We start from the raw sequence: 57671 nt of genomic DNA on the forward strand, positions 1-57671 counted from the left end.
TCCCAGAGGTCCTCGCCGGGGCGGCCGGTGAGCCGGGACCGCAGCGCGGCCCCCACCCCCGCCCGCCACGGCTCGGCCCCGGCGGCGGTCCCGTCCCCGGCGGAGCCTCCCGCCGGCTCTCCGGCGGACCCGTCCCCGGGGGTGCCCGGCACCGCGGGGGACGGGGGGCCGGAGGGCCCGGGCGGCCCGCCGTCCGGACCCCGGCGGCCCGCCGCCCACGCCCGGTCGGCCAGCGGCAGGTCGCAGGCCACGACCGGCACACCGTGCCGCGAGGCCCAGCGCACGGCGGCCAGTTCCGGGGAGAAGTCGGCGAACGGGTAGAACGCCGGCCCCGCGCCCCCCGCCGCGGACGAGGGCGCCGCGGCCAGGGCGACGGGCGCCCGGGTCTCCTCGTGGCCCAGCCAGGGCAGCCACTCCTGCATCTCGGCGGGCAGCTCGACCAGCAGCACGTCCGGACCGGCCGCGTCCAGCAGGGTGGGCACGGCCGCCGCCAGTGAGGGAGCGTGGTGCCGCACGCCGATGAGGTACGGCGCCGCCGGGTCGTCCGCGAGGACGGCCACCGCCTCCTCGGGGGAGAGCGGGGCGGACGGGGCGGGGCGGGGGTGCGGGATCGGGGACACGGGCGTCAGTCCTCCAGGACCGTGCGCAGGTCCCACAGGGTGCGCCAGGTGGCCGAACCCTGCTCCGCGCGCCGCCGCACCGGACCGTCCCAGTAACCGCGCAGCCGGGCCGCGTCGGCGGGATCGTCCTTGCGGACCACCCCGAGCAGATGCCCGGGCAGCAGCTCCAGCACGTCCCGGTCCCCCGGGAAGTAGGCCGCCGCCAGCCCCAGGGCGCCCGCCACCGCCACCGCCTCGGCGGTGCTCATCACCGTCGAGGGCCGCTCGATCTCCCAGCCCTCCGCCGACCGCCCCTCCCGCAGGTCCCGGAAGGCCACGACCAGGGCCTCCAGCACTGCGTCGTCGACCCGGAACGGGGCGCCCGCCCGCTCCACACAGGCCCGCGCCTGACCGCGCACCAGCGCCGTCTCCGCGTCCAGGTCCCCGATGGGGCCGACCGTCTCGAAGTTGAAACGGCGCTTGAGCGCGGCGGACATCTCGGAGACGCCCCGGTCGCGCAGGTTCGCGGTGGCGATCAGGTTGAAACCCGGCGCCGCGTGGGCCAGGGAGTCCTCGCCGCCCGCGAGTTCGGGGACCGCGATGCGCCGCTCGGACAGCAGCGACACCAGGGAGTCCTGCACCTCCGGCAGACAGCGGGTGACCTCCTCGACGCGGGCGATGCCGCCCCTGGTCATGGCCGTCAGCACGGGCGACGGCACCAGCGCCTGCCGGCTCGGCCCCTGGGCCAGCAGCAGGGAGTAGTTCCATCCGTACTTGAGCTGGTCCTCGGTGGTGCCCGCGGTGCCCTGGACGACCAGGCCGCTCGTCCCGCACACCGCCGCGGACAGCAGCTCCGACAGCATCGACTTCGCCGTTCCCGGCTCGCCGACGAGCAGCAGGCCCCGCTCCCCGGCGAGGGTCACGACGCACCGCTCCACCAGTGCCCGGTCGCCGACGAACTTGCCTTCGACCACCATTCGCCGCGGCACGCCCTCGGGCACCTCCGCGTCGTCCGGCAGCCGCAGCGCCCGGCCGCCGCTGCCCATCACGAACGTGACGACGGCACGCGGCGTCAGCCGCCAGGCGGGCGGGCGCGGCCCGGCGTCATGGGCCGCGAGGAAGGCCAGTTCGGTGGCGTACAGGTCCTCGGGCGGCACGATCTGCCGGGCGGGACCGGGGGCGGTGGTGGTCATCGGCGTACTTCCGGTGGATTCTGGACGGTGGTCATCGCTGGTGCGCGGGGCGGCCCCGGCGCGGGCCGCGCTCACCGGCGGCGGCCCTTGCGCGTGGCACGGGTGACGAGCTGCTCGTACGAGGGCGCGTCACCGGCGCGGACCCGGGCCCACGCGCGGGCGAACAGCTCGGGCACCGGCAGCGCGGGCACGGTGCGGCGGCCGGTGGCTATCGGGTACAGCCCCTCTTTCCACATCTCCACCGGCAGCGCAGGGGACCTGAGGTCGTGCCATCCGCAGGGCAGGAACAGGGTGCGGCCGGCCCGCGTCCGCTTCGCCTCCACGACCAGGCCGCTGGCGGCCAGTTCGGCACGGGCCTTCTTCAGCCGCGCGGGCCGCCAGCCCGTCCAGCGGGCGCAGTTGCGGTCCGTCGGATCGGGCAGGGCGAGCAACTGGAGGTAGAGCGCCGCCGCGTCCTCGCCCAGGCCGTGGGCCGAGGCGACCTCGGTGACGAGTTCCGGCACGCTGACCGTGGGGTCCTGCGGGACGCCCGTCGGCCCGCCGGAGCCCGGCCGGCCGGCCGCGACCGCGTCGGCCAGACCGTCCCCGAGGACCGCCCGCAGCGTACGCGGGGCCGCGTGCCCGGCGCCCAGGAGCCCGTCGAGCAGCCCGAGGGCGGGATCGTCCGGCCCGGTCAGCGCCGACGGCCGGATCAGCACCGACTCGTGTTCGCCGTACCAGGGGCGCAGGGCCAACGCGGCACCGGCCCAGGTGGTGCCGTCCGCGTCGGCGCCGCCGGTGGCGGGCAGACCGTACGCCTTGCGGATCTCGACGGAGGTGGAACCGCCCTTCTCCGTCCACCCGATGCCCATGTCGAGCAGCAGCCCCGGGTCCTCGAAGCGGCGGCGCAGCGCGGCCAGGCCCTCGGGGAGCGCGGAGCGCATCGGATGCCCGTAGGGCAGGGCGTAGGCGAGGGTGGCCAGGGCGGCGACCGCCTGCTCCACCGTGCTGCCCGCGGGGATCGCCGGCGGGTCCGCGGCGACCAGATTGCCGTCCTCGTCCGGCCGCTGCGAGGTGGTCCGGCTCAGCCACGCGGTGCGGGCCGGGTTGAGCACCGCCTCGGCGGAGCCGAGCGACAGGCCGTCCACGCCCACGGCCAGCTCCTCGGGCACCCGCACGAGGGAGCCGTGGCGCTCGGCCCACACCCGGCCCGCCCGGGCCAGGTCGGGACCGTCGGTCCAGAGCCCGGCGATCTCCTCGGGCAGCAGGGCGCCCACCAGCTCCGTCCGTTCCCCGACGGTCAGGGTGTCCAGCATCTCGCGGGCCGCGTCGAGCTGGCGGGGCTTCAGGCCCACCAGGGCGAGCGCCTCGGGGGTGAGCTTCTCGGGCTGTCCGGCGAGGAGCACCGTGGCCTGCAGATGGCCCACCGCGTCGCCGGTCTCCGCCGCCAGCGCGGCCGGCGCGGCGTCCTGCCAGGGGATGACGCCCTTCTCCCGGAGCAGCCGGGCCGCGACGGCCGGACCGCCGTCCGGCAGGACCGTGCTGAACCGGATCTCCCGTTCCAGCGCGAAGTGGGCGACGGCGCCGAACCGCCCCTCGGGGTCGTACTCGACGGCCTGCCAGTGGACGCGGTCGGTGCGGTAGTCGACCCGCTCGGAGTCGAGGACGACGACCGTGCGGCCCCCGCGGCGGAGCACCTGGCCCGCGCGCTGCTGCCGGTCGTGCGGCTCGCTCAGCTCGATCTCCCGCAGCACCCCTCCCGGAGCGGCGAGCGGCCCCTCGGCGAGCGCCTCGAACAGCAGGACCAGCCCCTCCCGTTCGGCCGGCGGCAGGGTCGGCGACGCGGCCCGGACGACCAGCCCGCGCAGCGCGGGGAGCAGCACCTGCCAGGGCACACCGGCCCGGGGCGCGGTGTGGTCGTCGCTGACCCAGCCGTCCGAGGACGCGGTGTGCCGGGCCTGGCCGGGCAGCGGCACGCCGTCGGCGGGACCGCCGGAGAGCACGTGGTTCACCGCGCGGATCTGGCGCAGCGTGTACCACTGGTTGTCGCTCCGGTACCCGCCCCACAGGGAGGTCATTCCGGCGACGGCCGAGAGCAGCGTCCGGTCGTCGCCGTGCTCGGGGCGGTACTCCGCGAACATGCCCTCGGTCCGCTTGCGTTCCTGCTGGGGGCGCTCGGCGGGCGGCGTCGCGAACGTGGCGGCCGAACCGGCGGCCTGGAGGGCCAGGTTCACCAGCGACGCCACCCCGGCGACCAGCCGCTTGTCGGACAGCTCGGGCAGGGTGCGGGAGACGGCGCTCCGGAGGGCGGCCTCGGCGCTGGGGACGCTCCCCTTGTCCGCGGATTCGGGGTCCCGCGCGCCGTCCTTCCGCGCGGCGGCGCTCGCCTTGGCGGCGGCGACCAGCTCCCGGCGCTCCTCCAGGGCCCGCGCCGCCTCGGTCAGCAGCTCCGCCGCCCGCTCGTCGCCGAGGGCGCGCAGTACCGCCGACGCCTCCTCGTCCCGGGGGCGCAGCGCGTGCCAGAAGGCGATCGGGGGCACCATCCGGGTGCCTCCGGCGTAGGAGCCGCCCTCCTCGCCGGGCGTCACCGAGCCCAGCTCACCGCCCTCCTCGCCGGGGGCGAGCAGGCGGACGTCGCGCCGCCGCAGGGCGACCACGGGCTCCGCGCCCCCGGGCAGCCGCAGGGCACCGAGCGGCACCAGACGCTGCCCGGAGGAGACGACCGTGACGGTGCGCCCGTCGGGCGTGCCCGTGGTGGTGCGCTGTTCGCCGCCGGAGTCCTCGGAGCGCACCCAGCGGCCCAGGACGGTGCCGTCGGTGCCGAACGGGCTGCCCTCCAGCCCGGGCAGCAGCGGCAGCATCTCGCAGCGGTCCTGGAGGAGCGTGGTGTCGTCCTGGACACCGGAGCGCAGGAAGGCGGGCAGGGACGCGCGGCCGTGCGTGCCGGTCGCGGGGTCGTACTCCAGCCAGAGGGGCCGCTTGCCCTGGTAGCCCTGGCGCCAGTGCAGGGTGCCGTCGGAGAGCACGGAACGGGACGCGGGCAGCACGGTGTCCCCGGCGTGCAGGGCGCGTCCGCCGGTGGCCCGGCCCCCGGCGGCCAGCGGGACCGAGGACGCGCCGGTGTCGAAGCGACGGTAGGCCACCTGCTCACCGGTGAGCGCGACGACCTCGGACGGGCGGGTGGACCAGTAGCCCTGCTGCTTGGCGTCCTTCCACCACAGCACCAGCAGTTCACCGTCGGTGTAGCGGAACTGCGGGCGCTGCCAGCGATCCAGGTCGGCCGGGAGCCGCAGGTCGTGGTCGAGGAGGATGCCGTCGGGGCCGACGACGATCGCCTTGCGGCCGCGGCTCACGATCAGGTTCGGCCACGCCTCGTTCACGATCAGCGTGTTGTCGTGGTCCTTCGGCGGCGCCTCGGCGTGCAGCCGGCCCAGGGCCTGTTCCAGGGCGGGCCAGTGCAGTTCGTCCATGATGCCGGCCCGCAGGGTGCGGCCCAGCACGGGCGCGGTCGCGTACGCGGCGACCCGGGCGACCGCCTCGGGGTTCACCGCGGCGGCCACCGCCCGGTAGGGGGCGAGCAGATTCAGCGTGGCCCGCGCGTCCGGAAGGCCCACCGCGCCGGTGAGCCGTGCGACCGTGCCGTCCAGCCATTCGCGCAGCACGTCGCCGAGCACCGGGTGGCCGGCCAGGTGCTTGAGCACCCGCGAGGTGTCCCGGTCGCGGCCGGCCCCGCCGACGGCGTCGAGCAGCATCGGCCGCAGCCGCGGGTCCGCCGCCGAGGCGGTCAGGTCGCGGTGGCCGGGCGGATTGTCCCGCACCCAGCGGTCCAGGCTCAGCCTGATGTCCGCGCCGGGCTCCGGGAGGGTGAGCGGGATCCGCTCGGCCGCGCACAGGTCCAGCAGGTCGAGGTCGGCGCCCGCGCGCCAGCGGCCCGAGAACAGGTCGACGGGCCGTCCGTCGGCACGCAGCCGCGGCGCCATGCGCGCCACCAGGGCGAGGGTGGCGGGGGAGCGGTCGGACTGGAAGCCGCCGTGCTTGCGGTGGGTGGCCCAGCGGGTGAGCCAGGCCGCGGCGTCGACCTCCAGCGGGTTCCCCTGGCCGTCCGCGGCGGTGCCGTCCTCGCCGGTGAGCAGGCGGTCCGCGCCGCACTCGACGAGCAGCTCCAGCCAGAACTCGTCCGCCTTGCCGTCCCGGTCCAGAGCGGCGGGCATGATCTCCAGCAGCCGGGCGCGCACCTCCGGACGCCGCGCGGCCAGCGCGGGCAGCACCCCGCGGTAGGCGGTCCAGAAGGACTCGGGCGCCCGGACGGCGGCGGGCGAGGCCAGCAGATCGGCGACGAGGTCGCCCTCCGCCCCGGCCCGGTCCAGCCCGGCGGCCTTGATCAGCGCCCGGGCGTCCTGCGGCAGCGAGGCGTAGGGCGGCATGCCGGCGGCGCAGCGCTCGACGGTGAGCTGTCGGAACTGCGTCCAGGCGTCCCCGGCCCGCAACCGGCCCGACAGGTCCCGCACGTGCTGCTTCAGCGCCTTGACCGTCAGCGCGCCCGCGAAGGCGAACTCCAGGAAGACGGCGCGCTGCCGCTCCTCGTCGACGGTGAGCGCGTGCACCCGCTCGGCGTCGCGCGCCTTGCCGAAGAAGGCGGCGGCGTAGGTGGAGTTGTCGTGTTCGAGGAAGACCCGGGCGGCCTGCTCGTAGAAGGTGGGCAGGAAGTGCGGGACGGCCCGGCCGAGCCGGTCCCCGAGCGCCTCGAAGCCCTCCTTCGCCGTGCCCGGACGGGACTTGGCCTGCCGCGCGAGCCGCTCGACGTCCTTGACCAGGGCCAGCGCGTGGTGTCCGTTGGCCGGGTCGTTGACCAGAGCCCACGCGGGGAAGCCGAGGGTCTCCCGGCGGACCTGCCCCACCTCGGGGCTCTCCTGCTCGCGGGTGAGCCCGAGGAAGTCCAGCGCGAGGTCCTCGGCCTCGCCGAGGGTGCCCGGCACGAGCCGCACGACGCGGCGGTCGCCCAGCGCCGGGTGGGTGTAGGTGCGGACGGTGAGGACGTCGGCGTCCTCGCCGGTGCTGCTGCCGGAGGGCAGGACGGCCCCGGCGTCCAGCAGCGCGGCGACGGCCGCGTCGTCGGGGGCGGCGGGTCCCTGGGCGGTGCCGGCCGTGCTCTGGTCCTGGGTGACGCTCATGCCGCCCGCTCCTCGTCCTCGATGTCCCGTCCGGCGTACAGCGCCGCCGCCATGCGCATGCCCTCGGACCAGGCCACCGGCCCGATCAGACCGAGCTTCAGCACTCGTCCCGCGGGGTCGGTCCACATCAGGGGACCGGTCTCCGCGTCGTCGTAGCCGTCGTAGTCGCCGACCCAGACGCGGGCCTCGACCGCCCGGCCGTCCTCGCGCACGGAGCAGATCGCGCTGCCGCCGCGCACGCGGTAGCCGAGTTGGGCGACCCGGCCGTGCAGGAACCGCTGCTGCTTGAAGGCGCCGCCCGCGTACTCCTCGACGGAGGTCGCCTCGGCGTCCAGCGCGGCGGGGCGGTGCCACACCTCGCGGAAGAGCTGCTGGGCCCGCTGCTCGACACCCAGCTCCACGGCGAACTCCCGCAGCTCCTCCAGGTCCTCCAGCAGGACCGGGTGGGGCAGCCGGACGAGGTCGGGGGCGATGCGCACGGTGTCCCCGTCGAGGTCGACGAGGCCGAGGCCGCGCTCGGGGTCGGCGTCGCGCAGGAACCCGGCGACCCGGCCGTCGGCGCCGCTGACCACGAGGTCGCGCAGGGCCGAGCGCCAGGCGGGGTCGGGCCAGACGCGGGTGAGGACGTCGAGGGGCACCGGGAGCGAACGCAGCATCCAGCGCTCCACGTCGGCCAGGCACTGGCGCTCGTGCCGCTCCAGCCATTCGGTGAGCTGCCGCAGACCGACGACCGCCGGGTCGTCCGCGAGCTTGGCGGGCACCGACTTCAGCCGCCGCCCCGCCGCATTGCGGCAGACCACCTTCCCGTCCTCCAGAGCGACCTCGTAGTCGCCCGCCGATACCCACCCCATACGTGCCTCCCCGCACCGCAGTGATCAAGTGCGGGGAACTCTAGGACAGGTCACTGACAACGCCGTCCGCGCCCTGTGGACGAACGGGGCCGTAGGCCTGGGGAAAAGTGCTCCATCCCAGGTGGGAGCGGGTGCGGCCAGGTCCACGGGGGCGGCGGACACGGCCCGGGGGCGCGTTCGCGGGGTGTGTCCCGCCGGTCCGTCGCCGCCCCGCCGGGGCGGGCCCGCGCATCGCGGACCCGCCCCTTCCGGCCGGGGGTCCCTTCCGTCCGCTCCCCCCTCCGGCCGTTCGCCGCGCCGGCCCCCCGGTCACCCGCCGGCCCCCCCGGTCACCCGCCGCGCCCGGGTCACCCGCTGACCCGCCGCGCCCGGTCATCCGTCGGGCCCGGCGCCCGCGCCCGCCCCGCTCACCCGGCCGCGAACCGGTCCAGCGCCGCGGCGGCCAGCGCGGCGACGGCGGGGCGCAGCGCGCTGCCGACGTGGGGCGCGAAACGGGGGGAATGGTTCGGGGCCGGTGGGGCCAGAGGGGCCGGTGGGGCCGGTGGGGCCGGTGGGGCTTCCCGGCTCCGCGCCGGTGTGCCCGCCGGTGTGCCCGCCGGGGCGGCGGACCGGTCCGGGGCCGGCCGTCCGGGGTCGGCGACGCCCAGCATCCAGTAGACCAGCGGGATTCCGCGCTGCCCGTGGAACCGGGCCCCGGCGTCGCCGAACAGGGGGAAGTCCTCCGTGGCCAGCGAGCCGGGCCAGGGCAGCACGCGCGAGGCGCCCAGCAGCCCGGCCTGGGCCCGGCGCACCGACTCGGTGGCCGTCAGGTCGGAGCGCAGGGCCGCCGAGCGGGACACCACCCGCACCTCCGGTTCCCGGGGTGCCCCCGCGGCGGCGCTCTCGGCGTGGACGGCGCGGTGCACCGCCGTCAGCAGCCGGTCGAGGTCGGCGTCGGCACGTGCGCGGAGCCCGACGCCGAGCGCGGCGCTCTCCGGGACGACGTTGGCCGCCGTACCGGCCCGGACCATCCCCACGTTCAGGGCCATCCGGTCGGCGTGCGGGCCCGTGCGCGCGGTCAGGGCGTGCAGCCGGGTGATGACGGCCGCGGCGGTGACCACCGGGTCCAGGGCGAGCCCCGGGGTGGCCGCGTGACCGCCCCGGCCGTGCAGCACCACCTCCAGCACCGCGCCCGCCCCCGTCACCGGGGTCCCGTCCGGGGTGTGCGCCACCGTGCCGGAGGGCAGCGGTGCGGCGTGCTGGGCGAGCACGGCCCCGGGCCGGCCGAACCGCTCGTACAGGCCGTCGCGGAGCATGGCCTCGGCGCCCGACAGGGTCTCCTCGGCGGGCTGGCCGAGCACCACCAGGGTGCCCCGCCAGCGGTCGCGGAGCCGCGCGAGCAGATCGGTGGCGCCGGCCGCCGCGGCCAGGTGCAGATCGTGGCCGCAGGCGTGCATGGCGCCGGAGTCGCTGGCGTAGGGCAGCCCGGTCCGCTCACGGACCGGGAGGGCGTCGAGTTCCGCCCGCAGCCAGACACGGGGGCCGTCGCCGTTGCGCAGGACGCCGACGACGCCGTGGCCGCCCACGCCCCGGGTGACCTCGCAGCCGGCCGCCGCGAGCCGTTCGGCGAACCGGCCCGCGGTGCGGGACTCGTGCCCGGAGGTCTCCGGGTGGGCGTGGAGGTCGAGGTAGAGGGCCAGGGCGGGGCGCAGCACCTCTCCGGCCCGGGTGAGGAGGCACGCCCCGGCCGTCGGCGCCGCGCCCGCGGACGGACCGCCCGTCGGCGCCCCGTCCGGCCGGGCACCCTCCGGCCGGGTCCCTTCCGGCGCCGGAGCGGCCGATGGCGGATCGATGGGGGACGGACCGGCCGACGACGGATCGGTCGGTGGAGGGCCGCCCGTGGACGGTCCCTCCGGTGACGGCGCGTCCGGCGGCGGAGCGGCCCGCCCCGCTCCCGGGCGCGGCGGACCGGCCGCCGGGGGGAGACGGGGTGGTGTCCCGCCGGGCGCGGGGCCCGGCGGGAGCGTGGTGGCGCGGCCGACGGGTGGCCGCGGCGGGGGAGGGGGCGGGGGGGACGGCGGGGTCATCGGCCGCTCCGGGGGACGGCCGGGCCCCGGCCGGGACACGGCCGGGGCCCGGGAGGCGGGAGGGTGTTCAGGGGAAGGGGTGCGGGGCGCGGCGGATCTCCGCCTCCGCGAGGTCGCGGTCCCGGAGGCCGCCCCGGCGCTGGGCGGTGCGCAACCGGGGCATGTGAAGGGCGCGTTGCCGGTTCCAGCCGAAGTCGATCGGCAGCAGCCCCGGCACGAGGGTGCTGACGGTGCGCAGCCCCATCCGCTCCTGCTCGGGCGAGGTCTGGTCGACGACGATGACGTCGTGGCCCGCCCGCACCAACTCGTCCCGGACCACGGCGACATCGTCCCGGAGATCGCGGGTGCGCGGCCGGAGCCGGTCCTCCCAGTCCCGGTACACCTCGTCGAAGGGGAGCGCCTCGGACGGCTCCAGATAGGCGCGCGCGTACTCGGCCATCCGGGGCAGCCCGTAGAGCTGGGGGTGGTCCTTGAGGTGCCGCACGAGGGAGAAGTCGTCGGCCATGGCCTCCAGTTCGACGTGGCGCTCGGCGGTCTGCCGGGCCAGGTGCGGGATGTAGCTCAGCACCTCGGACAGGGCGCCCTCGATGGCGGACCTCGGGTCCAGGGAGGCCGCCGCGGCGAAGGAGAGGGTGCCGGGGCCCCCGTCCCGGCGGACGCCGACCACGGTGACGGCCGGTACCGCCAGGTCGATCCGGTTGTCGAAGACCCGCACGTCGTAGCCCTGCAGGATGGCGCGTTCGGCCAGGGCAGCGGAGGCGGATCCGCCCACCGTCCGCAGGTCGACACGGGTGAGCGGGGCGGCCCCGTACCAGCCGTTGAGGAACGCGTCGCGCTCGACCAGCTCCAGCAGCCCGCCCAGCACCGCCTCCTCCGTACCGCCGCCGATGGCGCAGCCGTTGGAGCACTCGAAGACGAAGTTGTCGCCGGCCGGCGGGATGCTGTAGTAGACCAGCCGGGACGGCACCAGTACCGGGCGTTCGTCGCGCAGCGACCACCCCCACTCCCAGGGGATGGGGCGGCCCGGGTCGAAGGGGGCCACGGCCGGGTCGTCCCGGTAGGTCTCCTCGGCGTACAGACCGCACACGGCGGGGTCGACGGCGTCGGCCCGCAGTTCGTTGTAGGAGCCGACGACCGGGGCGGCACCGCCCCGGCGGTGGGTGCCCGCGTACCGCTCCAGGCCCTCCAGGTAGGCCAGGCGGCGGCTGGTGTCGAAGGAGGTCTCCTGTCCGCTCCACGTCACGTCGTGGAGTCCCGCGTAGCCCCGGATGAAGACGCTGCCCGCCACCGGCGCGGTGGTGGACGAGGTGACGTCGGTCCAGGTGCCCGCGCCGAGGGCGCCGCAGACCGGGTTGGCCAGGGCGTCGGTGGGCAGCGGGTGGGCGAAGGCGGAGCGGAGGCGGTAGGTGCCGGGGTCCGGCTTGGGGACCGGGCGCCCGGCGAACGGCCCGGCGGTGTCCGGGGGCTGTCGCCGTGCCGGGGGGCCGCAGTCCGGGCAGAGCGGATCGGCGAGCAGCGGGAACGTCCTGACCAGCAGGGTGGTCGCATCGACCCGGGTCACCTGGGGCAGCGCCCGGTCCGCCGGTCCGCTCGCCGGGGGCGTGGGCCCGGGAGCACCCCACAGGGCCTCGCACAGCGCGGCCACGGTGTCCCGGAGGTGTCCGGTGAGCAGTGGCCACGTCCCGGCCGGGCGGGGGCCCTCGGGTCCGCCGGTCTCCAGGGCGTTGCGCTCGCTGCGGCTGCGCAGCCGTTGCCAGCGGACGGCGAGGCAGCGTCCGCAGGCGGGGGCGGTGCCGTCGCCGCCCCAGGGGCCGAGCAGGACCGCGGAGGCGGTGAGGTGCACCCGTGCCGCCGGGCGCTGCGCCGCCCACGGGTCCGCGGCACCGGCGTCCCCGGCCCCGGTGCCGACGGCGCCGACCGGCACCACACGCGGGGCCCCGGTGCCGAAGCGTGCGTCCAGAAAGGTCTGGAGGGCGTCGCGGGTCTCCGCCATCGGGTGCGGGAGCGGCGGCGCGGGGCGGTGCGCGTCCGGGGAGCCGGGGCCCGGCAGCGGGCGCGTCGCGGTGCTCATGAGGTCTTCGTCCAGCGGAAGGTGCGCATCGCCACGGCGCCGAGGACGACGGTGAAGACCAGCAGTCCCGCGCAGCCGGTCGCGATGTCGGAGAGGTCGCCGCGCCCGGTCAGCGAGCCCGAGACCGCGTCGTTCAGATGGCGCAGCGGCATGACCAGGGAGAGCTTCCGCAGCCAGTCGGGCATCGAGTCCAGCGGGAAGAAGGACCCGGACAGGAACGCCATCGGCAGCATCAGGAAGTTGGCGATCCCGGCGACCGACTCCGGGGTGTCGGCGACGCTGCCGATGATGACGCCGAGCATCAGGAAGGTGATGATCCCGAGGACCATCACGGGGATCAGCAGCGGCCACCGGGAGTCCGGCACGAGGCCGAACCCGGGGAGCATCGCCACCCCGACGAACAGCACGGACTGCACCGCCCCCACCACCAGGGCGAGCACGAAACGGGAGCCGATGACGGAGGAGAGCGGGGCGGGCGACATGCGGATCATGCGCAGGATGTCGTCGGCCCGCCACTGCATCAGGGTGAAGCCGATGCCGAAGACGGCCGCGTTGGCGACGCCCCAGGAGAGCACCCCGGAGGCGGTGTAGGAGAGGTAGGAGTAGCCGCTCTCCTCCACGTCGCGCCCGCGGAAGATCAGCCCGAAGACGACGAGGAAGATCAGCGGGAAGGCGAAGGTGAAGAAGACGGTCGTCCGGTCCCGGACCTGGGCGCGGTAGCCCGCCGCGGTCAGCGCGGAGTAGGCGCTCATGCCTGCTGCTCCTGGTTCTCGGGGGCGGCGGGAGTCCGGCCCGGCCGCCGGGCGGTGATGTCGAGGTAGACGTCCTCCAGGCTGGGGGTGCGGGTCTGCACACCCTCCAGGCCGGTCACGGCGTCGAGCGCGGCGAGGACCCGGCCGGTGGCGCGGGTCTCCAGCACCAGGTGGCCGCCCTGCACGGTGACGGCCTCCACGCCCGGCAGGGCCGCGGCCTCGCGCTCGCCGATCCGGCCGAGCGGGACCAGCATCCGGCTGCCGGCGCCGAAGGTGCCGATGAGGTGCTGGGGTTCGTCGGTGACGACGAGCCGGCCGTCGACCAGGATGCCGACGCGGTCGCAGAGCGCCTCCGCCTCGTCGAGGTGGTGCGTGGTGTAGACGATGGTCCGGCCCCGCGCCTTGAGCCCGCGCAGCACCTCCCACAGGTCCCGGCGGCCCTCCGGGTCGAGGGCGGCGGTCGGCTCGTCCAGGAAGATCAGTTCGGGTCCGTGGACCAGGGCGGAGGCGATGGCGAGCCGCTGGCGCTGGCCGCCGGAGAGGCTGTCGACCCGCACCCCGTGCCGACCGGCCAGGCCGACGGACTCCAGGGTGGTGTCGACGGCCGCGGGATCGGCGCCGAACAGGGCGGCCACGGTGCGCAGATGCTCATGGACCGTCTGCCGCACGAAGAACGCCGAGGACTGGGTCTGCACCCCCATGCGGGGCAGCAGCGCGGTGTTGCGGGGCCACGGGGACTCGCCGAACACCGAGACGCTGCCGGAGTCCGCCCGGCGCAGCCCCTCCATGATCTCCACCAGGGTCGACTTCCCCGCCCCGTTGGGGCCCAGCAGCCCGAAGAACTCGCCGCTGCGGACCTCCAGCGTGACCTCGTCGACGGCCCGCAGGCCGCCGTAGCTCTTCGTCACACCGCTGACGGCGACGGCGGGTCGCGCCCCCTCGGCCGGTGTGGGGGAGGTGGTGCTCATACGGGTACCTCATTCATGGTCGCGTGGTCCTTCGGGGCCGAGGTCATCGGAGCAGCAGCAGTACGGCGCAGGTGACGGAACCGGCCACCGCGAGCAGCACCAGGGCGGTCCAGGAGAGGGCGTAGCCGGTGTAGACCCGGCGGGCCCGCGGCGGATAGGCGGCGACGGCGTCCCGGCCGCCGCGCCGCAGCGCCAGATAGGTCCGGGTCTCCGGGGCGAGGTTGGCGGCGCCCAGCAGGTGGCAGAGCATCCGGTAGCCGTCCAGCGGGGGCAGCGGCACCAGGTTGCTCAGGGCCTGGACGGTGCCGACGAACAGCATCCCGGTCAGCACCGGGCGCACCGGGTCGGAGGGGTCCAGGAGGGACCACCACAGCGCGAGGGGCAGCAGGAGCACGAGGTTGACGTACGCGCCGGCCCCGGCGACCACCAGTTTGGCCCGCAGGCCGGGCAGGAACAGGTAGTTGTCGACGGTGCAGTACATCATCAGGGTCGGGAAGCGCCAGCGCAGTCCGATCTCGGAGACCACGCCGCCGTAGTGCCGGGCGGCGACGCCGTGGGCCAGCTCGTGCAGGCAGATGCTGAACCAGAGGAACACCGCGAACGGCACCAGCGCCGAGGGCCGCCCCAGCAGCTCCAGCGTTCCGTCGACGAGGGCCGCCGGACGGGCCAGCAGGGCGGCCGTCATCGTCAGAACGGCTGCGAGTAAAGGGAGTTGGACCCACGGCCGCAGCAGCGGGCGCAGCGGGCGGTACAGGCGGCCGGTGGTCGCGTGGGCGTCCGCGACGGTCCGGCGGCTGCCCTTCCAGAAGCCCCCGGTGCGGGCCGGCGCCGGCCCGGGCGGGGCGGGGTCGGGGGAGTCGGCGAGCAGGCCCCGGGTGCCGAGCAGACCCAGCAGCCGCGTCCACTGCTCCTCGGGGAGCCGCAGGCGGAACCGGTCCGCGTACGCGGACACCAGATCGTCCAGGTTCCGGGTGCCGTCGAGGCGGCTGATGACGAAGTGCTCCTTGGGACCGACCTCGAACGCGGCGCCGCTGACCGGGTGTTTGATCAGGTGCACGGTGCGCGGACCGCGCAGCAGCGGCGGGCTGATCAGCACCCCCGGGCGCAGCGCCGGCCGGTAGGCGCGCACGGCTGCGGACCGCTCGGCGGCGGACGGGGCCGCAGGGGCCGTCGGGGCCGAACGGCCGCCGGAGGAAGGGACGGTGGGGGAAAGGCCGGTGGTGGAGGCGCCCGCGGCCGGGGCCGCCGCGGAGGGTCTCCCGGCGGAGCGGTCGGCGGCGCTCACGAGGCCCCCTGTCGTCCGGCGGCCGGTTCCCGCAGCACCCTGCCCAGGACGAAGGCCAGATACGCCTCGTCCCGGATGGTGACGTGCAGCCGGTTGTTGGTCATGTGCATGTACGGCGAGAGCAGGCGGGGCAGCACCGCCGGCACATGGGTAACGGGCACCAGCGGCGCCGCGTCCGGCTCCTCGGTCCGCCGCTGCCCGCTGTCCTCGCGGGCCGGACCCTCCCAGGCGGGGAAGGCCAGCCCGCCCCGCACGGCCAGCTCCTCCACCCCCGCGCGCAGCTCCAGGCAGTGCTCGGCCCAGCGGCGCAGGAACGCCGGGAGCCTGCTGAGGTCACCGCCGTCCACGGCCCGCCGGATCCGCGCGAACCGGGCCCCCAGCGTGGGCGCCATCCGCTCGTACGTCCGCTCGTACTCGGTCGAGCCGATGAAGCCGGTGCCGGGGAACAGCCGGTGCCAGAAGGCGTAGTAGGAGTCCAGGTACTCCGCGAGCCGATCCTCCTCGGGCAGGAAGCAGCTCGCCATCACCATCATGAGCTGGGCGGAGGTGCCCAGGAGCACCGTCCGCAGGTGCAGGTTCATGCCGCGGTACGCCTCCAGGACCAGGTCGCTGGAGTGCCGGAAGTGCCACTCGGCGAGCCGGACCCCGGCCGGGCCGCCGTACTTGGCGTACTCCGGGGCGTACGGCTCGTAGGAGAAGGAGTTGTTGGGCCGCAGGTTCATCCGGCCGTCGGCGCCCATGTACGCGTCCCGGTCCCCGTCGGGGAACTCGATGTCGAAGAGCGCGTTGTAGAAGTCCCTCAGGAAGCCCGAGTCGACCTCGTACAGGGCCGGGCGGGAGGCGAGGAAGGAGCGGATCGCCTCCTCCGCGCGGCGCCGTACCTCCGCCTCGGCCGCCGGGCCGCTGGGCCGCAGGCGCAGCCGCACATGCGGGCCCTCCAGCCAGTAGTTGATGAAGAAGTGGCCGGACAGCAGGCCGTCCCCGGTGAGCGAGTCCACCAGCGGGCGGACGCAGTTGACCAGGAGCGGCTGCGGGTTGGCGGCGTAGAAGACGTGCAGCGCCAGCCAGGGGGCGTCCCCCTCGGCGTCCGCCGCCCGGGTGTCCAGGGGAGCCGGGAAGGCCGCGGGTTCGGTCAGTTCGGGCATGACGGGGCGACCTCCCGGTCGGAGTGCGGCAGGGGGCGGGTGGTGAAGGTCTCCACGGCGAGCTCGGCCACGTGCCGGCCGCGCGGGGAGGTGAGGTGGAGGCCGTCCTCGGAGGGGAGCATCTCCCGGAAGACCACCCGGGTGCCGGGCTCGCGGTCCACCAGGGCGTCGAACGCGGCCAGCGAGAGCGGGCTGTCGAAGTCCACGTACACGGGCTTGGCCCCGACGGGCCCCCGGCCGGAGCGGGAGGCGGTAGCGAAGCACCGGTCGGGCAGTCCGTGCGCGCGCCGCCAGCGCAGGAACTCCAGGTAGTACTCCTCCTCGCCGCTCCCGGCGCGGCGGACCGGCAGCGCCCCGGCGTCGGCGGTCCAGCTCCGCCGCGACACCACCACGCCGCCGTGCCGCACCCGGGGCCTGCGGGTGACCCCGTCCTCGGCCGGGCCCTCCGGCACGCCCGCCCAGACGTCGAACGGGGCCATGGTGCTGGGGGAGAGCAGGAGCAGGGTGCGCGGGATCTCGGGCAGCGCGATCGGCACCAGATAGCCGAAGTAGGCCGGGACGACCTCGCGGCCCAGGCGGCGGGAGCGCAGCACCAGGCGGCCCGCCTCCTCGTCGTGCTCGACGTAGAGGTCGTCGAGGTGGATACGGTCCTCCTCCGGCACCGAACTGGTCTCGCCGGGGCAGACGATCTGGTGGTCGGTCAGGCGGCCGTGCAGGTTGAGGTTGCTGCTGACCGGGCCGCCGGTGACCTCGGCGAACACCGCGCCCCGGGGGCGCCGGGCCGCCATCTCCTCGCGCAGGGCGCCGGACAGCGGAGGTGCCTGCTCCCCGGGGCCGTCGTAGAGGTGGGTGAAGCGGCTGAACGGGAAGGCCAGTCCGCCGTAGGACTTGTTGAGGACCACCAGGGGCGGACCGCCGGGTGGACGGGAGAGCTGGAGGTGGTGGCTCTGCGGGGTGAAGTGGCCGCTGAGCGTGCCGAGTTCGGCGGCGGCCCCGTCGAGCAGCGCGCGGGGCAGCTCGATCTCCGCGGCCTCCCCGCCGCCGTCCCGCCAGAGGGCGCGCATGCCCTCGTGGAAGTGGCGCCGGGCCCGGTCGAGGGCCTTCATCTCGGGCTGCCCGAGCCAGTTCTCCTCGGGCCGGTAGCCGCCCTCCTCGTCGAAGGCGGACCGCTTGGAGGTGAAGGAGACGTACTGGTCGAAGAAGTCCTCGTGGAAGTCGTGGACCAGGCCGAGCAGGTCGTCGCACCGCCCTCCCCGGCCGTAGCGGGCGAGGAAGAACCCCAGCAGGGTGACGCGCTGGGGCAGCGTCAGGTCGAACAGGGGCAGGACGCCCTCGACCGCGCGCAGCGCCCGGCCCGTCTCCCCGCCCAGCACGGCGGGACCGCACACCGCCTCCCCGTCCGTGCGCACGTCCTCGTACATCAGGGTCTGCGGAAGGGCCGCCGACCCGTCCGCGCCCAGCTCCCGCTGCACCTCCAGGAGCCGGTTCCGCAGGGAGGCCAGCAGGTCCCGGCGCTCGCGGACCCCGGCGCCCGGATAGCGGGCGAGGCAGTCCGCCGGGCCGTCCAGCAGCCCTGCCAGCCGGTCGGCCCACGGCACCCGGAGCGAGCGCAGCGCGTCCTGGTAGGAGCGCAGCGGATCACCGCCGTGCACGTCCGCGCGCAGCACCGGCACCTGCACCATGCCGAGGTCGACCAGGGCCGAGGCGTAGCGCTCGCACTCCTCGCGCCCGGTGTCGTGCTCGGCCGCCAGCCAGTCCACCAGGTCCCGGTGGCGCACCGGGGCGTCCCGGCCGCCGAGCCACTCCAGGAGGCGTTCCAGGGTGCCGCTGCTGCGCAGGTAGAACAGCCGGTCGCGGACCGCGTCGAAGGTGACGGCGGCGCTGTCGTCGCCCGCCGTCGTCACGTGGCGCACATAGCGGATGCGGTCGGCGTCGCGTCCCCAGCCGGGGGAGAGGACCACCGGGAGGTCCCGGCGGCGCAGCGGGTCGGCCATCACCAGTTCGGTGATCCGGGCCAGCACCACCACGTTCAGCCGCACATGGCTGACCCAGTCCCCGTCGGTGCGCAGCTCGGTCCCGTCGTCCGCCGGGTCACCGGCGAAGGTGCCGAGGCCGATGCCGGTGAAGGTGCTGAAGGGGCTGGTCTTGCAGGCCGTCCGGTACAGATAGGTCAGCGCGGCGCGCTCGATCTTGCGCAGCCGGTTGCCCGGCCGCTCACCCGTGTCGCGCAGATAGGTGTCCAGCCGCCCGTCGAGGGCGGGCGAGGCGAGCAGCAGGCCGAGGCGCAACCGGTCGTCGGCCAGCGACGCGCGCAGCGACCGCCGGCTCTCGCGGAGTTCACCGGCGAGCAGCTCCGCCCCCTCGGCGCGCCGTCCGTCCAGCCGGGCGCGGTCCAGGAGCCACCGCCCGACGCGCCGCCCGGCCTCCGGATCCCGCTCCGACACCAGCAGTTCGGCGGCCCCGGGGTCGGCGGGCAGCCGGTTGTTGAAGATCTGCCGCCGCAGGGCGAGCAGTCGGCGGCGCGCGACGGGGTCGTCCTGCCCGCCGTCGGGGCCGGTGGTGGCCTTGACCAGGGTGTGCAGCAGGTCGCTGAGCGTGGCCCCCTGCGCGGCCAGCCGTTCCTCCTCGGCCAGGACATCGTCGGCCCAGCGGCGGGTGTCCGGGCAGCGCAGTCCGTGCACGGTTTCGATGGGCAGTCCGGCGGCGCGCAGCAGGAAGCGGCGGCCGGGTTCCCAGTGGGTCCCGGACTCGGTGGCGGGCACGGGCGCGCCGGGGTCTGTGGAAGTCATGGGGAGTCCTTAGCGGCCGTCAGGCGATCTCGTGGCGGAAGTCGGCGGGCCCGGGGCGTTCGTGACCGAGGGCCATGATGAGCAGGGGGGCCTCGTCCCCGTCGGCGAGACCGAGCCGCTCGACGTAGGAGACGTTGTCGAAGCCCAGGGCCACACCGGCGCCCAGGCCCAGGGCGGCGGCGGCCAGGTAGAAGCTCTGCGCGACGGCCCCGGCGGTGCCGACCGCGAGCCGGTAGCCGCGGTCCCCGACGGCGTCGAGCACGGCGGTGGTGCGCACGGTGGGCACCAGGACGGCTCCGGCCTGCTCCAGGTTGTAGTTGGCCAGGAAGTAGTTCCGCTGGAGGAAGGAGCCCTGCGGTCCGGCAGTCACCAGCCGCAGATCGCCCCGATCGGCGTCGTAGGCGTACGCGCCGGGCTCCACGCCGTCCACGTGGCCGACGAAGGCGTAGAGCCGGGCGAGGCGCAGGGTGTCCAGCGGATCGGTGTCCCCGGCCAGCCGGGTCCCGGCGCAGGCCGCGAGGACGGCGGACAGCTCCCCGGCGCCGACCGGCCGCCGGGCGTCGAAGCGGCCGAAGCTGGAGCGCCGGTCCCGCAGCGCCCGGCGCAGTCCGGTCTCCGGGAACCGGGGCGGGGGGAGCGGGGTGCGGATGCCGCCGTCCCCGGCGGGCAGCGCCGCCGCCGGCGCCAGGGCACCGGCGGGCGGCCGGCCGGCGGCACCGGCGAGGGTCGCCCGGTGCATGGCGTCCAGGGCGTCGAAGTCCAGCAGGGCGCGGGAGCGTTCGGCGTCCCGGTGGCGGACGGAGGGGCGGTGGCCCGGGTCGGTGCGCGGGGCCCCGGCCGGCCGGGAGGGAGTGCCGGTGCGGGCCTGGGCGGCGACCGGTGCGACGGCGGGCGCGGGGGCAGGAGTGGTGACGGGCGCCGGGGCCGGGCGGGGCGGGCCCGCGGAGCCCCGGGCGGCGGGCGCGGTGTCCCCGCCCGGCGCGGCCCAGCGCAGCGGCACGACCCCGAACACCGTCTCGTCCCCGCCCCGCACACCGAGGAGTTCGTTGAGCCGGGGCTCGTCGAACCAGAGCACGGGGGCGAGCCGCAGCCCCCGGGCCAGCGCCCAGATCCGCCAGGTCTGCACGAGGGTGCCGAGGTCGGTGGAGACCACGTGGAAGGAGAAGCTGTTGTACTTGAAGGAGTTCTGCCAGTACTTGACGCCGAGGATCAGGTACTGGTCCGTGTCCCGCGCCCAGCCGGGCGCGTCCGGGCCGAGCGCCTCGCGGACCCGGTCGGTGACGTCGCCCGCCAGGAGCCGCAGCATGGCGTGCCGGTGGACGTCGTAGTGGTGCAGCCCGGGAGTGAGCGGACCGGAGGGGCCGCAGGCCCAGTGGATGGTCACCGGGTAGAGCCCGCCGCCGCCCGAGGTGCCGCGCGACCAGTTGGCGTGGGTGTAGAAGGGCAGCCCGGGCAGATCGGTGTTGGCCTGGACGCCGAGGCGGCGCCCGGTCAGCCCGTAGGAGTCCCGGAGCATCGCGGACAGCAGGCGCAGGTCGAAACCGGCGCCCTGCTCCCGGGCGGGGGCGGTGCCGGGCAGCAGCCCCGGGGCGACCGGCACATCGGCGAGGTCCTCGGTGCCCGGCAGCGCGAACGCCTCGGCATCCGGGTAGTACTTGCCCTTGCGCGGGCCGTCGGCCCAGTTCACGACATGGTCGGTGGGTTCCATCGGGACCCGGCCGCGATGCAGGATCGCCTGCGCGTACTCATGGGCGTATCCCATGGGGGTCCTCCTCTCCTCGGGCAGTCGGGCGGTCGGGCGGTGGGACCGGCGGCGCGGTGCGCCGGGCGGGCGTCGGAGCGGTCCGGCCGCGCGGGTCGCGCGCGGCGCCGATGCGGCCGGGCGGTCGGCCGGTCACGGGAACGGGTGCGGGCCGGGGTTGAGTCCGGCCGCGGTCAGGTCGTCCGGCCGCAGCCCCGCCTCGCGCAGCGCCGTGCGGGTGCGGGGCATGTGCCGGGCGCGCTGCCGGGTCCAGCCGAAGTCGAGCGGCAGCAGTCCGGGCACCAGCACCTTCACGGTGGACAGGCCGAGCGCGCGCTGCTCGGGTGTCGTCTGGTCGACGACGACCACGTCGAACCCGGCCCCGGTCACCGCCTCCACCGCGCACAGCAGGTCGTCGCGGATGTCGGGGCCCGAGCCGTCGGCGCGCTCCCAGCGCAGGCCGGAGACCGCCACCGGCGCGGGCGGGGAGGGGCGGCGGAGCAGGAAGTCGGCGTGGCGGCCCATCTCCGGCACGGCGTAGACCAGCGGATGGTCGTGCAGGCTGGTGATCCGCCCGAAGTCCTCGGCCATGCCCCGGTAGGCGGCCTCGTCGCGCCGGAAGCGCTGGAGGAGCTGCACCGAGTCGGTGGCGATCTCGCACAGCGCGGCGGCCAGCGCCGCCTCCGGGTCGAGGGCGGCCCCGGCCCCGAAGCACATCCGGGCCGGACCGCCGTCGAACCGCTCCGCGACCCCCGTGACGACGGGCACCGGGAAGGTGATCCGGGTGTCGAAGAAGCGGGCCCGGTACCCGTACATGGCCATCCGGTCCACCATCACCCGGGTGTGCGGATCGGCGCTGGTCGCCGGGTCGATCTCGGGCAGCGGCTGCATCCCGTGCCAGGCCAGCAGGAACGCGTCCCGCTCCAGCACCTCCATCAGCCCCCCGAGCACCGCCTCCTCCGGACTTCCCCCGGAGGCGCAGCCGTTGGAGCTCTCCTGGACGAACCGGTGCTCGATGCCGGGCTTGTGGTAGAAGGCCAGGACCTCCGGAACGGGTCGGGGCCGCCCGTCCCGCAGCGACCAGCCCCACACCCAGGGGATCGGACGGGAGGGCGAGAACGGCGGCACCCAGGGGTTGTCCCGGTGGAAGGCGTCCGTGTAGAGCCCGGTCTCGCGCGGGTCCACGGCGTCCGGCCCGAGGTCGTCCAGGGCCGCCGTCAGGGTGAGGTCGCGGCCCCGGGCCCGCATTCCCGCGAACCGCTCCAGGCCCTCCAGCACGCCGATGCGGGTGCTGTCGTGGTAGGTGTCGGCATGACCGCCCCAGAAGGTCTCCCGCAGGTACTCGCCGGAACGGCTGGAGAAGCAGCCCACGGTGGCCGAGGTGGTCGGCGAGGTCACGTCGCACACCACGGACGGACCGACCGCCCCCCAGTGCGGGTTGGCGAACGCGTCGACCGGCAACCGGTACGCCGCCACCGGCCGGACCCGGCTGACGCCCGGCCGGTACTTCGGCGCGGGCCGCAGCACCAGGGCGGCCGACTCCGCGGTCACCGGCTCCGGTTCGCCGCAGCCGGGGCAGTCCGGCTCCGGCACCAGCGGATGATGACGCACCGTCAGGTTGTCCAGGTCCACCAGCCAGACGTCCGGGAAGGGGCCCCCGTCCTCCGGCGGAGCGGTGCCGAGCCGGGCGATCAGGGCGGCCACGGCCTGGGCGGCGAACGGCGACCGGTACGGCCACGGCCCCGACTCCCGTGTCCCGCCGCGCAGTTCCAGCCCCTCCCGCAGCCCGACCGAGCGCACCCCCTGCCACCGGCGGCTCAGGCATCCGCCGCAGCCGGGCCGCCCCGGCGCGGGCCGGGGCCCCACGATCACCTGGCGCCCGTACAGGTGGACCGGCAGCGTCGTGCGCGCCGCCCGCTCGGCGGCGGCGGGGGCGGTGAAGGCGTCCCGCACCCCGAGCGCGGCGACCGTGACATCCGGCAGCCGGTGGCCGCCCGGCGCGGCGGGCAGCTCCGCCAGGGCCCGGCGGAGGTCGCCGGCGAAGAGACGGCACGCCTCCCGCCGGGCCGCCCCGGGCCCGTCGGTATCCGCCGCGACGACGGAGGGCGTGACTGCGCGCGGCGCCACGGCGGGCGCGGCGCCGCGCGCCTCGGGGGCCGTGCCCGTCCGGCCGGGCACGGCGCGGTCACCGGGGGACCGGCCACCGGTGCCGGTGGCGGAGGCGAGGTCAGCGGTCATCGGCGGTCGCCTCCGTGAGCAGCACCCGCACGGTGCGGATGCCGGCGGCGGGCAGATCGGCGGCGTGGGTCGGCACCACGAACGCGTCCCGCCCGGCGGCGGCCAGCCGCTCCAGCACGTCGGCCCAGGCCACCGGCGCGCCGTCGGCGGGCGGTGCGGCGCCGTCCGGGCCGGTGACCGGGACCAGCGCCGCGTCCAGGTCCACCAGCAGCGGGTCCCCGGTGTCGGCGTCCTCCAGCACGCCCTCCGCGTCGAGTTGCAGGGCGCCCAGCAGATCGCGGAGGGCGTCGGTGGCCGCGGCGGTCCGCTCCAGGGCGGCACCGACGGCCCACCGGACCGGCGCCCGCCCCCCGTCGGTCCCGGCATCGGTCCCGGCACCGGCGGCCCGCCCGGCGGCGCTCGCCGGTCCGGCCTCCGCCCCGCCCGGTCCGGCCTCCGCCTCCGCCTCCGTCCGCGCGGGTACGGCCGTCGGCGGCACCGTCCTGGCCAGGACGACGGACACCCCGCTGTGTTCGGCCTCCCCGAGGTCGAGGAGTTCGACCGCGTGTCCCAGATGCCCGGCGGACCGCAGCAGGAAGGTGGCCTCGGGATCGTCGCCGAACGCCTGCGGCGGAATCACCGAGGTGCGGCCCGTCCCCCGCACGGCCCGCCGCAGGGCGTCATGGGCGAGCGCGGAGAGCAGCCCGGCCGCCGCGGCCTCCGGCAGACCGCCGCCCGCTCCGGTCCCGGCACGGGAGGGCTCGAACCGGCGGTCCGCGTTGTCCGGGCCGAAGGGCCGCACCGCACCGGACGGCACCCGCACCTGCTCCTTGGTGACCAGGGAGACGGCCGCCGACCAGGAGGCCACCGGACCGTCGCCCGCGCCGGTGGCCGCGGTCAGCCGCTCCGGAGCGACCTCCGGGAGCGCGCCGTGGGCGGGCCCGGCCGGGGCCGGGGGCACCACGTGCTCGGCGTAGACCCCGGCGGCGGCGTTCAGCGCCCGCAGCCGCGCGCCCGCCGTGTGCTGGACGTCGAAGGCGGCGACGGTCCGTGTCCCGGCCGCGCCGAGGCCGACCGCCACGGCCCCCACCTTCAGCGGGAGCTGGGTGACCGGCTCGTCGGCGTACCGGGTGAACACGCCGACCGACGGCCGGACGGCGAGCGAGCGCCGGTCGAGTTCAGCGAGCGGCCCCTCGGTCGCGCCGTCGTCCGGGGCGGCGGCGACGACCGGCTCGAACACCGGCCGGGCGGGCGCTGTCGTCAGGTCGACGGGCTCCGGCGCGGCGGACGGCGTCCGGCAGAACGGGCAGCGCGGATGGGGCAGCAGCCGCTCCGCCAGCACGTCGAAGGAGGCCATGTCCTGGATCAGCACCTGGTCCCGGGTCTCGGCCGGCAGCGCCCCCGTGACGAGCCGGAAGACCTCGTAGCCGAGCAGATTGCCGAGCATCGCGGCGAGCGGCCCGCGCGGAGCCGGACCGGTGGCGCCGTGGCCGAGCGCCAGCCCGCTCCAGAGGTCCGCCGCGACCGCGGGGTCGCCGTTCGCGCCCAGCCGCAGCGCCGCGCAGACCGCGCACGCCCCGGAGTCCGGGGCGGTGACCGGCCCGACCACCGCGCGGCCGCCCAGGGTCCAGGCCGGGAGCAGCACGCGCCCGTCCGGGACCCCCTGGCGGAGCAGGGCCACCGCGGTCCGGAACGCGTCCCGGCCGCAGGCGGCCACCACCACGTCGTACCCCTCGTACCCCTCGTACCCCTCGTACGCCTCCCAGCCGGCCTCCGCCCCGGCCGGGGCGTCCGGCAGTACCACGACCTCGGCCGGGCTGCCCTCCTCGGTGAGTCGCGCCGCCTCGTCCAGCAGGGCGCCGAACTCCCCAGCGGTGGCGTCTCCTTCGGCCAGGGCGGACTCCACGGCGACATGGGCGCCGCCGTTGCGGACCAGGGAGAGGGCGCACCAGTGGGCCACCGGACCGTCGCCCAGGACGGCGACCCGGGCGGCGCGGAACGCGGCGAACCTCCGCTCGGCGCCGTCCGCGTAGTGGTCGAGGTAGGCGATCTGCTGGGCGAAGCGGGCGGCGACCGCGCCGGCCACGGGCGCCCCGTCCGTACCGTCCGTGCCGTCTCCGGAGGGTCCGGCCGCGGGCCGGGCGAAGCCCCGTGAGTAGAGCGCCTTGACCAGGCCCCCCACCATCGCCTTCTGCGGCTCCTTGAAGCCCTGGCAGATCTCCGCCACCGTGCGGCTCCCGTCGAGGTGCGGGACGAGGAGGGTGGCGAAGCGGTAGGCGGACGGCGAGCTGAGCTGGAATCCGCCGTCGGCGTTGTGGAAGATCACCCCGCCCGGGGTCTCGGTGAACAGCACGTCGCGTCGCACCCGGGGACGGGTGCCGGCGGTCTCCTCGTACGGCGTCGTGGGCATGCGGGGGTCACACCTCCGGAGCGCGGCCGGTGGCCGCTGGGTCTGAACGGGGGAGCTGAACAGGGGGGTTGCACGGGGGAGCCGGGCAGGGGAACAGGCCGGTGGCCGGACGGGAGGGCGGGTCGGACGATCGAGCGGGGTGGGGAAGCGGGGCAGTTGCCGTAGCGGGGGACGGGAGTGGGGGGAGGGGAGAGGGAGAGGGGACGGGAGCGAGAGTGCGGGAGGCAAGGGACGGGAGGAGGCGGGGGCGGGGGAGCGGACGGCGGCCGGGCGGGACGGGGAGGTCCGCGGCGGCGCGTCCTCCGGGGCCGTGCGCGTCACACGGCCCCGGAGGGGAGGGCGTGCCGCGCGGTGGCGGCGACGGGCCGGGGGACGCCCCCGGCCCGGGCGGCCCTGAGCCGCGCGTGCGCGCGGAACAGGGGGTTCATCCGGAGGTCCCCGGGCTGCTCCTCGTCCAGCAGCCCGGTGTCCAGCAGCCGTTCGAGCAGCACCTCGGCCTGGGCCTCGGGGACGGACAGGACGGTGGCCGCCTCCGGCGCCGTGATCCGCCCCTCCAGCCGGGACAGGCGCAGATACGCCTGGGCCAGCGCATCGGGCAGCCGGTCCAGTGCCCCGTCGAGGGCCTGCGGCACGGACATCCGGGGGTCGTCGGGCAGCGCCAGCCGGGCCGGGAGGTCCCGCCGCAGCCAGGCGGCGCAGTCCGCGAGACGCAGCTTGGGACGGGTCAGCAGCCGGGCCGCGGCGATCCGCAGGGCCAGCGGAACGTGTCCGCACAGGGCGGCCAGGCTCCGGGCGGCGGCGGGTTCGGCCGCGACCCGCTCGGTGCCGAGGACGGTGGTGAGGAGCGCGTGGGACTCCGGCGGGGGCAGCGCGCCCAGCCGCAGCACGGCCGGACCGTGGGTGGCGACCAGGGCGGCCAGCCCCATCCTGCTGGTGACCACCGCCGCGCCGCAGCGGGCCAGGTCCAGCACTCCGCGCACCTGGTCCGGGTGCACGGCGTCGTCCAGGATCACCAGGCAGTCCTCGGGCGGGGCGGTCGGGGGCAGCGCCCCGGCCAGCTCCCGGGCCGCCTCGGCGGCGCGCCGGGGGGTCCCGTCCGGGCCGGTCAGCGGGAGCAGGACGGCGACGGGGTAGCGGTCGGCCACCGTGTGCGCGGCGTGCAGGGCGAGCGCGGTCTTGCCCATGCCGGGGCCGCCGGAGACCAGCGCCGTCACCGGGGCGGCGGCCGACCCGCCCCGGTGACCGGCGCTCCGGAGACGGTCCACCAGATCGGCGGTGGCCGGGGCGCGCCCGGTGAAGCCGGGGACGTGCGGGAGCCGGGGACCGGGCGCGGTCGCGGGGCCGGGGGAGCGGGGGGCGGCACCTTGGGAGTGGGAGCGGGTGACCGGGCCGCCCGCGGTGGCGGTGACCGGTCCGCCCCCCGCGGCGGTGGCGGGGCGGCCCACGGCGGGGTCCTCCGCCGCCCCGTCGGGACCGTCGGTCGGCCCGGCCGGGAGGCGCGGGCCGGCGGTCCCGGCGGCCGGGCGCGGTCCCCGGACGGTCAGGGCCGCGTCCCGGACGGGTCCGCGCGGTTCGTCGCCGCGCAGGATGGCCAGTTCCAGGCGGCGCAGTTCGACGCCCGGGTCGACGCCCAGTTCGTCGCGCAGCCGGTTCCTGATCCTGCGGTACTCGGCCAGGGCCTCCATCTGCCGCCCCTCGCGATACAGCGCGCGCATCAACTGGGCGGTCAGCCCCTCGTGCTGCGGGTGGTCCCGGGTCGCTTCCCAGAGGTCCACCAGGACCTCCCGACATCGCCCCTGGGCGAGCTGGATCTCGCAGACGCGCTCCAGCACCCGCAGTCGCTCCTCGGCCAGCCGGGGCACCTCGTCGCGGTGCAGCAGATCGGAGGCGACGTTGGCGAGCAGCGGCCCCCGCCACAGGGCGAGCGCTCCGCGCAAGAGGGGGAGTTCGGACTCCCCGCCACCGGCCGCGCGGGCCACCAGGCTCCGGAAGTGCAGCAGGTCCAGGGTGTCGTCGTCGGCCGGGAGCCGGTAGCCGCCCGCGACCGCCACGACCGCCTGGTCCTCGATGTCGTACTTGGCGAACAGCCGCCGCAGCCGCAGGACGCAGCTCTGCAGGGCGGCCTTGGCCGTGGCCGGCTGGTCCTCGCCCCAGACGGCCTGGCGCAGCCGGTCCACGGGGACCACCTCGCCGGGACGGAGCAGCAGCGCCGCCAGCAGCGAGGTCGGCTTGGCGGTCGGAAGGACGACCGCTTCACCGCCGTCGGTGATGCTGAGCGGGCCGAGCAATTGAAATCGCAATGCTTCCCCCGAGACCTTCGGAACACCTGCCGAACCGACTCGTCGTGATCTGTCCGAAAAAGTGGATGCCGGGTGCGCACGACATCGATCGGCCTTGCGGCAGTGGTGAGTGTCTACCTGCGTAGAACGCGGGTCAAGAGGAGGTCATGGAGACGTTCCCGACGGGCCGCGATTCCCGGCCTGGCGTCAAGTGCCCTGGAAAACAGCGTTGTTACTGGTGAGAAGGGTTGGCCGGGGCGCGCGGTGAAGGAGGGGTTCCACCGGGGGCGTGCGCGGGGCGGGCGACAGTGTTCGGTCAATGTTCATCGCACGGTGATCAAGTTTCCGGCCATGTGAGGGAGTTCGCCCGGAGACATGCCGAAGGCCCGGTCGGCGCCTCCGTGTTGGGAGGATCCGACCGGGCGTTCACCGCGCCGGTCCCGGCGTCAGGCCGAGCAGGAGGTGGTGCTGCAGGTGGAGCTGGAGGTCGAGGTGGAGCTGGTGCTCGTGCAGCCGGCCAGCACGACCTCGCTGGCGTCCGAGTAGTCGGAGATCTCGAAGGTCTCGGCCTCCAGCTCGAGGATCTCGTCCGCGAGGGTGCTCAGGTCCTTGTTCATGACGCCTCCAGTTGAGTGGGTCCGGACCGCCCGGCGGCGGCACCGAGGGGGTACGGGACCATTGCAGCGGGCCCCGCTCACCGTTCCGGGTGCCTGCCGCTGTCATTCCGCTGGCATCCGGTGCCAGCGGACGGCGGACCGTCGGTTTCCGGCCGTCCGTGGCTGCGCGGCGGGACGTCTCCGGCGGCGCGGGGCGGCGTAGGGAGGGAGGCCGGCGCCCCCGCCGGACATCTCGGTACGGCTCCGGCACGCGCCGGCGAGCCGTGTCTCGGCCGCCGGACACAGGGTCGGACACGGGGTCGGACGCGTGCCCGTGCGGTACGCCGTGGAACACGGCGGAGGCTACGGGCGGCAGCAGGCGCAGGACACGGGCCCCGCCGGGAAGGCTGTCCGGTTCCGAACCCCCGCCGTGAGCCGAGGCGATGGCGGCGGCGACGGCCCGCCCGGAGCCGCTCCCGTCCTCGGGCGGGTGCGCGGCGGCCGGACCGGGAGGGGTGCCCTGCGCGGGGCGGCGCGCGGCCCGGCGCTCCGTGCGTGGCGGTGCGCGGCCCGTCGGGTCCGGCCCGGCGAGAAGCCGTTCGGCGAGACCCGGACGGTGGTGAGCGGGGCGCGCCCCGTGCCGTGAACGGCCCGTGCGGGGTGGGGTGCCGGGACCGGGCGTGACCGTGTACCGGCCCCGTGTGGCATCATCGCGCCGATGCGACCCGAACCCTCGCTCCTGCGTGAACTGATCGACATGTCACCGGCCGTCCGCGCGGTGGCGGGGCGCGGCTGCCCGGAACCGGCCATCCGCGCGGCGGAGGCCGAGGTGGGTCCGCTGCCCGCGTCGTTCCGGTGGTGGCTGGCGGAGTACGGCTCCGGGAGGGTGGACGGCGCCGACGTCGTGACCGTCGCGCCGGGCGGGGTGCGCCTCGACGCCGACGACCTCGTCGGACGCCGCGAGGGCGACCGGATCGGCCTCTGGGACGACGGCTGCGAGGGCCCCTGTCTCCTCGCCCTGGACCAGTGGGACGGGGAGGAGTGCGCCGTGGTCCGCCGGGACCCCTTCACCGGCGAGGAGGAACGCGTCGCGGACTCCTTCGCCGGGTTCCTGACCGTGCGCACCGCCCTCGCCCTCGGCCTGCGCGACGGCCCCAACCCCACGGTGGCCCGGCTGTGGCGTTCCGTCCCCGGCGTCCTGCTGCCCGGCGGCGGGCGCCTCTACGGGCCGCACGTCATCCGGGAGCACAACGCCGCCCACGGCGTCGCGGCCAGCGCGCCCCACTGGGTGCTCGTGGGCGACGACGGGGACGGCGGCGGCCTGTTCATGCGGCGCCACGGCCGCGACCGGACCTCGGTCCATCTGCTCGGCCTCGATGCGGTGGAGCACGGCGTCGAGACCGCCGGTGAACCGCTCACCGGCGACCTCCTCGCCTGGGCCGCCGCCGAGGTCGCGGGGCGCTGAGGCTGTCTGACCGGTCCCGCCTGCCTCACGGGGCCGTGCGCGCACTCTCGCCGCACCGACCCCAGTCCGTCCGTGTCGCACCGCGATCTCCAGCCGGGTCGCGCGGCCGACCGAGCACCTCGGCGCCCGCCAGGGTGAGCCGGCGGCGGCGCACGTACTCCGACAGCGGCATCCCGGCGAGCGCCGGGAACATCCGGCGCAGGGGGTACTCCGAGGTCGCCGCCACTCGCGCCGCCACTCGCGCCGGTTCCAGGCCGTGGACCGGCCGGTCGAGCCGCTGCTCCAGGTGTTCCAGGGCCTGGTTGAGGCTACCCGCCGCAGTTCAAGGCGGACGCGGTCGCGCTGTACGAGTCGCGGCCGGAAGCGACGATCAGGTCGGTCGCCGCCGATCTGGGGATCAACCCGGGGACGCTGCGGAACTGGGTTCGGGCAGCCGGGGTGAGCCGTCCCCGGGGACGGCGGACGCAGGATTCCTCTCAGTCGCCGGCGCCGCTGGAGGCGGAGAACGCCGCCTTGCGGAAGAAGGCCCGTGAGCCGGGGGAGGAACGCGAGATCCTGCGCAAAGCGGCGAAGCATTTCGCCGGGGAGACGCGCTGGTGAACCGCTTCCAGTGTGTCGCCGACCTTCAGCGCCGTCACGGCGTGAAGCGGCTGTGCAGCATCCTCGGCGTCAGCCGCTCGGGCTTCTGCTACTGGCGCCGGACAGCCGCTGACCGGGCCGCCAGGCGGCCGACGCCCGCCTGGCGGCCCGGATACGGGCGGTGCATCAGGAACCGGACGGCACTTACGGAGCCCCGAGGATCACTGCCGAGCTTCGCGAGGAGAACGGTGAGGCGGTCGACCACAAGCGGGTCGCCAGGATTATGCGTGTGTTGGGGATCGAGGGGTCCGGTTGCGTCGCCGGCACCGCACCACCGTCCCCGACCCGGTAGCGGCCAAGGCCCCGGACCTGCTCGGCCGCGACTTCACCGCGGACAAGCCGAACACGGAGTACGTCGGCGACATCACCTACCTGCCCATCGACGGGGGGAAGTTCTGCTATTGATCAGGAACTCATGGGGTTCTCGTCCAGGATGTAGCGGACGTGTGGGCCGCCGAAGTAGCCGCGGACGATGTGTGGCTGACGCTGACGTCGGCGGAAGAAGCGGCGGGTCTCTGCAGCGAGTTCGGCCTGGTTCCGGGCCCGGTGCTGCTTGGGCAGGCTGTGCTTGAGGTCCGCGTTGACCAACTCGTCGGGGTTCAGCTCGGGTGAGTACGTCGGCAGGAAGTGCAGTTCGACGTCGTCGGGGTGGGCGGCGAGCCAGTCGCGGACCTTCCTGGATCGATGGGCGGAGTGCCCGTCGGCCACGAGGTGGACCTTGTGGTCGAAGTGGCCGGCGAGCCGGTCCGGGAAGCGGCACATCACCTCGGCGGTGAAGCTCTCGGTGAAGACCATGAAGTGCATCCGGCCCCTGGTGCTGATCGCCGGCATCGCGTTCACCGAGAACCGGTTCCCGCTCCGCCGTACCACCGGTGTCCTGCCCTTCTCACCCCAGGCCCGGCCGGCGACCCGGTCCGAACGGATCCCGACCTGGTCGGCGAAGAGGATCTCGCCGCCGTCCTTCTTCGCCTTCGCGCGGATTTCCGGCCAGGTCTCCCGGTGCCGGCGCCTGACCGCATCCGGGTTCCGCCCGACGGCCCGCTTGTCCGGGCGCTGGAAGGACAGCCCCCACCGCTTCAGGTACTTGCCAACCCCCACCTCGGTCATCCGCACCCGGTACAGCTTCGCGATCAGATCGCCCACCAGACGCCGCGTCCACAGCTGCCCGGAAAGCCCCACGTCACAGGGCCGGTGGTCCAGGACCGCCTGCCGCACCGCGGCCTGCCCGGACTCCCCGAACACCTGGTGCACACCGACCGGCCTGCCACGCGGACGCATGACCAGCGCCTCCCGCCCNCCGGCCTGCCACTTCACCCACCACCCGTCGACAGCCTTCAGCGACACCCCGAANACCNCCGCCACGTCCTCACGGTCCCGCCCCGCCNCCAACGCGGCCACCNCCCGCAGCCGCAGGGGCCTCCCGCGCCGACGGCGACAGATGCCGCGCGTCCCCCACCAGATCGCTCACACCCCACCAACGACCCAGAACCCAAACCGATTCGGATCAATAGCAGGGCCGGCCCGCGGCCATCCGGTCGATTGGCAGCAGGGCCCCGTCCAGCATATTCCTTGACCGAAAGCCCATCCATCAAGGACTTCACCTGCCTTTCACCCCAACTGCCCGGCCCGTCCGCCAGGTTGGAAAGAGTTCACTGTGTTCAGGCATGTGCCGTCAAGCCCTTATCCGGCAGGGTATATGGCATCGACATATACTCCACGCACCGCCGTCGGCCGAAGAAATACCGTCGGCCGATGGGCGACGTCAAGGAGTATTGGTGATTCAGTTTCGGCAGATGGAGTACTTCGTTGCGGTGGCGGAGGAGCGTCAGTTCAGCAAGGCCGCAGTGCGGCTCGGGGTGGGCCAGTCGACGGTAAGTGAGCAGATTCGTTCGCTGGAGCAGCAGTTGGGGGCGGAGCTGTTTCTGCGCACGAGTCGGTCGGTGACGTTGACCCCGGCCGGGGTGGCGTTTCTGGCCGGCTGCAGGAAGATTCTTGCCGAACTGGGGCATCTTCAGCAGGCCGTGCTTGCTCATGCGCGTGGAGAACTCGGTCGTCTGCGGATCGGCGCCGTGGGGCCCGCGCTGACGGGAGTGGTACCGACAGTGCTGCGCCGCCTGACCAAGCTCTCGCCGGGGATCAACGTGACTCTTCAGACGATGGGCACGGAGAAGCAGGTGCGAGCGCTGGCTCAGGGCGATCTGGAGGCCGGTTTCGTGCGGGCTGTCAGCAGGCGTCCCGGTCTGAGGGTGGAGACGATCACCGATGAACCGCTGTGGGCGGTCCTTCCCCGGGCCCACCCTCTGGCAGGAGACGACTCCGTCGACCTGGCGGACCTGAGCGGTGAGACCTTCGTCTTCTGGCCTCGTGACGCCAACCCCGCCTTCTACGACCAGATCATCGCCGCGTGTCACCAGCACGACTGCATTCCGGGCCACCTGGTCGAGGGCACCGACATGCAGACCCAACTGGCCTTCATCGGTGCGGGCATGGGCGTGTCGGTGCAGCCTGCCTCCTTCAGGGACGCCGGCCGCGCCGACCTGGTGTTCGTGCCTCTGCGCGGCGGTGTCAGGACTGTCGCCCTCCAGCTGGCCTGGAGTCCTGAGTTCGAGACGCCGGTCGTCCGGACGCTGCTGCACGCCGTGCGCCTGAGCAAGACGGAACTCGGGGCCTGATCACCCCCCATCTATCGGTTCAGCCGATAGAAGCATCGCTTCGCAACCGTTGAGGCAATGATCGGGTTCCGTTTAACGTCACACCCACAAGCTCGTCACCGCAACACGGAAGTGGGCGCGACATGAACCCCCTTCGTTCTCGGCAGGATTTTGTACCCGGGTTCCGGGACACCTCTTCTCCCGCCCACCGAATGACCGCTTCACGCCCTGAAAAGGTGTCCCAATGATCTGGGAAAAGGAAAGCCAGGAAAAACCCCTGACAGTAGTCACGCTCGATTTCCCGGACGCGGACGCCGCAGAATTTATTGGCCGTCTGGGCTGTGACGGAATTGCCGTCGACCTGGAGCGCGGAAGCCCCACCGCAGGCGAACTTTCCGACCTCGCCCGCGCTTGTGCGGTGGCCGACGTTCCCCTGATCGGACGGATCCGCTGTCAGGAGCAATCCGTGGTCCGGTGTCTCGATGCGGGGATCACCATTCTGCAGCTGACGCAGGTGACCGGCCCGGCAGATGTCGACCAGGTGACGGACTGGGCGGCCTTTCCTCCGGATGGGCACCGCGGGATCGGCCGGGCACGGGCTAACGCCTTCGGCCACTACCCCGGCGGCTACCCCGCGTTCGTGGACAGCGTCCGCAGCGACGGCATCGCGCTCCTCGTCCACATCGAAACGGTCGAGGCCGTCACAGCCGCGTCCGAGATCGCTTCCCGCCCCTGGGTGAAGGCCCTCATCGTGGGCACACACGATCTCGCTGCGTCGGCCGGCCATCCCGGCGATCCCTCGCACCCGGATGTCCGGCGACTCGTCGAGCAGGCCACTGCGTGCATCGCGGACGGGGACAGACTCCTCGGTCTCTCCGCGAGTTCCCGCGACGAGGCGCTGCGGGCAACACACCGGGGCGCCGGACTGCTTCTGCTCTCCCAGGCCCGGATGCTGTCCCGGGCTCTGGAATCCGTCCTGACCGGCACGACGGAAGGAACCCGATGAACCAGCCCGTCCCCGTCACCGGCCAGCTCGTGGACTTCTGCGTGGAGGCCCGCCGCGCCTCGCTGGACCAGGACGTCAGGCATCGCGCCGTCAACGCCTTCGTCGACACCGTCGGCGTCGCCGTGGCCGGAGCACACGAGCCCGTCGTGACCGCCATGCACAGCGCGTTGAGGCTCACCGGCGGGACCGGCACCGCTACCGTCCTGGGAACCGGCCGCCGGGTCGACGGCCACGGAGCCGCCGTCGTCAACGCCGTCGCCGGACACGCGATGGACTTCGACGACCACCTCTCCGACGTCAACGGCCACCCGAGCGTGGTGCTCGTGCCTCCGGTCCTCGCGCTGGGCGAGGAACTCGGGCTGCCGGGAGAACACCTGCTGCGGGCCTACGTCATCGGCCATCAGGTGATGTGCGCCGTGTCCGCGGCACTCCCGGTCCGTGCACACTGGACGGCCGGTTGGCACGCCACGGAGACGGTGGGCGTCCTCGGAGTCGCCGCCGCCGCCGGAACGCTCCTTCAGCTCACCACCGCGGAGATGCACCACGCCTTCGGGATCGCCGCTTCCATGGCGGCTGGAAGCCGGCAGAACTGCGGCTTCAGCGTCAAGCCGGTCCATGCCGGGATGGCGGCCGGGAACGGTATCCTCGCGGCGCGGCTCGCCGCAGCCGGTGTGGACGCCGACCCCCACCAGCTCGAGGCACCGCTCGGCTACTTCGCCGTCTTCGGCAAGGACCCCGACCTCACCGCCGTCGCACCGGTCCTCAAGGAACGCTGGACCCTCTCCACCCGCGGCCTGAACGTCAAGGCGTTTCCCGCCTGCTACGCGGTCCATCCCGCAGGGGAGGCGGCCTTGGAGATCCGCGGCCGTGGCCTCGACCCCGACTCCGTCACCGACGTGGCGGTGACGGTCCAGCCCACAGGGCTCACCGGCCCGATCCATCACGACCCGGTCACCGCGGACCAGGCTCGCTTCAGCATGGAGTACACGGTGGCCGCCGCGCTGGCCGACGGTCGGCTCACCGCCGGTTCCTTCGACGATGCCCAGGTCACCCGCCCCGCGCTGCGGCGCCTGATGGCCACTGTGCGCACGGCGGAGGCCGCCGCTCCTCCGTTCGGGCCGCCGGACTTCACGCGCTGGTACGCCACCGTCGAGGTCACCACCTCCGACGGAACCCAGCACCGGGCGCGACGCGGTATGCCTCACGGCAGCGCCCACGATCCCCTGTCCGACGAGGAACTGGACACGAAGTTCCTCGACTGCCTGCGCAGCCCGGGTTCCGTGTTCGACGGGCCGACGCTGCTCGCCGCTCTGCGGGACCTGCCCTCGGCACGCAACACCGCACAGCTCCTCGGCCCGGCACGCAGCCGGACCGCACCGATCCTCTGAAGGAGAGCAAGCATGCCCAACATCACCGTGGAGATATTCGAGGGACGAACCCTCGACCAGCGCAGGCAGTTCGTCGAAGGCATCACCGAGGCGGCCGTCAAGGCATTCGGGATCGACCCCGAGGGCGTGCGCATCACGTTCTTCGAGATCGGGCGTCAGGACCTGGCCCGCGGAGGCCGCCTCTTCAGCGACAAGGCGGCCCCGGCGCCGACGGGAGAGAAGCCGTGAACCGCCGGCACACCTCCCGGGCCAGGCTGACGGCCACCGCATTCCTCCTGACCCTCGCCCTTTCCGCCTGCGGCAACGGGTCGGGGATCACAAGCGACGAGGACGGCACGGCAAGCGTTCGCCTCGCGTCCAGCATCACGGGAAGCTCATTCCTCGCGGTCACCGCAGGCATCGACCAGGGAATCTTCGCCAAGCACCACGTGGACCTGAAGGTCGTGAAGATCAAGAGCACCGCAGAGGCCACTGCGGCTCTCGCCAGCGGCGACGCCGACATCGCCGCCGCCCTCACCGAGGGCGTCATCTCCGCGAACGCCAACGGCGCCAAGCTGAAGATCGTCGGCAACCTGATGACCCAGGACCAGCACGTCCTCTACGCCGACGCCGGCGTGAAGTCCCTGGCGGACCTCAAGGGCAAGAAGTTCGGTGTCGTCGGCCCTGGCTCCGGCACCGAAATGCTGGCCAAGGCCCTCGCCGTCAAGGAAGGCCTCAAGGAAACCGACATCACCTACGTTCCCACCGGCGCGGCGTCCACGCAGCTCACCTCACTGGTGAGTGGACAGATCGACGCTGCCGGCCTGGTCCCGCCCTACGACAGCACAGCCGCTGAGCGAGGCAAGGTCGAGGTGCTCCAGTACCGGGACGTCTTCCCCGACATCACCCCGCAGGTATTTGCCACCACCAGCTCACTCATCTCCGCTCACAGCCCCGAACTCAAACGGTTCATGGCGGCCTACACAGAATCGGCCGTCTGGGTCAAGGAACACCCCTCGGAAGCGGTGGCGATCCTGCAGAAGGACGCCAGGATCTCCGCCGAAGCCGCCAAGTCGGCCTACGACTTCGCCGCACCGGACTACTCCACGACCGGCGAGGTCTCCACCTCGGGACTGCAGAGCTGGATCGAGATGAGCAAGAAGTACGGCAACACCGACAAGCAGCTGCCCACGGTCGACGACCTCTACGACCCCAGCCTGCTGCCGGGCTCACCCTGATCCGCACCACTGTCCACCCCGGCCGACCACGAGAGGGAACGACCATGGGCACGGCCACCACACAGCCGACCATCGACGTGAGCGACGTCACCTTCAGTTACGGCGAGACCACCATTGTCGACCGCATCAGCTTCCAGGTGGAGGAAGGGGAGTTCCTCTCCCTGATCGGCCCTTCGGGCTGCGGCAAAAGCACTCTGCTGGCCATGATGGACGGCGTCCTGAAACCGGACTCCGGCACCGTCCTGGTCGAAGGGCGCACACCGAGCACCGGTGAAGGCTCACGGGCCACGGTCTTCCAGGGATTCGCCCTGATGCCCTGGAAGACCGTGCTGGACAACGTCGCGCTGGGACTGCGCTACAAACGTCCCGACCTGAGCCGCACGGAACGCGCGGACATCGCCATGCAGTATCTGGAGAAGGTCGGTCTGGCCTCGTCGGCCCGCCGCTACCCCCGCCACTTGTCGGGCGGCATGCAGCAGCGCGTCGGCCTGGCACGCGCCTTCGCCGTCCAGCCCAGGCTCCTGCTCATGGACGAACCGTTCGGCGCGCTGGACGCCCAGAACGCCGAAGTCCTGCGCGACGAGGTCCAGGGGCTGGTCGAGCAGGAAGGCCGCAGCGTCATCCTCGTCACCCACAACCTGGACGAAGCCCTGCAACTGTCCTCCCGGGTCCTGCTCATGAGCGCCGGCCCGAGCACCATCCGCGACGACGTGCGCGTCGAGCTTCCCGCAAGGAACTCCCCGCACTACGCCGCCCGGTACGACGAGTACCGCACCCGCCTGTGGTCGCACCTGCGTGACGAGGTCGAAGCCACCCGGGCGCGGGAGAGGAACGCAGCATGACCGCCACGGAAAGCCCGCCGCTCGCACCGCCACGCCGCACTGCAGGCAGGCCTGGATGGTGGAAGCGCCGCCAAGGCCTGTGGGCACCGGTGGTGACCGTTACGATCATCCTGGTGATCTGGGAGGCACTGGGCCGCGCCGGCGCCTGGGATCCCCTCTTCTTCGCCCGCCCAACCGAGATCTGGTCAGGATTCCTGCACCTGACCGACGGGCCCCTGTGGTCCGACCTCGCGGTCAGCGGCCAGGAATTCACACTGGGCATGCTGATCGCCCTCGCCGTGGGCGTGCCCGTCGGCATGGCGCTGGGATCGATCCGCTGGCTCTACCAGTGTTTCGACCCCATCATCAACGCCCTGTACTCCACGCCGATCCTCGTCCTGACACCGCTCCTGGTGGTCTGGTTCGGACTCGGCATCGGCTCCAAGATCGCCAACGTGGCGATCATGGCGATCTTCCCCGTCATCATCAACATGATCGAGGGCGTCAGAACCACCGACCCCGCCCTGCTCAGGGCGGCACGCTCCTTCGGCGCCGGCCGCCTGGCCCTCTACAAGGACGTCACCTTCCCTGCCGTCACCCCCTTCTTCATCACCGCCATCCGCCTTGCCATCGGGAAGGGCATGATCGCAGTCGTCGTCGGCGAGTACATCGCTGCGACCGAAGGCATCGGGTACCGCATCCGCTCGGACGCCGAAGCGTTCAACACCGGCCGCTACCTCGCCGGCGTCATGATCATGGTCGTCATCTCCGTCCTCATCATGAGCGCCGTGAAGGTGGCCGAGAAACGCCTCACCGCCTGGCGTCCCACCATCTCGGAGTGACCGCGGCTTCCCCTCCCCGCCTCGCACCGGCCTTCAACCACACTCGACACCACAGAAGGGGCACACCCATGCCTACGCTCCGCTTCTACGGCCACGCCTGCTTCGGACTCGAAACCACGACGCTCAACCTCCTGATCGACCCGTGGCTCTCCGGCAACCCCGAACTGGGCGCCATCCCCTCCGACCTCCGGCCTCCCACCCATATCCTGGTCACCCACAACCACCGTGACCATGTCGGAGACGCGATCGAACTCTCCAAGACCTACGGCGCTCCGATCATCACCACTCCCTCCGCCGCCCGGCACTACAAGGGCGAGGGAGCCGCGACAGCACCACTCCACCTCGGCGGACGCCTCCCGCTCGACGGAGCAAGCGTCAAGTGCGTCAACGCCATCCACGACTCCCCCCTCGGCATCGGCGAGACCTGGCGCGTCGAACTGGGCGCCCCTTGCGGATTCGTCGTCGACATCGACGGAAAGAGCGTGTACCACGCCGGAGACACCGCCCTCTTCGGTGACATGGCCTTGTTCGCCCCGGTCGACGTGGCCCTCCTGCCCATCGACGGCCGGATGGTCATGGAACCCACGGACGCCGTCCGCGCCGCCCAACTCCTCCAGGCCCGCACCGTCATCCCCATGCATTGGCGGGACCAGGACCCCAACGCCTTCGTCGACCTGCTCACCGACGCAGGCATCGCCGGCCACGTCATGAAGAACGGCGAAACCCGCGAGCTGTGACTCCCGGCCGCACAGACCGGATCCGCTGACACTTCGCCCCGCCGACCAGGAATCGATCGACGGGGCGAAGAAGACATGGCGAGTTGGTGCGTGATAGCGGGTGGGGCGCCGGGCGGGCAGGTGCCTCCTCGTGCAGCATGGCGTCGGCCCTCAAGTCCGGCCTGCCGTGTTCGCCTACGCCCGGGCCGAAGGCGTCGAGCTACGACTGGACGCCACCGAGATCCAGGGTTGGTGAAGCCTCATTCAGCCTAGGACCGTGCCTTATGTGGTGAGGCGGATGAGTCGTTTGTAGCAGCAGGGGGCGGCGGCGAGGCCGAGGAAGGCCAGGTAGTTGCGGGGTTGAGTTGGGCTGCACCGGCTCCGACAGGGCCCACGCCACCGGCTCGGGGCGCGGCAGCTGCCCCGTCGGCATCCGGTACACCAGCAGCTCGGCGTCGGGAAAGCACTCCTCCGGCCCGGGTGGCCGGCGCCCGGCCGGACGTTTTCCGCCCGAACCGGGGCACAGCGGGGACTACGAGGTGCTCAGCCGGCGGCCACGCGCAGCGCCGAGTCCAGCAGGGGCCCGATCTCGTCCAGCGCGTGCGGTGACATCAGCTCGTCGTGGGAACAGTCGAGGACGTGCTCGGTGAGCGTGCCGTCCACATGGGCCGGCCACACCAGGCCCGGCGCGTCCTCGGCGGACGTGCTGCGGGCGGCAGTGAAGAACAGCACATCGCCCCGGTAGTGCCGCGTCGTGCTGCGCGACAGCAGCCGCACACAGTGCATGTTGGTGTCCACGATCGCGCGCAGTAGCGCCTCGTCGAACCCGGCGAGCAGCCCGTGGCTGTCCCGGATCGCCGCCACCGCCTCCTCGCGCGACAGCCCCTGGCCGGAGTCGTCCGGCGCGGCACCGTCCGTACCGCTGTCCGACCCCAGCCCGGCCACCGACAGCAGGAAGCCGCTCTCCTCGCGCTCCAGCCGTTCTCGCCAGTCCGGCGCGTCGACGTACGACCAGTCGTCACGCTCCGGCGGATAGGCGTCCAGCAGCGCCAGGAACGCCACCTCCTCGCCGCGTTCCTGAAGCAGGGCGGCCAGCGTGTGCGCCACCGTGCCGCCGAAGGAGTAGCCGACGAAGTGGTAGGGCCCCTCCGGTTGCACCGCCCGGATCTCCGCCAGATACACCTCCGCCAGCTCTGCGGCGTCCTCCACGTCCGGCAGTGCCCCGGACAGCCCCGGTGACTGAACGCCGTAGACCGGCCGGTCCGGATCCAGGTGCCGCAGCAGCCCCGAGTACTGCCAGCTGAAGCCGGATGCCGGGTGGAAGCAGAACAACGGTGGCCTCGCGCCGCGTTCGCGCAGCGGCATCAGCACGCGCAGCGCGTCCCGTCGGGCATCGGAGCCGATTCTGGCGGCCACGCCGGCCACCGTCGGAGCCGCCATCACCGTGCCGACCTGCACCGGCACGGCAAGCTCCGCCCGAATCCGGCCGACCAGCCGCATCGCCAGCAGCGAATGGCCGCCCAGCTCGAAGAAGTTGTCCTCAGCGCCGACCCGTTCGAGGCCCAGCACCTCGGCGAAGATCCGGCACAGCAGTTCCTCTCGGGCGTCCCTCGGCGCACGGCCGCCCCCGGCGTCCTCCAGCGCGGGCGCGGGCAGCGCGGCCCGGTCCACCTTGCCGTTCACCGTCAGCGGCAGCGCGGCCAGCTCCACGAAGGCCGACGGCACCATGAACTCCGGCAGCAGCGCCGACAGATGGGCCCGCAGTGCCGCCGCGTCCACCATGTCCGGGTACGTTTCGGTGGACGGCACCGTGTAGGCGATCAACCGCTTCACGTCGCTCGCCCCCGTGTGCACCGTGACCGCCGCGGCGGCGACGCCCGGAGCGTCGGCGAGCGCGGACTCGATCTCCCCCAGCTCGATTCGGAAGCCGCGGATCTTCACCTGGTGGTCGGCCCGGCCCAGATAGTCGATCTGCCCGTCCGCGCGCCAGCGCACCAGGTCCCCGGTGCGGTACATCAGAGTCCCCGACTCTCCGAACGGATCGGCCACGAACCGCTCCGCGGTCAGGGCCGGACGCCCGAAGTAGCCCCGGGCCAGTCCTGCGCCCGCGAGGTACAGCTCGCCCGGCACCCCTGCCGGGACCGGCCGCAGCGCGCCGTCCAGCACGTAGGCGCGGGTGTTGTGGATGGGGCGGCCGACACAGGAGGAGACGCTCTCGCCGACATCGGCACCGAGGGCGTTGATGGTGTACTCGGTCGGCCCGTACAGGTTGTAGCCCATCGTGCCCTCGGTGTCCTTGAGCAGAGACCACAGTGAGTCCGGCACCGCTTCACCGCCGAGCAGGACCAGCGCCGGACGGTGCCGGTCCACGTCCAGCAGACCGGCGTCGACCAACTGCTGTCCGTACGAGGGAGTGACGTTGACGACGTCGATGCCCACCCGGTCGTAGTGCGCGGTGAGCGCGGCCGGATCGAGCCGCAACTCCTCGCCGATGACATGCACCTCATGGCCGTCGACCAGCCAGAAGAACTCCTCCCACGACATGTCGAAGGCGAACGACACGGTGTGCGCGACCTTCATCCGCCGCCCGCCCACGAGCTTCACCGCCGGTTCGAAGATCCGCTCCCGGTGGTTCATCAGCATGTTGGTGAGTCCCGAGCAGGGCACCACCACACCCTTGGGCCGCCCGGTGGAGCCGGAGGTGTAGATGACGTACGCCGGATGACGTCCGTCCCGGACACCGCGCAGCTCACCGTCCGCCACGGGCGCGCCCGACAGGGACGCCAGCTCCGCCACGGTCGCCTCCGCGTCCAGCACCAGCGGTTGCACCCCCGGCACCTGCGGCACCCGGTCCTCCACCGCGGTGCCGGTGACCAGGCACAGCGGGCTCGCATCCGACACCATCAACGCCAGCCGGTCCACCGGGTGGTCCAGATCCAGCGGCAGGTACGCGGCGCCGGTCTTCAGCACCGCGAACAGCGCCACCACGAAGTCCGCCGACCGCGGGAGACCAAGGGCGACGATCTGCTCGGGACCCGCGCCGCGCGCGATCAGCGCCCGCGCCAGCCGGCAGGCCCGCTCGTCCAGTCCGGCATAGTCGAGCCGTTCCTCACCGAAGACCAGCGCGGTGGCGTCCGGAGTGGCGGCCGCCTGCCGCGCGAAGAGGTCCACGAGTGGGACATCCGGCACCTCGTGCCCCATGTCGTCGCCGAGCGCCAGCAGTCCGGACCGCTCGGCGGATGTCAGGGTGTCCAGCCGGCCCGTCGGAGTGGCCCCGCCGTCCGCGAACTGCTCCACCAGTCGCCGCAGCCGCCCTGCCAGCGCCTCGGCCGCCTCGCGGTCGTACAGGTCCGGGCGGTAGGCCAGGCTCAGCTCCAGCGACCGGTCAGGGGTGACCGCGAGGGTCAGCGGATAGTGGGTGCCGTCCACACTGTGCGTCCAGCCGATCTGGTGCGCGGCGACGGCCTCCTCCCGCGCTGCGTCGTTCAGGGGGGTGTTGCGGAACACGTACAGTGTGTCGAACAACAGGCCGAGACCCGTGGTCTGCTGGATTCGACCCAGGCCGAGACAGTGGTGCGGCAGCAGCGCCGCGTGCTCTTGCTGCACCCGCACCAGCAGCTCCCGCAGCTGCTCCCCGGGCCGCAGCGTCACCCGAAACGGCAGGGTGTTCATGAACATGCCGATCATCTGGTCGACGCCCGCGATGTCCGCCGGGCGCCCGGAGACCGTGGCGCCGAACACCACGTCGTCCCGGCCCGTCTGCTGCCCCAGTGACAGCGCCCACGCCGTCGACAACACCGTGTTGAGAGTGACCCCGCAACCGCGTGCGAAGCTCCGCAGCAGGTCGCTGGTCTCCTCGCCCAGCACGATCTCCACCACCTCGGCGGTCACCGGCTGCCGGGCCGGATCGGCGGGCGCCACCAGCGTGGCCTGGTCGAGACCCGAAAGGTGCGTACGCCACGCCTCCAGCGCCGCGTCCGTGTCCGTGCCCGCCAGCCACGCCAGATACTCCCGGTACGGCGTCACCGGAGGCATGCCCTCGGGATCGCCGCCGCGTCCGTACAGCGCGAACAGTTCCTCGAAGAACAGCGACTCCGACCAGCCGTCGGTGAGGATGTGGTGCTGTGTGACACACAGCATCCAGCGGTCCTCGGCAAGCTTCAACAGGGCCACCCGCATCAGCGGTGGCACCGCCAGGTCGAACCGGGTCGCTGCGTCGGCGAGGGAGAACTCGCGCTGCGCCTTCTGCTGCCCCGCCTCGTCCAGGTGCGTCAGATCCAGCACCTGCCACGGCAGCCTCCAGGACCCCGGCACTACCTGCACCGGGCCGTCGAGCCCGTCGTGCCAGAACCCGGATCTCAGGTTCGGGTGACGGCGCAGCAGCGTGTCGAACGCGGCGCGCAGCGCGCGGGTGTCCACCCGGTGCCGCAGCTCCACGAAGTTCTGCATCAGATAGACGTCCAGCGCCTGCTCGTCGTACATCGCGTGGAAGTACAGGCCCTCCTGGAGCGGGGCCAGCGGCAGCACCTCCTCGGCGTCCGGGAACACCCGCTCGACCACTGCGCGCTGCCGCCCGTCCAGCTCCACCAGCGGGCCGCCGCGCCGGGCCGCCGGGACGGCGGTCTCCTCGTCCAGCGAGCGGGCCGCTGCGGCCAGCTTCTCCACCGTGCGCTGCTCGAACACATCGCGAGGGGCGAGAGCCAGGCCCTCCTTGCGGGCCCGGGCCACCAACTGGATGGAGACGATGCTGTCGCCGCCGAGCGTGAAGAAGTCGTCGTCCACACCGGCCGACGCCAGGCCCAGCACTTCGGCGAAGACCCGGCACAGGATCTCCTCGCGGGCGTCGCGCGGTGCCCGCGACGCCTTGGTGCCGCCCAGCACCGGCGTGGGCAGCGCAGCCCGGTCCAGCTTGCCGTTGACCGTCGTCGGCAGGGTCTCCAGCACCACGATCGCGGCCGGCACCATGTAGTCGGGCAGCCCGGCGGCCAGTTCCTCGCGCAGCCGTGCCGGTTCGGCCGCGCCGGTCACATAGCCGACCAGCCGTTTGACGCCCGGAGTGTCCTCGCGCACCACCACCGCGGCGGCGGTCACGCCCTTCCGTGCGGCGAGCGCGGCCTCCACCTCGCCCAGCTCGATCCGGAAGCCTCGGATCTTCACCTGGTCGTCGGCTCGCCCCAGATACTCCAACTCCCCGTCGGCTCGCAGCCGCACCAGATCCCCGGTCCGGTACATCCGCGTACCCGGCTCGCCGTACGGATCGGCGAGGAACCGTTCCGCCGTCAGTGCTCGCCGCCCCAATAGCCGCGGGCGATGCCGTGGCCCGACAGATACAGTTCACCGGTCGTCCCGGCGGGCACCGGGCGCAGCGCGAAGTCCAGCACGTAGGCACGGGTGTTGCCGATCGGCCGTCCGACCACCGGGTCGGTGCTCCCGGACAGATCGGCGGCGAGGGCGTCCACCGTGTACTCGGTGGGCCCGTACAGGTTCACGGACATCACCCCGTCGGCGGCCCGGACCTGTGACCAGAGCGAGTCCGGCACGGCCTCCCCTCCGAGGAGCAGCAGCACGGGGCGGTGATGCGCGGTGTCCAGCAGGCCCCAGTCGAGCAACTGGCGGGCATAGGTGGGTGTGACGTCCATGGCGTCCACCTGGTGTTCGCGTACGTAGGAGACCACGAACTCGGCGTCACGGCGGCCCACTTCGTCCAGCACATGCAGTTCATGTCCGGAGATCAGCCAGAACAACTGCTCCCAGGAGGTGTCGAAGCTGAATGACGCGGTGTGCAGCGCCCGCAGGGTTCGCCCGCCGCAGGCCGCCACCACCGGGCCGAACACCTCGGACATGTGATTGGCGTAGAGATTGGAAAGGCCGCCATGCGTGAGCACCACGCCCTTCGGGCGGCCGGTGGAGCCGGAGGTGTAGATGACGTACGACGGATGCTCGGCCCGCACCGAGGGCCCCGTGAACCCGGCCGGAACGGCGATGAGTTCGGCAACCGTTACGGGCGCGTCGAGCACGATGCGGTCCGGCCCGGACTCCGGCAGCAGGCCGACGGCCCGCGATGTGGTGAGCACACACACCGGTGCCGCGTCCTCGAGCATGTAGGCGAGCCGGTCCGCCGGATAGTCCAGGTCCAGCGGCAGATACGCGCCGCCCGCCTTCAGCACCGCCAGGATCGCCACCACCGAGTCCGCAGAACGCGGCACCGCCAGTGCCACCACCGACCCCGGGCCGACCCCGCGTCGCGCCAGCAGCCCGGCAAGCCGTCCGGCCCGCTCGACCAGATCGGCGAACGTCAGCGACACCTCGTCCGCCACCACTGCCACCGCCTGCGGAGTACGCGCCGCCTGCTCGGTGAATCGGTCCGCTACCGTGCCTTTCGGCAGGTCCCGGACGGAGCCGGACCAGGAGGACCGAACCCGCTCCAGCTCCGCCGGGGCCAGCAGCTCCAGCGCACCGACGGCCGTGTCCGGCGATGTGGCGATCTGCTCCAGTACCCGCGTCAGCCGGGCCGAGACAAGACCCGCCTGCCTGGCGTCGAACAGATCGGGCCGGTACTCCAGACTGAGCAGGGCACGCTCCTCCAAGGACACCGCCAGGGTCAGCGGGTAGTGCGTGGCGTCCCGGGCCTCGATGTCCGTCACCCGCAGGCCACCGGTCAGCTCGGGCAGGGAGTCCGGGTCGACCGGATAGTTCTCGATCACTACCAGCGTGTCGAACAGCTCACCGCCGCCCGCCTGCTTCTGGATCTGCCGCAGCCCCAGGTGGTGGTGCGCGAGCAGGGAGTTCTGCTCGTCGCGAAAGCGGCCAAGCAGCTGCTCCACGCTCTCCGCGGGCCGCACGCCGAGCCGCACCGGCACGGTGGTGATGAACAGACCGAGCATCGACTCGACCCCGGGCAGCTCGTCCGGGCGGCCGGACACGGTCAGCCCGAACACCACGTCCTGCCGTCCCGTCAGCCCGCCGAGCACCAGCCCCCAGGCACATTGGACCAGCGTGCTCGGTGTGGTGCCCAGGCGCCGTGCGGTCGCTGTCAGCCGAGCTGTCGCCTCACGCGACAGCTCGGCCGTGTGCGCACCCGTCCGAACGGCCCGCCGTGCCGGATCCGCCGGGGCCACCAGCGATGCCCCCTCCAACCCGGCCAACGCGACCTGCCAGGCGGTCTCGGCCGCCACCGTGTCCTGCCGCTTCAGCCACTTCAGATAGTCCCGGTACGGGTGCACGGGCTTCAGCGCCGCCGGATCCCCGTCGCTCTCGTACAGCGACAGCAGATCCCCGACGAGCAGCGGCATCGACCAGCCGTCGACCAGGATGTGGTGCACAGTGATCACCAGCCGGTGGTCGTCCGCGCCGAGGCGGCCCAGCACCAGCCTCACCAACGGTGGCCGGTGCAACTCGAAGCGCCGGGCCAGCTCGGCCCGTTCCAGCCCGCGCAGAGCCTCGGCGGCGGGTACGGGGGAGTCCGTCAGGTCCGCCCACTCGACCGGGATCCGCACCTCGGCCGGCACGAACTGCACAGGCTGCGGAACCCCTTCGTGCCAGAAACCGGCCCGCAGATTGTGATGCCGACGCAGCAGCGCGCCGGCGGCCCGCTCCATCCGGGCGGCGTCCACCGGACCGGCCAGTGCCACGGTCACCTGCACGGTGTAGATGTCGGTGGCGTCCGGGTCGTAGACGGAATGGAACAGCATGCCCTGCTGCAAGGGGGACAGCGGCAGCATGTCCTCGATCCGAGCCTGCTTCACTGCTGAGCCCTCCACATTTCTTCGAGCATGGTGATCTGGTCCTGGTCCAGGTCGAGCAGGTCGAGGTCGGACGGGGTGTGCCCGGCGTCGGTGCCTCCGTCCGCCCAGGCGGCCAGCGTGTCCAGGGCGGCCAGCCAGCCGTCCGCGAGTTCGCTCACCGTCTGCTGGGGCAGGGCCTCGCCCGCCCAGATGAAGGCCGCGGTCAGCTCCGGGCCCTCGGCTCCGCTGACGATCTCCGTGTTGATCTCCAGCGCGTGCGAGAGCGGAGTGGCCGCGTCCGGGCGGACCGCCAGGGAGTCGGCCTCCGCGGCCGGGCCCCAGTCCGAGGCAGTGGCCTGCTCGGTCCGGCGCCCCAGGTAGTTCCAGAGGATCTCGGACCGTGCGTCCGGGTCGAACAGCCGGGCCGAGCCCGCGTTGAGATACCGCAGCAGTCCCGCGCCGACACCCCCGTCCGGGACGCTCCGCAACAGCTCCTTGACCTCCTTGAGTGCCGTGCCCGCCTCCTCGCGGCCCGCCAGCACCGACACCGGGTCGTAGCCGCCGATGGCCAGGCGCATCGGATACACGCTGGTCAGCCAGCCGACAGTACGGGTCAGATCGGCGCCGGGGAGCAGTTCCTGCTCCCGGCCGTGGCCCTCCAGGTCCACGGTCAGTCCGAGGGCTGCGGCCCCGCGCCCGGCGCGGACCGCCCAGTCGCCGACGGCCAGCGCCAGCGCGGTGAGCAGGGTGTCGTTGACGGTGCCGTGGAAAGCGGACGGTACGGCGGTCAGCAGCGGTTCGGTGCGTTCTGCGGACAGCCTCACTGTCAGACGACGTGCGGTCGCCACCGTGTCTCGTGCGGCATCCAGCGCACGGTCCGTCAGCAGCCGCTCGCGCGGCGCCGCGTTCAACCAGTGTTCCAGCTCGGCGGTCCTTCGTGCACGGTGGGCCTCGGCCAGCAGACCGGCCGTCCAGGTCCGCAGCGAGGTGCCGACCGGCTCCAGCGCGACCGCCCGCCCAGCCGTGACCGCTTCCCACGCGGCCCGTAGATCCGGCAGCAGGATCTGCCAGGACACCTCGTCGACCACCAGATGGTGCGCCACCAGCAACAGCCTGCCCGCGTGATCCGGCCCGGCGTCGAAATGGACGGCCCGCAGCGTGACACCGGCTACCGGATCCAGCTCGTCCGCTGCCCGGTCCGACTCATGCGCCACCAGGTCCCGCAGCCCCCCGCCGTCCAGTCCGGCCGCCTCCACTGTCCGCAGTAGCGAGTCCGCGTCGAGTGTGCCGCGCGGACGCACCTCGGCGCTCCACACCCCGGGCCGTGCCACGGTCAGCGCCTGCCGCAACCCGTCATGGTGGTCGGCCACCGCCTGGAGGGCGGCGGCGAGATCCCCGTTCCGCACCCCGGCGGGCAGCCGGACCAGCCGTGCCTGGCAGAAGCGGGAGTACGGGCCGCCGCGCGAGGCGAACCAGTGCGCGACCGGAGGCAGCACCAGCGGGCCCGTGCCGATGTCCACCGGAGGCGACACGGCGGTGGTGCCGGCTGTCGGAACGCACACCCGCGCGAGCGCCGCCGGGGTCGGGTGCTGGAACACCTGGTGGGCGGATATCGCCAGACCCGCCTTGCGGGCCTGGCTGACCAGCCGGATGGAGACGATGGAGTCGCCGCCCAGTTCGAAGAAGTTGTCCTCGACGCCCACAGCGGGCAGGCCGAGCACCTCCGCCATCAGCCACGCCAGCGCCGCCGCGGGTGCCCCGCCTGAAGCCGGACCGACATCGGCCGTCCCCGCCCCTGCTGTGGTGGCGGGTGGTGCGGGCAGGGCGCGTCGGTCGAGTTTTCCGTTGGGGGAGAGGGGTATTTCGGTGATCTGGATGAGGAGTGAGGGCACCATGTATTCCGGGAGGAGTTCGGCGGCGTGGGCGCGTAGTGCTGCTGTGTCGAGCTTCGCGGTCGTGGTGGTGGGGANGGCGTAGGCGACGAGTGTGCGTATGCCGGGCCGGTCCTCGCGGAGTGTTGCGACGGCGTGGGCGATTTCGGGTGCGGTGGTGAGTGCGGCTTCGATTTCTCCGAGTTCGATGCGGTAGCCGCGGAGTTTGATCTGGTCGTCGGTGCGTCCGAGGTAGGTGAGTGTTCCGTTGGGGAGCCAGCGTGCGAGGTCTCCGGTGCGGTACATGCGGGTGCCGGGGGTGCCGTGGGGGTCGGCGGTGAATCGTTCGGCTGTCAGGGCGGGCCGGTTGAGGTAGCCGCGGGCGAGTTGGTCGCCGGCGAGGTACAGCTCGCCGGGTACTCCGGCCGGGACGGGCTGGAGTGCCGCGTCCAGTATGTAGACCCGGGTGTTCCATATGGGTGTGCCGATGGGGACCGGGGTTCCGTTGGCGGGTGTGGTTCCCGGTGGGCAGGTGGCTGCGGTGACGTCGACGGCGGCTTCGGTGGGTCCGTACAGGTTTTCGAGTGTGACGGTGTGTGTGCCGGCCGAGGTGTGGAAGCGTTCCACCAGGTCGGCGGGGAGTGCTTCGCCGCTGCAGACGACCGTGCGCAGGGACGGGCAGGTGGACACCTTCACCTCGCCGAGGAATGCCTGGAGCATGGAGGGTACGAAGTGCAGGACGCTGACCCTGTGTTCGCGGATGAGGGAGGCCAGGTGTTCCGGGTCCTTGTGGCTTTCGGGCCGGGCGATGACCAGGGGGGTGGCCTCGGCCAGTGGCCAGAACAGTTCCCACACCGACACGTCGAAGCTTGTCGGTGTCTTGTGGAGCACCCGGTCGTCCGGGGTGAGCCGGTAGGCGTCCTGCATCCATACGAGGCGGTTGACGATGGCCGCGTGCTCCACCATCACGCCCTTGGGGTGGCCGGTGGATCCGGAGGTGAAGATGACGTAGGCCGGATGGCGTGGGAGCAGCGGCGCCCGCCGGTCCTCATCCGTCACCTCACCGGACGACAGACCTGCCAACTCCATTGCCACAGCGGGTGAGTCGAGTGAGATGCGCTCCGCCGCGACTTCCGCCGGCAGGGAGCTCGCCGACGAGAGATGGGTGAGAACCGCGACGGGGGCGGCCGTCTCGCCCATGTGGACGAGGCGCTCGGTGGGCAGGGTGAGGTCGAGGGGGAGGTAGGCGCCACCCGCGCGGATGACGGCGTGGACGGCGATGAGGAGGTCGAACGATCGGGGCAGGGCGACGCCGACCACCGACTCCGGTCCGACGCCCCGCGCGATGAGCAGGCGCGTCAGCCTGTTGACGCGNTCCTCGAACTCGGAACGGGACAGTCGCGCGCCCTCGGACAGCAGGGCCGTGCCGTGCGGGTCGCGTCGAGCACCGGCCGCCACCAGCGCGGCCAGCGTACTCGGCGTCAGCGGCCGTGCCGTACTGTTCCAGCCGTCCAGAACCCGAACCCGCTCAGCCGGATCCAGCAACCGGGCGCGTCCGACCGGAGCATCCGGGTCGGTCACCATCTGCTCCAGCAGTCGTACCAGACGCCTCGTCAGTCGTTCTGCGCTGACCCGCTCGAACAGATCGGTGGCGTACCGCACTCCGCAGGTCATCACCGGGTCCGCGCCCGGGGTCCGCCGGAACAGGACCTCCAGGTCGAACTTCGCCGCACCGGTCAGGACTTCGTACTCCTCGGTCTCCGTACCCAGCAGCCTGGTCTGATCCGGACCTCCGCCTTCATAGGCCACCATGGTCTGGAAGAGGGGGTGGCGGGCGAGGGAGCGTTCGGGGTTGAGGGTCTCGACCACGGTGTCGAAGGGGAGGTCGGTGTGGTCGAGTGCGGTGAGGTCGGTGGTGCGGACGCGGTGGAGCAGTTCTGTGAAGGTGGGGTTGCCGGAGAGGTCGGTGCGCAGGACGGCGGTGTTGACGAAGAAGCCGACGAGGTCGTCGAGCGCGGTGTCGCCACGCCCCGCGACGGGGGTGCCGAGGGGGATGTCGTCCCCGGCGCCCAGGCGGTGCAGCAGGGCGGCGACCGCCGCGTGCACCACCATGAACATGGTCGCGCCCGTCTCCGCCACGAGGCGATCCAGCTTCGCCACCAGAGTGGCGGGCAGCTCGGACACCACGGTGTCACCCCGGTGTGACGGCATCGCCGGACGTGGCCGGTCCGTCGGCAGGGACAGCTGGTCGGGCAATGCGGCCAAAGCCCCTTGCCAGTAAGCGGCCTGACGGCCGGCCACCGAGTCCGGCTCCGTCACCTCGCCCAGAAGCCGGCGCTGCCACAGGGCGTAGTCCGTGTACTGCACGGGCAGTTCGACGAACCGGGGCTCCTGTCCCTGGAGCCGGGCCGTGTACGCCGTGTCCAGGTCCGCGAGCAGCGGCCCCGTGGACCACTCGTCGCTCGCGATGTGGTGCAGCAGCAGCACCAGTACGTGCTCTTGCTCGGAAGTGCTCAACAGCGTCAATCGCAAGGGAGGTTCACTCGTCAGGTCGAACGGCTCCGCCACCAGCTCCGCAACCGCCCCGCTCAGTTCCTCGGCCGTCACGCGACCCACAGTGAACGGCACCTCAACCGCCCCCGGTGCCAGGACCTCCTGGTACGGCTCGCCGTCCGCCTCTGCGAAGACGGTGCGCAGTGTCTCGTGCCGACCCACCACGTCACCGGCGGCGGCCCGCAGCGCGTCCGTGTCCAGCACGCCGCGTAGCAGCAGCGTGACCGGGATGTTGTAGGTGGCGCTGGGCCCTTCCATTTGGCCTAGGAACCACAGCCGGGCCTGCGCGTACGACAGCGGCAGGCGCTCGGGCCGTTCGGCCGCCCGTACGAGCACCGGCCGGGCGGACGCGGTGCGTTCGGCCAGGCGGGAGGCGAGCGAAGTGACCGTACGGGTCTCGAACACGTCCCGCACCGAGCAGGCCGTCCCCGCCGCACGCACCTGGGCCACCACCCGGGTGGCCAGCAGGGAATGACCGCCGAGCGCGAAGAAGTCGTCGTCGGCGCCGACCGAGGACAGACCCAGGACCTCCGCGAACACCGCGGCGATCCGCTCCTCCACCGCACCGCTCGGCGAGCGTGAAGGCTCGGCGGCGATGGAGGCGGGAGCGGGCAGCGAGGCACGGTCCAGCTTGCCGTTGACGTTCACCGGCAGTGCGTCCAGCATCACCACCGCCGCCGGGACCATGTACTCCGGCAGCCGCTCGGCCAGTTCGCGGCGCACCACCGCCGGATCCGCGGTACCCGTCGCGTACGCCACCAGCCGACGCACCCCTGGTACGTCCTCTCTGAGGATCACCGCAGCCGTGCGCACACCGTGACACGCGGTCAGTGCCGCCTCGACCTCTCCGGGTTCGACACGGAAGCCGCGGATCTTCACCTGTTGGTCCGCGCGGCCCAGGAACTCCAGCAGTCCGTCCGGGCGCCATCGCGCCAGATCGCCCGTGCGGTACATCCGGCTGCCCGGAGTACCGTACGGGTCGGCCACGAACCGCTCCGCGGTCAGCGCGTACCGGCCCAGATAGCCGCGGGCGTTCTGCACCCCTGCCAGATACAGCTCACCCGGTGTCCCGGGTGGCACCGGACGCAGTCGCGCGTCCAGGACGTAGGCCCGGCTGCGGTCCAGTGGGCGGCCCACGACCGGCGTGGCACAGTCCGTCACGCGGGCCACGAGCGCGTCGACGGTGAATTCGGTCGGCCCGTAGTAGTTGACCGTCTCCACGTCCGGGACCGCTCGCAGCTCCTCCCACAGCGCAGGCGGCACCGCCTCGCCGCCGAGCAGGAACAGCGGCGGGCGCCATGCGCCCCTGAGCAGGCCGGCGTCCAGGAGCTGCTGCCCGTAGGACGGGGTCACATCCAGTGTGTCGATGTGATGCTCCCGCACGTAGGCAACCACGGCGTTCGCGTCCCTGCGTCCGTACTCGTCGAGGATGTGCAGCTCATGACCGGCGATCAGCCACAGCAACTGTTCCCAGGACGAGTCGAAGGAGAAGGAGGCGGTGTGCAGCGCCCGCACCCGTCGGCCGAGCCGCTCGGCGACCGGTTCGTACAGCTCCCGGTGGTGGTCGCGGTAGAGGCTGGCCAGACCGGCGTGGTGCAGGCTGACGCCCTTGGGACGGCCGGTGGAACCGGAGGTGTAGATGACATAGGCCAGGTGGTCCGGGCCCGGGACGGGCAGGTCCGGAGCGGGCTCCACCCCGGCGAGACGCTCGGCGGTGGCCGGATCGTCCAGCACCAGCCGTGCTGCACCGTGCGAATGGGGCACGTCCGCGTCGGTGGCCGAGGTGGTGACAACGCACACCGGCGCCGCGTCCCGCAGCATGAAGTCGACTCGCTCCGCCGGGTGGTCGAGATCCAGTGGCAGATAGGCACCGCCGGCCCGCAGCACCGCGAACGCGGCCACCACCGAGTCCGCGGACCGGGGCACGGCCAGCGCCACCACCGCCTCCGGGCCCACGCCCTCCGCGGTCAGCAGCAGGGCCAGGCGGTCCACGCGCTCACCCAGTTCGGCGAAGGTCAGCCGGGTGTCACCGGCCACGACGGCCACCGCGTCCGGGGTGCGCGCCACCTGCACGGCGAGCGCATCAAGCACGGTGCCGTATGGGGAGGAGTCCTCGACGGCGTCCGTCATCGGGCGCCGAGTGCCGCTCCAGCGGGCCAACCGCGCACGCTCCGAATCGTCGAGCAGGTCCAGCGCCGCGACCGGTGCGGCCGGGTCGGCCACAGCCTGCTCCAGGAACCGCAGCAGCCGGTCCGCCAAGGTGTCGGCCGTTGCCCGGTCGAACAGGTCGGCGGCGTAGAAGATCTCCAGGTCCAGCTCGTCGCCGTGCGCGGTGTCGGAGAACGTGATGTCCAGGTCGAACTTGGTGACACCCGGGTCCACCCGGTCCACCCGGGCATCGAGGCCGAACAGCGCGCGCATGTCCTGTGTGACGGTGCTGTGCGCCACCATGGTCTGGAAGAGGGGGTGGCGGGCGAGGGAGCGTTCGGGGTTGAGGGTCTCGACCACGGTGTCGAAGGGGAGGTCGGTGTGGTCGAGTGCGGTGAGGTCGGTGGTGCGGACGCGGTGGAGCAGTTCTGTGAAGGTGGGGTTGCCGGAGAGGTCGGTGCGCAGGACGGCGGTGTTGACGAAGAAGCCNACGAGGTCGTCGAGCGCGGTGTCGCCACGCCCCGCGACGGGGGTGCCGAGGGGGATGTCGTCCCCGGCGCCCAGGCGGTGCAGCAGGGCGGCGACCGCCGCGTGCACCACCATGAAGACGCTGCTACCGCTCTCTCGAGCCAACAGGCGTATCGCCGAGGCAAGTTCGGCCGGAAGCGGGCGGTGCACCATACCGCCCGCGTTGCTCACCACCGCTGGACGCGGGCGGTCCGTCGGCAGGGACAGTTCCTCGGGGAGACCGGCCAGGGCCTGGCCCCAGTAGGTGGCCTGGCTGCCCGCCAGCGACCGCGCGTCCCGAGTACCGCCGAGCAACTCGCGCTGCCATATGGCGAAGTCGGCGTACTGCACGGGCAAATCGGCGAATTCCGGGGCCCGGCCCTCGCGTCGCGCTGCGTACGCCTCCTCCAGCCCGTGCAGGAGCGGCCCCATGGACCACTCGTCACTCGCGATGTGGTGCAGCAGGACCACCAGGGCATGCGCATCGCTCTCCGGATCACGCAGCACGGTGACCCGGACCGGCGGCTCCGCCGACAGATCGAAGAGATGCCCGAGTGCGGCACCGGCCTCCGCGTCGAACCGGTCGCGCGGCACATCCACCACCCGCAGCCGGACCCCGGCCTCCTCGGGCGTGAGAACCCGCTGGTACGGCTCGCCGTCCGCCTCCGCGAACACGGTGCGCAGCACCTCGTGCCGGGCCACGACGTCGCGCAGGGCGGCGTCGAGCGCGTCGGTGTCCAGTGCCTGCTCGAAGCGGGCCACGAAGGGGATGTTGTAGGTGGCGCTCGGCCCTTCCATCTGGTCCAGGAACCACAACCGCGCCTGTGCGTGGGACAGCGGCAGCCGCTCCGGCCGCCCGGCCGCCCGCGTCAGCCTGGGCCGACGGGATCCGGACCGCTCGGCGAGGCGGGCTGCCAGCGCCGCCGGGGTGCGCGCCTCGAACACGTCCCGGATGCCGCACTCGGTCCCCAGCACCGTGCGCACCCGGGCGATCACCCGAGCCGCGAGCAGTGAGTGACCACCGAGGGTGAAGAAGTCGTCCTCCGGACCCGCCGCGGAGAGGCCGAGCACATCGGCGAAGATCCCGGTCAGGATCTCCTCGCGGGCGCCGCGCGGTGCCCGGCCCCCACCGGCTCCGGCCGGACCGGACATGTCCGGAGCGGGCAGTGCCCGACGGTCGATCTTGCCGTTGGCGGTCAGCGGGAAGGCGTCGAGCACCACGACCGCCGAGGGGACCATGTACTCGGGCAGCCGTGCGGCCGCCACGTGCCGCAGTACCGCCGGGTCCGGCGCGGTGCCTTCGCCGGAGGCGGTTACATATCCCACCAGGTGCTGTGATCCGGGCAGATCCTCACGGACCACGACCACGGCCCGGCCCACCTCGACGGGGTCGCCGAGGACGCTCTCGATCTCACCCGGTTCGATACGGAAGCCGCGCACCTTCACCTGGTCGTCGGCTCGGCCCAGGAAGTCGATCCGCCCGTCCGTGCGTCGCCGTACGAGATCGCCCGTGCGGTACATCCGGCTGCCCGGAGCGCCGTACGGGTCGGCCACGAAGCGCTCCGCGGTCAGCGAGTACCGTCCCAAGTAGCCGCGGGCGAGCTGGTCCCCCGCCAGGTAGAGCTCACCCGGGCGTCCCACCGGGGCCGGCCGCAGCGCGCAGTCGAGTACGTAGGCGCGGGTGTTCCAGAACGGGCTGCCGATGTCCGGGACGCCGGTGTGGTCGGGGCCGAGGACGGCCGACGTGGCCCAGACGGTGACCTCGGTGGGCCCGTACACGTTGGTGACCGTGCGCGCGGTGCGGGCCAGCCGCTCGGCCAGGTCGGCGGGCAGCGCCTCGCCGCCGACGAGGGCCTTGGTGCCGCCCAGTGTGGCCGGGCGGCCGTCCTCCAGGAGGGCGTGCCACAGGGAGGGGGTCGCCTGCATCACCGCCGGCCGGTGCCGGTCCACGAGCGCGGCCAGCGCGGCCGGGTCCCGTACGGTGTCCCGGTCGGCCAGTACCGCCGTCGCGCCGCTGATCAACGGGCCCCAGATCTCCAGGGCGGCGATGTCGAACGAGATCGTGGTGACCGCGACCAGGGCGTCCCCGGCCGTGAGTGCCAGCTCGTGGACCTGCATGTTCAGGAAGTTGGCGAGTGCGGCGTGCGGGATCACCACCCCCTTGGGCCTGCCAGTGGAGCCCGAGGTGTGGATGACGTACGCGGGGTGTGCGCCGTCGAGCGGGACGGGCCGCTCGGCCGGGGCCAGCGGGAGTCCGGTCAGATCGGCGAACGCTGCCAGTGTGTCGGGCGCGTCCAGGACGACCGTCCCGATGCCGGGCACATCCGGGGCGTCGGGCGCCGCGTCCCGGGTGGTGAGCACGCACACCGGGCGTGCGTCGCGGACCATGAACTCCAGCCGGTCCGCCGGGTAGTCCAGGTCCAGCGGCAGATAGGCGCCACCCGCCTTGAGTACGGCGAGCAGGGAGACGATCAGATCGGCCGACCGGGGCACGGCGAGACCGACGTAGCTCTCGGGGCCCACTCCGCGGGAGATCAGCAGCCGCGCCAGGCGGTTGGCGCGTTCGTCCAGGTCCGCGTAGCTGTGGCTGTGAGGGCCGCACACCAGCGCGGTGGCCGACGGGTGGGTGCGGACCCGCTCCTCGAAGAGGTCCACCACCGTGCCCGGCGGCACCTCGCGGCCGGTGGCGTTGACGTCCTCGACCAGGGCACGCCGGCTGTCCGCGTCCAGCAGGTCCGGACGGCCAACGGGTGTCTGAGGACCCGCTGCGGCGGCCTGGGTGAGGAAGTGGGCGAACTCCGCGGTGCGGGAGGCCAGTTCCTCCTGACCGTAGGCCTGAGGGTTGCCGTCGAACTCGAAGCGGATACGGCCCTCACCGGCGTCGCGGTGCAGGGCGAGGGTGATGTCATCGACCGGGCCGGCCGCCACGTTGTGGACGGTGCCCGGCGCGCCCGCGAAGTCCAGGGCGTTGTCGAACGCCTTGACGTTCACCATCGGCCCCAGCAGGCCCTGTTCCCGGCCCACCAGGCCGAGGTCGCGGCGGATGTCCTCGGCACGGTATCGCTGGTGGCGGCGAAGACTGCGTATCTGTCCGGCGACATCGGCGGTCAGTTCGGCCAGCGGGCACTCCGGGCGCACCGTCACCCGCAGCGGCAGCACGTTGACCACCATCGCGGGCACCTTGAGCGCGGCCGAACCGAGCCGGGCCATCGTGGGTATCGACAGCAGCACGTCCCGGGCACCGGTGGAGCGGTGCAGGAACGCGGCGAACGCGGCGGTCACCGTGTCGGCCCAACTGGCGCGTGCGGCCCGCGCCACGGCCAGTAGCCCGGCCGTCGTCTCCGCCGAGAGGGTCGCTCCCTCGCGACGGAAGCTTGCGGAGGCCGGGAAGGAGGCGCCGGCCAGCGGCTCGGGCTGTGGGCGGTCCGCGAGCCGGGCCAGCCAGTAGGCGCGGTCCCGTGTGTGGCGTTCGGTGTCGGCGTAGTCCCGCTCCTCGGCCACCACCGACGCCAGGGAGCCGAACGGCGACGGACTGGGTTCCTCGCCGCGGGCCAGCGCCGTGTAGACCTCGGCGGTGCGGCGGGATATCAGGGAGAAGCTGTAGGCGTCGAGCGCGATGTGATGGGCGCGCTGATACCACAGCACACGGTCCGGGCCGACCACGTGCAGGGCGAACGCGAACAGCGGTTCGGTGAGGGGGTCTGCGGGCCGGTCCATGTCGGCGCGCATCCACGTGAGCGCCGCCCCGCGAGGGTCCGCCTGACCGGTGTGGTCGAGCATCCGGAGTACTGGGCCCTCGAACTCGTCTTCGGCGAGGATCTGTTCGGCGTTGCCTGCAGTGTCCTCTTCGAAGCGCACGGTCAGCGCCTCGGACTCGGTGATCACACGACGAACGGATGCCTCGAACAGCTCCGTGTCGAGTGCGCCGTCGATCTCGACGTACTGGCCGACGTTGTAGACCGGGGAGTCGGGGGCGAGCCGCTGGCCGTACCAGACGCCGGTCTGGGCCCC

At 73.5% G+C, this 57671-nt stretch carries 31 protein-coding genes and 1 pseudogene (2 of these 32 running past the window's edge); 10 read left to right on the forward strand and 22 right to left on the reverse strand.

What is annotated here, in order from left to right; genetic code table 11:
- The 16 genes from GTY84_RS15230 to GTY84_RS15305 form a co-directional block, all read right to left on the reverse strand.
- Positions 1 to 620, reverse strand: partial view of a DUF5682 family protein gene (locus GTY84_RS15230; RefSeq protein WP_345943440.1) — the 5' portion only. The gene continues 3349 nt to the left of window position 1, outside the view; 620 of the gene's 3969 nt are visible here — the first part of the coding sequence; it begins with the start codon at positions 618 to 620; its stop codon lies beyond the left edge, outside the window.
- Positions 621 to 625: 5 nt separating this feature from the next.
- On the reverse strand, positions 626 to 1792 hold the full coding sequence (locus tag GTY84_RS15235) for an AAA family ATPase (protein ID WP_161226962.1): 1167 nt from the start codon (positions 1790 to 1792) through the stop codon (positions 626 to 628).
- A 71-nt stretch (positions 1793 to 1863) separates the two neighbouring features.
- Positions 1864 to 6942, reverse strand: a complete 5079-nt coding sequence (locus tag GTY84_RS15240; RefSeq protein WP_237532286.1) for a hypothetical protein — start codon at positions 6940 to 6942, stop codon at positions 1864 to 1866.
- On the reverse strand, positions 6939 to 7793 hold the full coding sequence (locus GTY84_RS15245) for a DUF4132 domain-containing protein (protein ID WP_161226799.1): 855 nt from the start codon (positions 7791 to 7793) through the stop codon (positions 6939 to 6941). Before GTY84_RS15245 ends, GTY84_RS15240 begins: the two co-directional genes overlap by 4 nt.
- 407 nt (positions 7794 to 8200) lie before the next feature.
- Positions 8201 to 9487, reverse strand: a complete 1287-nt coding sequence (locus tag GTY84_RS15250) for an amidohydrolase (RefSeq protein WP_345943441.1) — start codon at positions 9485 to 9487, stop codon at positions 8201 to 8203.
- A 439-nt stretch (positions 9488 to 9926) separates the two neighbouring features.
- On the reverse strand, positions 9927 to 11852 hold the full coding sequence (locus GTY84_RS15255) for a TOMM precursor leader peptide-binding protein (RefSeq protein WP_161226965.1): 1926 nt from the start codon (positions 11850 to 11852) through the stop codon (positions 9927 to 9929).
- A 74-nt stretch (positions 11853 to 11926) separates the two neighbouring features.
- Positions 11927 to 12682: an ABC transporter permease gene (locus GTY84_RS15260; RefSeq protein ID WP_161226800.1), complete on the reverse strand. Its 756-nt coding sequence runs from the start codon at positions 12680 to 12682 to the stop codon at positions 11927 to 11929.
- Positions 12679 to 13650, reverse strand: coding sequence for an ABC transporter ATP-binding protein (locus GTY84_RS15265; RefSeq protein WP_161226801.1), 972 nt, complete (start codon positions 13648 to 13650; stop codon positions 12679 to 12681). Before GTY84_RS15265 ends, GTY84_RS15260 begins: the two co-directional genes overlap by 4 nt.
- A gap of 43 nt (positions 13651 to 13693) precedes the next feature.
- Positions 13694 to 14935, reverse strand: coding sequence for a M50 family metallopeptidase (locus tag GTY84_RS15270; RefSeq protein ID WP_345943442.1), 1242 nt, complete (start codon positions 14933 to 14935; stop codon positions 13694 to 13696).
- The gene (locus GTY84_RS15275) at positions 14932 to 16080 is read right to left on the reverse strand and encodes a lantibiotic dehydratase C-terminal domain-containing protein (RefSeq protein WP_161226802.1); all 1149 of its coding nucleotides are present in this window, start codon (positions 16078 to 16080) and stop codon (positions 14932 to 14934) included. Before GTY84_RS15275 ends, GTY84_RS15270 begins: the two co-directional genes overlap by 4 nt.
- A complete protein-coding gene (locus tag GTY84_RS15280) occupies positions 16068 to 18869 on the reverse strand; it encodes a lantibiotic dehydratase (protein WP_161226803.1) in 2802 nt (933 codons plus the stop codon). The genes GTY84_RS15275 and GTY84_RS15280 overlap by 13 nt, the downstream gene beginning before the upstream one ends.
- 19 nt (positions 18870 to 18888) lie before the next feature.
- A complete protein-coding gene (locus tag GTY84_RS15285) occupies positions 18889 to 20631 on the reverse strand; it encodes a nitroreductase family protein (RefSeq protein WP_161226804.1) in 1743 nt (580 codons plus the stop codon).
- A 132-nt stretch (positions 20632 to 20763) separates the two neighbouring features.
- Positions 20764 to 22848, reverse strand: a complete 2085-nt coding sequence (locus GTY84_RS15290) for a TOMM precursor leader peptide-binding protein (RefSeq protein WP_161226805.1) — start codon at positions 22846 to 22848, stop codon at positions 20764 to 20766.
- Positions 22838 to 25237 (reverse strand): TOMM precursor leader peptide-binding protein, encoded by a 2400-nt coding sequence (locus GTY84_RS15295; protein WP_161226806.1) that lies wholly within the window; start codon positions 25235 to 25237, stop codon positions 22838 to 22840. The genes GTY84_RS15290 and GTY84_RS15295 overlap by 11 nt, the downstream gene beginning before the upstream one ends.
- Before the next feature lie 317 nt (positions 25238 to 25554).
- The gene (locus tag GTY84_RS15300; RefSeq protein ID WP_161226807.1) at positions 25555 to 27537 is read right to left on the reverse strand and encodes an AfsR/SARP family transcriptional regulator; all 1983 of its coding nucleotides are present in this window, start codon (positions 27535 to 27537) and stop codon (positions 25555 to 25557) included.
- 425 nt (positions 27538 to 27962) lie between these two features.
- Positions 27963 to 28133, reverse strand: coding sequence for a thiazolylpeptide-type bacteriocin (locus GTY84_RS15305; protein ID WP_031128743.1), 171 nt, complete (start codon positions 28131 to 28133; stop codon positions 27963 to 27965).
- A gap of 697 nt (positions 28134 to 28830) precedes the next feature.
- Between GTY84_RS15305 and GTY84_RS15310 the strand changes: the two genes are divergently transcribed.
- Entirely contained in the window at positions 28831 to 29577 is a 747-nt protein-coding gene (locus GTY84_RS15310; protein ID WP_161226808.1) for an SMI1/KNR4 family protein, read from the forward strand.
- A 69-nt stretch (positions 29578 to 29646) separates the two neighbouring features.
- On the opposite strand, the pseudogene GTY84_RS33855 reads toward GTY84_RS15310, so the two are convergent.
- Together GTY84_RS33855 and GTY84_RS33860 are read right to left on the reverse strand one after the other, a co-directional pair.
- A pseudogene (locus GTY84_RS33855) lies at positions 29647 to 29872 on the reverse strand (AraC family transcriptional regulator); the annotation flags it as partial.
- 181 nt (positions 29873 to 30053) lie between these two features.
- A complete protein-coding gene (locus GTY84_RS33860) occupies positions 30054 to 30215 on the reverse strand; it encodes a hypothetical protein (protein ID WP_237532287.1) in 162 nt (53 codons plus the stop codon).
- Positions 30216 to 30468: 253 nt separating this feature from the next.
- On the opposite strand from GTY84_RS33860, the gene GTY84_RS15325 reads away from it, so the two are divergent.
- Positions 30469 to 30621: a hypothetical protein gene (locus GTY84_RS15325; RefSeq protein WP_161226810.1), complete on the forward strand. Its 153-nt coding sequence runs from the start codon at positions 30469 to 30471 to the stop codon at positions 30619 to 30621.
- Here GTY84_RS15325 and GTY84_RS15330 read toward each other — a convergent pair whose 3' ends face one another.
- Complete coding sequence (locus GTY84_RS15330; protein ID WP_345943443.1) at positions 30622 to 31578, reverse strand: IS630 family transposase; 957 nt, start codon at positions 31576 to 31578, stop codon at positions 30622 to 30624.
- A 413-nt stretch (positions 31579 to 31991) separates the two neighbouring features.
- Here GTY84_RS15330 and GTY84_RS15335 point away from each other — a divergent pair, with 413 nt between their 5' ends.
- The 8 genes from GTY84_RS15335 to GTY84_RS15370 all read left to right on the forward strand — a co-directional run bounded on the left by GTY84_RS15335 (position 31992) and on the right by GTY84_RS15370 (position 38878).
- The gene (locus tag GTY84_RS15335) at positions 31992 to 32888 is read left to right on the forward strand and encodes a LysR family transcriptional regulator (protein WP_202551151.1); all 897 of its coding nucleotides are present in this window, start codon (positions 31992 to 31994) and stop codon (positions 32886 to 32888) included.
- Between the two features lie 223 nt (positions 32889 to 33111).
- Positions 33112 to 33873 (forward strand): aldolase/citrate lyase family protein, encoded by a 762-nt coding sequence (locus GTY84_RS15340; RefSeq protein WP_161226811.1) that lies wholly within the window; start codon positions 33112 to 33114, stop codon positions 33871 to 33873.
- A complete protein-coding gene (locus GTY84_RS15345; RefSeq protein WP_161226812.1) occupies positions 33870 to 35261 on the forward strand; it encodes an MmgE/PrpD family protein in 1392 nt (463 codons plus the stop codon). The genes GTY84_RS15340 and GTY84_RS15345 overlap by 4 nt, the downstream gene beginning before the upstream one ends.
- 12 nt (positions 35262 to 35273) lie before the next feature.
- Positions 35274 to 35489: a tautomerase family protein gene (locus GTY84_RS15350; RefSeq protein ID WP_161226813.1), complete on the forward strand. Its 216-nt coding sequence runs from the start codon at positions 35274 to 35276 to the stop codon at positions 35487 to 35489.
- Positions 35486 to 36478 carry an ABC transporter substrate-binding protein gene (locus GTY84_RS15355; RefSeq protein WP_161226814.1) on the forward strand — a complete coding sequence of 331 codons (993 nt, stop codon included), beginning with the start codon at positions 35486 to 35488 and terminating at the stop codon, positions 36476 to 36478. Before GTY84_RS15350 ends, GTY84_RS15355 begins: the two co-directional genes overlap by 4 nt.
- A gap of 44 nt (positions 36479 to 36522) precedes the next feature.
- Positions 36523 to 37320, forward strand: coding sequence for an ABC transporter ATP-binding protein (locus GTY84_RS15360; protein ID WP_161226815.1), 798 nt, complete (start codon positions 36523 to 36525; stop codon positions 37318 to 37320).
- Positions 37321 to 37433: 113 nt separating this feature from the next.
- Positions 37434 to 38141, forward strand: coding sequence for an ABC transporter permease (locus tag GTY84_RS15365; RefSeq protein WP_202551152.1), 708 nt, complete (start codon positions 37434 to 37436; stop codon positions 38139 to 38141).
- A 68-nt stretch (positions 38142 to 38209) separates the two neighbouring features.
- On the forward strand, positions 38210 to 38878 hold the full coding sequence (locus tag GTY84_RS15370; protein WP_161226817.1) for a metal-dependent hydrolase: 669 nt from the start codon (positions 38210 to 38212) through the stop codon (positions 38876 to 38878).
- 522 nt (positions 38879 to 39400) lie between these two features.
- Here the strand turns inward: GTY84_RS15370 and GTY84_RS15375 are convergent.
- The 3 genes in view from GTY84_RS15375 to GTY84_RS15380 are tightly spaced (at most 47 nt apart) and all read right to left on the reverse strand, a layout consistent with a single transcriptional unit that may run on beyond the window.
- Complete coding sequence (locus tag GTY84_RS15375) at positions 39401 to 44089, reverse strand: amino acid adenylation domain-containing protein (RefSeq protein ID WP_345943444.1); 4689 nt, start codon at positions 44087 to 44089, stop codon at positions 39401 to 39403.
- Positions 44090 to 44136: 47 nt separating this feature from the next.
- The gene (locus GTY84_RS33865; RefSeq protein ID WP_345943445.1) at positions 44137 to 46602 is read right to left on the reverse strand and encodes an AMP-binding protein; all 2466 of its coding nucleotides are present in this window, start codon (positions 46600 to 46602) and stop codon (positions 44137 to 44139) included.
- A protein-coding gene (locus GTY84_RS15380; RefSeq protein ID WP_161226818.1) for a non-ribosomal peptide synthetase crosses the window boundary here: on the reverse strand, positions 46599 to 57671 show its 3' portion. Its footprint extends 36 nt past the window's final position; the window shows 11073 of its 11109 coding nt (coding positions 37-11109); its start codon lies beyond the right edge, outside the window; it ends in the stop codon at positions 46599 to 46601. Before GTY84_RS15380 ends, GTY84_RS33865 begins: the two co-directional genes overlap by 4 nt.

It is taken from the genome of Streptomyces sp. SID8352, from assembly GCF_009862265.1.
In the GTDB taxonomy this organism is placed as follows: domain Bacteria; phylum Actinomycetota; class Actinomycetes; order Streptomycetales; family Streptomycetaceae; genus Streptomyces.

Coding starts and splice junctions, on each gene's coding strand:
- GTY84_RS15265 (WP_161226801.1), bottom strand. CDS start 13,650: ATGAGCACCACCTCCCCCACACCGGCCGAGGGGGCGCGACCCGCCGTC.
- GTY84_RS15345 (WP_161226812.1), top strand. CDS start 33,870: ATGAACCAGCCCGTCCCCGTCACCGGCCAGCTCGTGGACTTCTGCGTG.
- GTY84_RS15275 (WP_161226802.1), bottom strand. CDS start 16,080: ATGCCCGAACTGACCGAACCCGCGGCCTTCCCGGCTCCCCTGGACACC.
- GTY84_RS15305 (WP_031128743.1), bottom strand. CDS start 28,133: ATGAACAAGGACCTGAGCACCCTCGCGGACGAGATCCTCGAGCTGGAG.
- GTY84_RS15290 (WP_161226805.1), bottom strand. CDS start 22,848: ATGACCGCTGACCTCGCCTCCGCCACCGGCACCGGTGGCCGGTCCCCC.
- GTY84_RS15350 (WP_161226813.1), top strand. CDS start 35,274: ATGCCCAACATCACCGTGGAGATATTCGAGGGACGAACCCTCGACCAG.
- GTY84_RS15285 (WP_161226804.1), bottom strand. CDS start 20,631: ATGGGATACGCCCATGAGTACGCGCAGGCGATCCTGCATCGCGGCCGG.
- GTY84_RS15235 (WP_161226962.1), bottom strand. CDS start 1,792: ATGACCACCACCGCCCCCGGTCCCGCCCGGCAGATCGTGCCGCCCGAG.
- GTY84_RS15240 (WP_237532286.1), bottom strand. CDS start 6,942: ATGAGCGTCACCCAGGACCAGAGCACGGCCGGCACCGCCCAGGGACCC.
- GTY84_RS15280 (WP_161226803.1), bottom strand. CDS start 18,869: ATGACTTCCACAGACCCCGGCGCGCCCGTGCCCGCCACCGAGTCCGGG.
- GTY84_RS15360 (WP_161226815.1), top strand. CDS start 36,523: ATGGGCACGGCCACCACACAGCCGACCATCGACGTGAGCGACGTCACC.
- GTY84_RS15310 (WP_161226808.1), top strand. CDS start 28,831: ATGCGACCCGAACCCTCGCTCCTGCGTGAACTGATCGACATGTCACCG.
- GTY84_RS15245 (WP_161226799.1), bottom strand. CDS start 7,793: ATGGGGTGGGTATCGGCGGGCGACTACGAGGTCGCTCTGGAGGACGGG.
- GTY84_RS15370 (WP_161226817.1), top strand. CDS start 38,210: ATGCCTACGCTCCGCTTCTACGGCCACGCCTGCTTCGGACTCGAAACC.
- GTY84_RS15375 (WP_345943444.1), bottom strand. CDS start 44,089: ATGTACCGGACCGGGGATCTGGTGCGGCTGCGAGCCGACGGGGAGTTG.
- GTY84_RS15295 (WP_161226806.1), bottom strand. CDS start 25,237: ATGCCCACGACGCCGTACGAGGAGACCGCCGGCACCCGTCCCCGGGTG.
- GTY84_RS15260 (WP_161226800.1), bottom strand. CDS start 12,682: ATGAGCGCCTACTCCGCGCTGACCGCGGCGGGCTACCGCGCCCAGGTC.
- GTY84_RS15255 (WP_161226965.1), bottom strand. CDS start 11,852: ATGGCGGAGACCCGCGACGCCCTCCAGACCTTTCTGGACGCACGCTTC.
- GTY84_RS15340 (WP_161226811.1), top strand. CDS start 33,112: ATGATCTGGGAAAAGGAAAGCCAGGAAAAACCCCTGACAGTAGTCACG.